Origin of the sequence: Rahnella perminowiae (genome assembly GCF_019049755.1) — a bacterium.
In the GTDB taxonomy this organism is placed as follows: Bacteria; Pseudomonadota; Gammaproteobacteria; order Enterobacterales; family Enterobacteriaceae; genus Rahnella; species Rahnella perminowiae.
Genome location: NZ_JAFMOS010000644.1, coordinates 1 through 57,671, shown reverse-complemented (window position 1 = coordinate 57,671; position 57,671 = coordinate 1). Strand labels below are relative to the sequence as shown.

Sequence of the window (57,671 nt, the reverse complement as noted above, 5' to 3'; positions counted from 1 at the left end):
TATCATCAGGACTGGAATACGCTGATTTATAACTACGGTCGCCATGAAGTGCGTAACTACCTGGCAGGCAATGGTTTTTACTGGATTGAGCGGTTTGGTATCGACGGCCTGCGTGTCGATGCAGTGGCTTCCATGATTTACCGCGATTACAGCCGTAAACCCGGAGAGTGGATCCCGAATTATTACGGCGGACGCGAAAACCTGGAAGCCATTTCTTTCCTCAAATACACCAACCAGACCATCGGACGCGAACTCGGTGGTGCGGTGACGCTGGCAGAAGAATCGACCGATTATCCTGGCGTCACCATGCCACCGGATGCCAACGGGCTGGGTTTTCATTACAAGTGGAATATGGGCTGGATGCACGATTCCCTGACCTATATGCAGCTTGATCCTGTTCACCGCAAATATCATCACAATCTCATGACATTCGGCGTCCTTTACGCCTACAGCGAGAACTTTATCTTGCCGCTGTCGCACGACGAAGTGGTGCACGGTAAGAAATCCTTGCTGGATAAAATGCCCGGCGACGTCTGGCAGAAATTCGCTAATCTGCGTGCCTACTACGGTTTTATGTGGGCGCACCCGGGCAAGAAACTGCTGTTTATGGGCAATGAATTTGCACAAGGGCGTGAGTGGAATTTCGACGCCAGCCTCGACTGGCACCTGCTCGACGATCCGACCAGCTGGCACAGCGGCGTACAGCATCTGGTACGCGACCTGAACCTGGTCTATCAGGCTAACGCGCCGTTATATGAGCTGGATTACAATCCCCGTGGCTTCGAATGGCTGGTGGTCGACGATCATGAAAACTCGATTTTCGCCTTTGCCCGCCGTGACGAACAGGGCGGTGAAGTGATCGTCATCAGTAACTTTACGCCGGTCCCGCGCGAGCATTATCGCATCGGTATCAGCCGTCCGGGTCGCTATCACGAAATCCTCAATACAGATTCGCATTACTACCGTGGCAGCAATGTCGGCAACGGCGGCGATATTTACAGTGAGAATATCAGCCATCATCAGCGTGACCATTCGATCAGCGTGACCATTCCACCGCTGGCGACGGTTTATTTGCGAAGGGAGGCGTAATGAAACAGCCCGGTCCCGGTCTGCCCGCGCCTTTTGGTGCGCATCTCAGAGATAACGGCGTCAATTTTTGCCTGTACTCCGCCCATGCGGAAAAAGTGGAGTTATGTCTTTTTGATGAGACCGGCAGTGAGCAGCATCTGCCCCTGACCGGGCGAACCGGCAACCTCTGGCATGGATTTGTGCCAGATCTCAAAGCCGGGCAGCGCTACGGTTACCGCGTTTACGGGCCATTCGATCCCCTAAAGGGCCACCGGTTTAACCCGAAAAAAGTGCTGATTGACCCGAGCGCCCGCGCGATTGACGGCGTACTGCTCGACAACGCACGGTTCACCGGCGGCACCAGTGCTCCGGACGAGAAAGACAGCGCCGTGGTTGCGCCTAAGTCGGTGGTGGTCGCCGGAAATTTCGACTGGGGTGATGATAAACCCCCGGCGAAACCCTGGGGCGAAACGGTGATTTACGAGGCACATGTCCGCGGCCTGACGCGCCAGCATCCGCATATTCCGGCCGCCATACGCGGCACCTATGCCGGGCTGGCACATCCGGTGATGCTTGAATACTTGCAGCATCTGGGCATTACCGCAATAGAACTGTTGCCGGTGCAGCATCATGCCGACGAACCGCGCCTGCAACGCCTCGGACTGAGCAATTACTGGGGCTACAACGTGTTGGCGCCTTGCGCTGTGGATCCGCGTTATGCCAGCGGACTGGGCGGTGTATCGGCGCTGAATGAATTTAAATCGGCAGTCAAAGCGCTGCACCAGGCGGGTATCGAGGTGATCCTGGACGTGGTGTTTAATCACAGCGCCGAGCTGGATATCGACGGTCCGTTTATTTCTTTTCGCGGCATCGACAACGCCAGCCTGTACTGGCTCAACGACGACGGCTCTGACAACAACATGACCGGTTGCGGTAACACAATGCGGCTGGTGGATGAGGAGATGATCGCCTGGACAATCGACAGCCTGCATTATTGGGTACGCGAATGTCACGTTGATGGGTTCCGCTTTGATTTAGCGACAGTTCTCGGCAGAACGCCGGAGTTTTCCGCTCAGTCACCGCTGTTCATGGCCATTAAGCAGGATGATGTTCTCTCAAAAATCAAACTGATTGCTGAGCCGTGGGATATCGGTACCGGCGGTTACCAGCTGGGGAATTTCCCGGCACCGTTTGCCGAATGGAGTGATGTATGGCGCGACAATATGCGTCAGTTCTGGCTGCATGGCGATCTTGCCCTCGGTCGGTTTGCCGGGCGTTTTGCAGGCTCTGCCGACACGTTCATCCCGGCACAGCGTGAACCTTACGCCAGCATCAACATGCTGACGGCACATGACGGCTTCACGTTGCGCGATCTTGTCAGTTTTAACCACAAACATAACCAGGCTAACGGTGAAGAAAACCGCGACGGCCATAACGAAAATTTCAGCCAAAACCACGGTCAGGAGGGGCTGGAGGCGCCTGATGACATATTACAGCAGCGCCGTCTCAGCCAGCGGGCCTTGCTGGCGACGCTGTTTTTATCACAGGGTACACCGATGTTGCTGGCCGGTGATGAACTCGGTAATAGCCAGTCGGGTAATAACAATGCTTATTGCCAGGACAATCCGATGACCTGGCTCGACTGGGAAAGCGCAGATGAAAGCCTGATGGCCTATGCCAGCGCACTGATTGCGCTGCGCCGGAAAATTCCGGCACTGACGCAAAACCGCTGGTGGCAGGAGGGCAGCGGGGAGGTGCAATGGCTGAATCAACAAGGGCAACCAATGAGTCCCGGTGACTGGGAGCAGGGTCCGCAGCAGTGGCTGCAAATCTGCCTGTCACAGCGCTGGTTGGTTATCGTTAATGCCTCACTGCACGAGGTGGATTTGCACCTGCCGTCGGGAAACTGGCAGCCGGTGGCACCGTTCAACAGCGTGCTTTTTGATGAGGAACCCCGGCGTGTCATGGAAGGCTCGCAATGGCGGGCGGCAGCAAAAACCCTCTGTGTCCTACAAGATTTCACTCCACAGAGCCGGTCATTATAAAAATGAAGGAGTCAGATATGGCGACATTAGATAACCGGGACCCGGTCATGCTGGCAAGACAGTTGCCGCTGAAATCCGTGGCATTAATCCTTGCCGGGGGACGGGGTTCAAGGTTGAAAGATTTGACCGCAACCCGGGCAAAACCCGCCGTTCATTTTGGCGGGAAATTCCGCATCATTGATTTTGCCCTGTCAAATTGCCTGAACTCTGGCATCCGCCGCATCGGCGTAATCACCCAATATCAGTCACACACGCTGGTTCAGCATATCCAGCGTGGCTGGTCTTTCCTCAATGAAGAAATGAACGAATTTGTGGATTTACTCCCGGCGCAGCAACGCCACAGTACCGAGCACTGGTACAAAGGGACTGCCGATGCGGTTTATCAGAATCTGGATATTATCCGTCGTTATAAGGCCGAATTTGTGGTGATCCTGGCGGGCGATCATATCTACAAAATGGATTACTCACGGATGCTGATCGACCATGTGCAGAAAGGCGGTGAATGTACCGTCGCCTGCCTGGAAGTACCGCGCGCCGAAGCCAGTGAATTCGGTGTTATCGGCGTCACTGAGGATTATCACATCACCAGTTTCGTTGAAAAACCCAAAGACCCGCCGCCGATGCCCGGCAATCCCGATATGGCGCTGGCGAGCATGGGCATCTACATTTTTAATGCAGATTATCTGTTTCGCATGCTTGAAGAAGACATGGCGAGTGAAGAGTCGAGCCATGATTTCGGCAAAGACCTGATCCCCAAACTGACCCGTCAGGGCGTTGCCCGTGCGCATCCGTTTGGTCTTTCCTGTGTCACGCAAAACGATGAGGCGCCGCCGTACTGGCGTGATGTCGGTACGCTGGAGGCTTACTGGCGCGCCAATCTGGATCTGGCTTCCGTCACGCCGGAGCTGGATATGTATGACCGCGACTGGCCGATCCGGACTCATATGGAGCCGCTGCCGCCCGCCAAATTTGTACAGGATCGCTCCGGCAGTCACGGCATGACCATGAATTCACTGGTAGCCGGTGGTGTGATTGTTTCCGGTTCGGTGGTGGTGCATTCCGTACTGTTCCCGCGGGTACGGGTCAATTCTTTCTGCAATATCGATTCGGCCATCATCCTGCCGGATGTGAATGTCGGTCGTTCATGCCGTTTACGCAAATGCGTCATTGACCGCGCTTGTCAGATCCCTGAAGGCATGGTGATTGGTGAGAATGCCGAGGAAGACAGCCGGCGTTTCTACCGTTCGGAAGGTGGCGTAGTGCTGGTGACCCGCGCAATGCTGGCGAAGCTTTAAACAGACGATATTAATACGAATTTTCGTCATCCTGGTGAGCGCCGGGATGACCGGGATAATCAGGAGCGCGAATGCAGGTTTTACATGTTTGTTCTGAGCTGTTTCCGCTATTAAAAACAGGCGGCCTTGCGGATGTCGCCGGTGCATTACCCGCCGCTCAGATTGCGGAGGGCGCGGATGTCCGCGTACTCATTCCGGCTTTCCCTGACGTCAAAAAAGGGCTGGGGGAAACGCAGGTGATTGGTACGCTGGCCACCTTTGCCGGGGATGTCACCCTTTCACTGGGTTATTTTGATGGCGTGGGTATTTATATTATTGATGTACCGGGATTGTATGACCGTCCCGGTAGCCCGTATCACGATCAATCGTCGTTCGCCTATCCGGATAATCATTTGCGCTTTGCGCTGCTGGGCTGGATGGCCTGTGAACTGGCCCTGAATTTCGATCCGCAGTGGCGGCCTGACATTGTCCATTCTCATGACTGGCACGCCGGGCTGTGTTCCGCCTATATCCGCGCCCGCAATGCGCCCGTTCGGACGATTTTCACCGTACATAATCTGGCGTTTCAGGGATTGTTTGGTGCACATCATCTCGATGAGCTGTATATCCCGCGCGAGTTCTTTCAGATGCACGGGCTGGAATTCTATGGCCAGATATCTTTTCTGAAAGCCGGTCTGTTCTATTCTGATCACGTGACGACCGTCAGCCCGACGTATGCAAAAGAAATCACCCGTCCCGAATTTGGTTACGGCATGGAATCTTTGCTGCTGGAACGTGAAATGCAGGGGCGACTTACGGGGATCCTTAACGGGGTCGATGAAGCCATCTGGCAGCCACGTGATGACGTGTTGCTGTCGGCACGCTACGATGCGGAGGATTTACGCGCCAAAGCGGTCAATAAAGCCTATCTGCAAAGGGCGATGGGACTGGATGTTGATGATTCGCGTCTGGTGTTTGCGGTTGTGAGTCGTCTGACCAGCCAGAAAGGGCTGGATCTGGTGCTTGAAGCCTTACCGGACTTGCTCGAACGCGGGGGCCAGTTAGCGCTTTTGGGCGCGGGTGATGCGGTGCTGCAACAGGCATTTCTGGCGGCAGCGGCAGATAATCCGGGGCAGGTTGGCGTGCAACTTGGCTATCACGAAGCGTTTTCCCACCGTATTATCGGTGGGGCGGACGTCATTATGGTGCCAAGCCGATTTGAACCTTGCGGTTTAACCCAGTTGTATGGCCTTAAATACGGCACATTACCGCTGGTGCGCCGCACCGGTGGGCTGGCTGATACGGTGGTCGATTGTGCGCTGGAAAATCTGGCCGACGGAACAGCCAGTGGTTTTGTCTTTGAAGAAGCAACGGGGAAATCGCTGGGAAATGCGATCCGCCGGGCATTTGTTTTGTGGAGCCGACCGAAACACTGGCGACACGTCCAGCAACACGCCATGGGTATTGATTTCGGCTGGAAGGTGGCTGCACAGGAATATATTGCCCTGTACAACCGCCTGCTGTCCTGACCCTGAACGCAGCTAACTTGATCGGGAATGTAACGTTATGACTTCACCGTTTAATTACAACTCACCGACAGTCAGTGTCGAAGCGCTTAAGCATTCTATTGCCTATAAACTGATGTTTATCATCGGCAAAGATCCGTCTATTGCGACACAACACGACTGGCTGAACGCCACATTGTTTGCGGTGCGCGACCGTATGGTGGAACGCTGGTTGCGTTCTAACCGGGCGCAAACCTCACAGGACGTACGACAGGTTTATTACCTGTCGATGGAGTTTCTGATTGGACGGACGCTTTCCAATGCGCTGCTGGCGATGGGCATTTACGATGACCTGAAAAACGCGCTTGATGAAATGGGCTTTGATCTGGAAGAACTGATCGGGGAAGAAAATGATCCCGGTTTAGGTAACGGCGGCCTCGGGCGGCTGGCGGCCTGTTTCCTTGATTCACTGGCAACGCTGGCGCTGCCGGGGCGTGGTTACGGCATCCGTTATGAATATGGTATGTTCGCGCAAAGCATCATCAACGGTGAGCAAAAAGAAGCGCCGGATTACTGGCTGGAATACGGTAATCCGTGGGAGTTCCAGCGTTATAACACCCGTTATAAAGTGCGTTTCGGCGGACGTGTGCAACATGAAGGCATCAAAACCCGCTGGCTGGAAACGGAAGAAGTCATTGCCTGCGCCTATGACCAGGTCATTCCCGGCTACGATACCGACGCCACCAACACGCTGCGCTTGTGGGGCGCGCAGGCCAGTAATGAAATCAATCTGGGTAAATTCAATCAGGGTGATTATTTCGCGGCGGTGGAAGACAAAAACCACTCTGAGAACGTATCCCGCGTGTTGTATCCCGATGACTCGACCTACTCCGGTCGCGAGTTGCGCTTGCGGCAGGAGTATTTCCTGGTGTCGGCAACCGTGCAGGATATCCTCAACCGGCATTACACCACGCACCATACTTACGACAATCTGGCCGATAAAATCGCCATTCACCTCAATGACACGCATCCGGTGCTGTCGATCCCTGAGCTGATGCGTCTGCTCATCGATGAGCATAAATTCGAGTGGAAAGCCGCGTGGGAAACTGTGTGTCACGTTTTCTCTTACACCAATCACACGCTGATGAGTGAAGCTCTGGAAACCTGGCCGGTAGACATGATCGGTAAGATCCTGCCACGTCATCTGGAGATTATTTTCCAGATTAACGATCACTTCCTGAAAGAAGTGGCGGAAAAGATCCCCAATGATAATGGCCTGCTGTCACGGGTCTCGATTATCGATGAAGGCAACGGTCGTAAAGTGCGGATGGCGTGGCTTGCTGTGATCGCCAGTCATAAAGTTAACGGTGTTTCCGAACTGCATTCCGAGCTGATGGTGCAATCGCTGTTCGCCGATTTCGCCCGTGTTTATCCTGACCGTTTTTGTAATAAAACCAATGGCGTCACGCCGCGCCGCTGGCTGGCGCTGGCCAATAAACCGCTGTCAGCGGTGATTGATGATGCTATCGGCAAGACCTGGCGTTCTGATCTGAGCCAGCTGGCGGAACTGGAGCAGAATCTGGATTATCCGAGCTTCCTGCAGGCAATCCGTAAGGCCAAGCTGGACAACAAAAAACGGCTGGCGCTGTATATTGCCCAGAAGCTGAACATCGTGGTTGATCCGAAAAGTCTTTTTGATGTGCAGATTAAGCGCATCCATGAATATAAACGTCAGCTGATGAACGTGTTGCATGTCATCACCCGCTATAACCGTATCCTCGAAGAACCGGACGCCGAATGGGTGCCACGCACGGTGATTTTTGCCGGTAAAGCGGCCTCGGCGTATTACGCAGCGAAGCAGATCATCCGGCTGATCAATGACGTGGCGGCGGTGATCAACAACGATCCGCGTGTGGCTAACAAACTCAAGATCGTTTTCATTCCGAACTACAGTGTCAGTCTGGCCCAGCTGATTATCCCGGCAGCTGATCTTTCCGAGCAAATCTCGCTGGCGGGCACTGAAGCATCCGGCACCAGTAACATGAAGTTTGCCCTTAACGGCGCACTGACGATAGGCACGCTGGACGGTGCCAATGTCGAAATGCTCGAACATGTGGGTGAGGAGAATATCTTTATCTTTGGCAACACCACGCCACAGGTCGAGGAATTACGCCGCAAGGGCTACAACCCGCATACCTATTTCGAGCAGGATGCCGAACTGCATCAGGTGCTGACGCAAATCGCCACTGGCGTCTTTAGTCCGGCCGAGCCGAAGCGTTACACCAATTTGTTCGATACGCTGGTCAACCTCGGTGATCACTATCAGGTACTGGCGGATTATCGCAGTTATGTCGATACGCAGGATAAAGTCGATGAGCTGTATAAACTGCCGGAGGAGTGGACGCGACGCACGTTACATAACATCGCCAATATGGGCTATTTCTCCTCGGACCGTACCATTCAGGAATACGCCGATGAGATCTGGAACATTAAGCCGGTGAAGTTGTAGAGCGGGAATAAAGGTGGGACTTTCAGCTCCTCCCCCTGCGAAGGGGAGGAGCTGATTAAATCAAGACGCCAGCGACAAATGTTTCTTCTGCTGTTTGTGTGTTTCCAGCCATTCAGCAACGCGTTGTTGCTGGGTTTTATCCAGCCACATGCCAAGTTTGGTGCGACGCCAGATGGCATCATCAAGCTGTGAAACCCACTCTTTTTCCACCAGATAACGCAGTTCCGCTTCGTAGAATCCGTGACCGAAATCTTCGCCCAGCGACGCCAGACTGGTTGCGCCATTCAGCAGCAACTCTGTCTGACTGCCATAGGTGCGCGCATAACGGCGAGCCAGAGGTTCCGGTAACCATTTGAAACGGTTACGTAAATTAGCACTGTAAGTATCACGGTCACCATTGAGTTTCCCGCCAGGCAGTATTGCCGTTTTGGTCCACGCCGGGCCGGCTTTCGGATAGTACTTCACCAGTTTTTCCAGTGCGTGTTCCGCCAGTTTACGGTAGGTGGTCAGCTTGCCGCCAAATACAGAAAGCAGCGGCGCTTTGCCATCCTGATCGTGAACGTCGAGGGTATAATCACGGGTGACAGCCTGCGGTGAATCTGATTCGTCATCGCACAGCGGACGCACGCCGGAGTAGGTCCAGACAATGTCTTCTGTGGTCAGCTGTTTCTTAAAGTGATCGTTGTAAACTTTCAGCAGATAACCGATCTCTTTATCATCAATTTTTACTTCTTTCGGATCGCCGTGATATTCCACGTCGGTTGTCCCGATGATCGAGAATTCATCCATCCACGGGATCACAAACACAATGCGGTGATCTTCGTTTTGCAGAATGTAAGCCTGAGGCTGATTGTGCGCGCGCGGCACCACAATATGGCTACCTTTGATCAGACGGATGCCATAGGGTGATTTCAACTTCAGGCCGTCGTCGAAGAAATGTTTTACCCATGGACCGGTGGCGTTCACCAGACCTTTGGCGCGCCAGGTAAAGGTTTTGCCGGTATCGATCTCTTCGGCTTCCACCATCCACAGTCCGTCTTCACGCCAAGCACGGGTCACGCGGGTACGTGTGCGGACTTCGCCGCCACGCGCTTCCACTTCCTGGGCATTGACGACCACTAAACGCGCGTCGTCAACCCAGCAGTCCGAGTATTCAAAACCTTTGGTCAGTTCTGGCTTCAGCACAGAATCACTGCCGAATTTCAGGCTTTTACTGGCCGGCAGGCTGGTGCGTTTGCCCAGATGGTCGTACAGGAACAAACCGGCGCGGATCATCCAGGCCGGGCGCAGATGCGGCTGATGTGGCAAACGGAAACGCATCGGGAAAGCAATATGCGGTGCCATTTTCAACAACACTTCACGTTCGGCCAGCGCTTCGCTGACCAGACGGAATTCGTAATGTTCCAGATAGCGCAGGCCACCGTGGATCAGTTTAGAACTGGCCGAAGAGGTCGCGCAGGCCAAGTCTTGCGCTTCAAGCAGCAGAACAGACAGCCCGCGGCCAGCTGCATCTACTGCGATGCCGGTACCATTAATACCGCCACCAATTACGATCAAGTCTTTGGTTTCCACGTCATCTTCCTCCAGATGTTCGCAATAGCTCTTTTATGTTCGTTTTCGCTCATGATTGTAATCGAGAATCGACATACAAGCCAAGCGTTAACCAAATAAAAACAATTATGCGTGATGGAGGTAACATTTTTGTGGCGGTTTCGAGCAAAATGGTAAAGGGAGGACGAAACCGAACGCTGCTACGCGTGGAATTTTTCGAAATTGTTCGTTTTGGTCTGGCGGATGGGGGGGAAGAAAAGCAGGAGCGCCAGAGCGACGCTCCCTAAATCCAGGAAAATCAGCAGAGTTCGAGATGTACGTCGTACTTATCGATGATTTGCTTCACGCTGTCCGGCGGCTGTTTGTCGGTGAACAGATAATGGATCAGATCCATTTTGCCGAGGTTAACCATCGCATTGCGACCAAATTTGGAATGGTCGGTTACCAACATAACGCAGCGGGAGTTTTCGATAATGGCACGTTTGGTACGGGCTTCGTGATAGTCGAATTCGAGCAGTGAACCGTCCATATCAATGCCGCTGATGCCGAGAATGCCGTAATCAAGGCGGAACTGTGAGATGAAATCCAGCGTTGCTTCGCCCATGATACCGCCATCGCGGGCACGTACTTCGCCGCCTGCGAGGAATAAACGAAAATCCTCCTTGGCCGTCAGCAGTGTCGCAACGTTCAGATTATTGGTCACGATGCGCAGATTTTTATGGTTAAGCAGTGCGTGTGCCACGGCTTCCGGCGTGGTACCGATATCAATAAACAGCGTTGAGCCATCAGGGATCTGGCTGGCGACGCGTTCGGCGATACGCGCTTTCGCTTCCGACCACATCACTTTACGGTCGTTGTATGCCGCATTCACTGAGCTGGACGGCAAGGCCGCGCCGCCATGGTGACGGTGAATTTTATTCTGTTCAGCCAGATCATTGAGATCACGGCGGATAGTCTGTGGGCTGACTGCAAAATGTTCCACCAGTTCTTCGGTACTGACATAGCCTTGCTGGCGAACTAAATCGATAATGGCATCATGGCGTTGTGTTTGTTTCACCCGAATCCCCTACTTACTTTTTTTGTTGCGCGGAGTGCGCGTATCAACAAATGCCATGACCAGGCCGAGACCCAGACCAAACGCATGGGCGGCATTCGACACGGCCGCGCCGCCGGTTGCATAACCAATGAACATGAAAATCAACGAAATGACCAGTAATCCGCCGGGGACGTACAGACGACTTTCCGGTTTCAGCTGGCCGGTCAGCCAGGCGTAACCCATCAGCGCGTAAACCACACCGGACAAACCACCGAACCACGAACCATTGACCATTGACTGGCCCCAGCCGCTGATCAGGGCTGAAATGAGAGTCACGGTAAACAGTTTGCCGCTACCCAGATGCATCTCAATCTGGCTGGCGAGATACCACCACCAGGCCAGATTAATCAGCAGGGCAATAAAGGAGAAGTTCATCAGAGCCGGAGTGAACCAGCGCCATAACTGGAAAACGCGTGAACTGTCCGGCCAGGCCAGCCAGTTCATCACCAGTTCGTCGCCGACCATCTGTTGCAGGATAAACACTGCAAGACTCAGCACAATCATGCCAATCGTCAGGGGGCCGGCGCGGCTGCGCAGGGTTTTCAGAAACGGTGTATGTGACATCCGCAAATTGGGCTGCGCCTTGCCGGTTTTCCAGCTGGCTTCCTGATAGCGCGGATGCAGCGGATCGCGCACAAACAGCGCCACCTGCTTTTCGGCTTCTTCCAGGCGGGATTCATCTTCCAGCCAGAGCTGCACTTCCTGACTTTCATGTTTCATCGTCAGCGTAAAACCCTGCGTTGCCATGTAATCGACAAAAGCCTGAGCGAGGCGGGGGTTGTTCAGATTAAGAATGCGCACCATAGCGTTAAGCGGTTTCCCTAATTGTTTGATTTGTTGCCGTCATTTTAGGGCAATACCTTATCTGCCAGCGTGGGGGATGTCGATTATAACGTCAGAAGGATAAAGGAGGGGAATTTAGGCATGCTGTGCGGTTATCTGCGAATAGAAAATTATAGTGATGTGATGAGGATCGAAGTCTTTTGCAACACCGCCGGATGACGGTGTTGCAAAATCAAGCCCTTAAAGCCCTTCAAGCGCCTGTTGCAGATCAGCAATCAGGTCTTCGGTGTCTTCGATACCGATGCTGATGCGCACCAGCCCGTCGGTGATACCGCTCTGACGGCGGACTTCCGGCGCGACGGCGCTGTGCGTGGTGGATGCCGGATGGCAGGCCAGCGAATCGGTGTCGCCGAGCGAGACCGCCTGCGTGATAATGCTCAGCTTATCAAGGAAAGTCCGTGCGGCGTTCAGCCCGCCTTTCAGCTCAATCGCCATGATGCCGCCAAACAGTTTCATCTGGCGTGAGGCGGTGGCGTGTCCCGGATGCTGTTTCAGCCCCGGATAGAACACGGTGTCTACCGCGCTGTGGCTGTCGAGGAATTCCGCCACCGCCTGTGCGCTCAGCGAACTGGCTTCGACGCGCAGCGGCAGTGTTTTCAGGCCGCGGATCAGCAAACTGGCTTCGAACGGGCTCAGGTTACCGCCAAATTGTTTCAGACTCAGGGTACGGATGGGCGTGATCAACGCCGCCGAACCGGCCACCACACCGCCGGTCGCATCGCCATGACCGCTGATGTATTTGGTCGCGGAATGCAGAACGATATCAATACCCAGCGCCAGCGGACGTGTCAGGTACGGCGTGGCGAAAGTGTTATCCGCCACACTGACCGCACCGGCCGCTTTGGAAAGACGCGCGATTTCTGCCAGATCGGCGATATCCAGCCCCGGATTAGCGGGAGTTTCCACCAGTACCACTTTGGTATTTTTGGTGAATGCGGCTTCCAGTTCATTCACATTCGCAACGTGAACCGGTTTGATACCATATCGCGGCAGCAAATTACGCACTACGCCTTCGGTACCGCCGTACAGCGTGCCGATATGAATGATTTCATCGCCGGGAACCAGCAGGGCAAACAGCGTGGCGCTGATCGCCGCCATGCCACTGGCACAGGCGACGGCGGTTTCTGCGCCTTCGAGCGCTGCCAGTTTTTGTTCGAAAACGGCCACGGTCGGATTGGCGAAACGGCTGTAAATATAGCCCGGTTCTTCACCGCTGAAACGGCGTGCGCCGCTGTCGAAATCCGGGTATGAAAATGCCGATGCGGCGGTGATTGGCGTGGCAATGGCGCCGGTCAGAGCATCGGGCTGCTGTCCACCATGAACGGCGAGCGTACGCAACCCTAAAGAACGTGAAGTGTTCAGATTTTTCATCTTGAAATCCTGTCGATAGTAGGCGGAAATTATATCAACACTGGAGAAAGGTAGCTTTTTCGGCTTAAGAATATTTTCGGCGCAAACCCGATAGCCTGGTTATAAAGACTATAGCTTGCGCCAGGGACAAATAAAGAGAGGATCAGACTTCAATATCTTGCGGGAAAGTTTTTGACCAGGCTTCGAAACCGCCGTCAACGCTGTAGACTGATTCGAAACCCTGAGAGATCAGAAACTGTGCGGCACCCCGGCTGCTGATACCGTGATAGCACATCACCAGCACCGGTGTTTTGGCATCGGTCTGCTGAATAAATTCAGGCAGGCTGTCGTTACTCAGATGCCAGGCACCCGGTGCATGTGCTGCGCCGAAGCTTTGCGGGTCGCGGATATCGACCATCACCGCTTCGCCAGCTGTCAGGCGGTTACGGGCTTGTTCTACGCTGATTGCTTCAAATTGTTCCATTCTGGTCGTGCCTCATAAAAGGTGATGCCCACATTCTACCCAATAACGGCACAACTAAGACCAGACAAAGAGAAGGGATAAAGTTAAACCAGGATCACTTTCACGCCTTTTTGGCGTAACTGTCCGATGATTTCATCGCTCGCTTCTTTGCCGGTGATCAGCACATCAATTTGTTCGGTGCGGCTGAACAACATGCCTGCACGTTGACCGATTTTGCTGCTGTCGACCAGCACCGCCAGATTTCCCACATAATTGAGCATCTTCTGTTCGGCCATTGCGGTAAGCATATCAGTTTTGTACAGGCCGTCGGGGGTCAGCCCGGCACCGCTGGTAAACATCCAGTGCCCCGCATACAGACTGGCGTCGCCGTCCTGAGGTGCCAGCGTAATGGACTGACTTTTATTGTACTGCCCCCCCATGATCACCACGCTGTCGTGCTCCTGCTCAATCAGGTAATTAGCCAGCGGCAGATAATTAGTGATGACCTGAATGTCTTTTCCGCACATTTCACGGCCCAGCAGAAATGCCGTCGAACCGCAGTTAATCACCACGCTTTCACCCGGCAGGCACAGTTCGGCTGCTGCTTTAGCGATACGCATTTTCTCGTTGAGATTGTGCGTCTGGTGAATATTCAGCGGTGTCCAGTTCTGACGTGGCTGATTAACGGCTTCCGCGCCGTTGCGCACTTTACGCAACTTCCCCAGTTCATTGAGCTTGGTAATGTCACGACGCGCCGTGGCCGGTGAAATATCAAATTGATCAATCACATCGGCAACGGAAATCTGCCCCTGGCGTTGTAGCAGATCGAGAATGGCATTGTGGCGTTGTGGCTCAGTCATGGTGGCTCCGCAGGTAAATAGGTGATTACCGCGTGATTATAAACGAGCAGTAATGGCAATTACATTGTTAATAAAAAGGCGGAGTCTGTTGCCTCCGCCTTTTAGAAAGATGTCTTACAGGAAGGATTTGAACGGTAAATCCGTGTCTGTGCTGAAGCAGTCGTCAAAACCACGCGGGTAATGATATTCGAAATTATCTTTATCATCCGGATAGGTGAATTTGCCGCCTACCTGCCAGATAAAGGGCTTGAAGCCGTATTTCAGACGGTCTTTTTTCATCTCCCACAGCACACGTATTTCCTGGGGATCGGCCTGGAAATTAGACCAGATATCATGATGGAACGGGATCACCACTTTGGTTCTCAGTGATTCCGCCATACGCAGCATATCGACACTGGTCATTTTGTCGGTCACGCCGCGCGGGTTCTCGCCGTACGAGCCGAGTGCCACGTCAATCTGGTACTCATTGCCGTGTTTGGCATAGTAGTTGGAATAGTGCGAGTCGCCGCTGTGATACAGGTTTCCGCCCGGCGTTTTGAACAGATAATTCACTGCACGCTGATCCATCATATCGGGTAATACGCCCGCAGCTTTCTGGCCGGCGGGCAGGGTGATCAGCACCGTGCGGTCAAAAGAATCCAGCGCGTGGATTTCCACATCTTTGATTCTCACCACTTTGCCCGGCGTCATCACGATGCACCGGTTTGCCGGTACGCCCCAGCTCATCCACAAGTCCACGCAGGTTTGCGGGCCGATAAAGGGCACGTCGGCAGAACAATTTTGCATGACGGCAGCGGCGACGTTCACATCAATATGATCATTGTGATCGTGAGTGGATAACACTGCGTCGATCTCCCTGATCGCAAAGGGATCGAGCACAAACGGCGTAGTGCGCAGATTCGGCTGTAGCTTCTTCACACCGGCCATGCGCTGCATCTGGTGGCCGGTTTTCATCAGCGGGCTGCTGTGATTTTGCTTGCCGACGCCGCACCAGAAATCGACACAAATATTCGCACCGCCCTCTGATTTCAGCCAGACCCCCGTGCAGCCCAGCCACCACATGGCAAACGTGCCCGGTGCGACCTTTTCCTGCTCGATTTCTTCGTTTAACCAGGTGCCCCATTCCGGAAAGGTACTGAGGATCCAGGACTCGCGGCTGATCGTTTCTACTTTGCTCATAATATTTCCTCATTTGAATTTGCTTTGAAAATCGAATCACAATAAATCATTTAATGATTAAATGTGATTTATTTGTGCGAAAGTTATCATTGAAAATTCATTGTGACAATGATTTTAAAGCGGGTTTTTCCACGGCAAGAAATGCCTGCCAGCAGGGGGAGTGACCGGATCTAGGGTATGATGAGATGTTTTTTATAGAGTTATATAACTGAAATATCGAATAAATATAAAGTTTAGGATGCATAAATAAATTCATGCTCATGACGATATCTTGCGAGACTGCTCACAAATAATCATTGTGAATCTTTATCTGATTCGATGTGAGCATTAGAGTGCGTCTGTCCCTCACTTTTTAGCGCGAAGTTTGATGTGTGAGCGCGTTGAAGAGATCAAACAAGGTCAGACGGAGAGTCTTATGGAATTCCTCTACACCATCTTCACCGTATTTTTTAATCAGGTAATGACCAACGCGCCGCTGCTGTTGGGTATTGTGACCATGCTCGGTTACATCCTGCTCAGAAAGAGCGCCACGGTGATCATCAAGGGCACGATCAAGACCATCATCGGCTTCATGTTGCTACAGGCAGGTTCCGGCATTCTCACGGGGACGTTCAAACCGGTGGTGGCGAAACTTTCAGAAGTGTATGGCATTAATGGTGCCATTTCAGACACTTACGCTTCAATGATGGCAACAGTCGAACGCATGGGTGAGGCTTACAGCTGGGTCGGATATGCGGTGCTGATCGCCCTTGCACTGAATATCCTGATGGTGATATTCCGCCGTATCACCGGCATCCGCACCATCATGCTCACCGGGCACATCATGTTCCAGCAGGCGGGGCTGATTGCGGTGTTCTTCTTCATCATGGGCTATCCGATGTGGACGACCATCTGGTCAACGGCCGTTCTGGTGTCGCTCTACTGGGGCATCACCTCAAACATGATGTACAAACCGACGCAGGCGGTGACTGAAAACAGCGGTTTCTCGATAGGTCATCAGCAGCAATTTGCGTCGTGGATAGCCTATAAAATCGCGCCATATCTCGGTAAAAAAGAAGACAGCGTGGAAGACCTCAAATTGCCCGGCTGGCTGAATATCTTCCATGACAATATCGTCTCCACCGCCATCGTGATGACGGTGTTCTTTGGCATCATCCTGTGTTCCTTCGGCCTCGACACCCTGCAGCAAATGGCCGGAAAAACTCACTGGACCATCTACATTCTGCAAACCGGTCTGATGTTTGCGGTGGCGATTTTCATCATCATTCAGGGCGTGCGGATGTTCGTCGCTGAACTGACCGAAGCCTTTAACGGCATCTCTCAACGCTTAATTCCCGGTGCCGTTCTGGCCATCGACTGTGCGGCCATCTACAGCTTTGCACCGAACGCTGTGGTCTGGGGCTTTATGTGGGGCACTATTGGCCAGCTGATTGCCGTCGGCATTCTGTTCGGCATGGGCTCTTCGATCATGATTATTCCCGGCTTTATCCCGATGTTCTTCTCCAACGCCACTATCGGCGTGTTTGCCAACCACTTCGGCGGCTGGCGCGCAGCGCTGAAAATCTGTCTGGTGATGGGAATGATCGAAATTTTCGGCTGTGTATGGGCCATTAAACTCACCGGCCTGAGTGCCTGGATGGGCATGGCCGACTGGTCGATTCTGGCACCGCCAATGATGCAGGGCTTTTTCAGTATCGGCATTGCTTTTATGGGCATTATCGCGGTGATCGCACTGCTGTATATGTTTTTTGCCGGTCGCGCACTGCGCGCTGAAGAAGACGCGGAAAAACAAACCCTTAATCAATCCACTTCTCACTAATGACTTCTCACAAACCAATGAGGTTCCCATGACAGTACGAATTCTGGCGGTATGCGGTTGCGGGCAAGGCAGTTCGATGATCATGAAGATGAAAATCGGTCAGTTCCTGACACAGGAGGGTGTGGACCACACCATGAACAGTTGCGCGGTGGGTGAATACAAATCAGAGCTGGGCAGTGCGGACATTATCGTCGCGTCTACCCACGTGGCGGATGAAATTACTGTCAGCGGCAATAAATATGTGGTCGGTGTCCGCAATATGCTGTCGGCGGCGGACTTCGGCCCGAAAGTGATGGCCGTCATCAACGCTCATTTTTCTGCTGATCTGAGAAAATAAGGAACATGCCATGAAACTGAGAGATTCACTGGCTGAAAATAACTCGATTTGCCTGAATGCTGAGGCAGAAACCTGGCAGGACGCGGTGAAAATTGGCGTCGATATGCTGGTCGTCGCGGGTGTGGTTGAGCCGCGTTATTACCAGGCGATTCTGGATGGTGTCGGACGTTTCGGACCGTATTTCGTGATCGCGCCCGGGCTTGCCATGCCACATGGTCGCCCGGAAGAAGGTGTGATTAAAACTGGCTTTGCGCTGGTGACACTGAAAAAACCGCTGGTGTTCAACCACGAAGATAACGATCCGGTGGATATTCTTATCACTCTGGCCGCAGTGGATGCCAACGCACATCAGGAGATTGGCATCATGCAGGTGGTAAACCTTTTTGATGATGAAGCCAATTTTGACCGCCTGCGCGCCTGTACCACCGCGCAACAGGTACTGGATTTGATCGACCTGACCTCCGCCACGGCGGTTCACTAATTCATTAGCAGAGAAGGAATTCATTATGTCTCATTCATTACCTATGTTGCAGGTGGCGCTGGATAACCAGTCAATGGACGACGCTTACAAGACCACGCGTCTGATCGCCGGTGAAGTCGACATCATCGAAGTCGGTACTATTTTGTGCGTCGCCGAAGGTGTGCGTGCGGTACGCGACCTTAAGGCTTTGTATCCGGAAAAAATTGTGCTGGCCGATGCCAAAATCGCGGATGCAGGAAAAATTCTCTCGCGGATGTGCTTCGAAGCTAATGCTGACTGGGTGACGGTCATTTGTTGTGCTGACATCAACACCACCAAAGGTGCGCTGGAAGTGGCGAAAGAATTCAACGGCGACGTGCAGATTGAACTGACCGGTTACTGGACGTGGGAGCAGGCGCAGGAATGGCGTGACGCAGGCATTCAGCAGGTGGTTTATCACCGCAGCCGCGACGCGCAGGCCGCCGGTGTGGCCTGGAGCGATGCTGATATCACGGCGATTAAACATCTTTCTGCCATGGGTTTCAAAGTGACCATTACCGGAGGACTGGCACTGGAAGATTTGCCGCTGTTTAAAGACATTCCTGTGCACGTCTTTATCGCCGGTCGCAGCATCCGCGACGCCAAAGATCCGGTTGATGCAGCTCGTCAGTTTAAAAAATCCATTCGCCAGCTCTGGGGCTAAGGAACACCGCATGATGCATAAAGCCGTTCCGCTCGGTATCTATGAAAAAGCCTTGCCTGCGGGCGAAGACTGGCTGATGCGCCTGACACTGGCGAAAGAACTGGGCTTCGATTTCGTTGAAATGTCGGTGGATGAAACCGACAACCGGCTGGCACGGCTTGACTGGTCACGCGGGCAACGTTTGCGGGTGGTGGAGGCAATATCGCGTACCGGCACTCGCATTCCGTCGATGTGCCTGAGCGCACACCGACGCTTTCCGCTTGGTGCCGAAGACGATGAAACCCGCAATCAGGGCCTGGAAATCATGCGCAAGGCTATCGTGCTGGCGCAGGATTTAGGCATCCGCGTGATCCAGCTTGCCGGTTATGACGTGTATTACCAGCAGGCTAATGAAAATACCCGTGAACGTTTTCGCGATGGCTTACAGACATCGGTTGAAATGGCCAGCCGTGCGCAGGTCACGCTGGCGATGGAAATCATGGATTATCCGCTGATGAATTCGATCAGCAAAGCGCTCGGCTACACACATTATCTGAACAATCCGTGGTTTCAGCTTTACCCTGATATCGGCAACTTGTCGGCATGGGATAACGACGTGCAGATGGAACTGGCAAGTGGCGCGGGGCATATCGTTGCCGTGCATATTAAAGACACGCAGCCCGGCATATTTAAAAACGTACCCTTCGGCAGCGGTGTGGTGGAGTTCGAACGCTGCTTTGCGACGTTGAAAAAAAGCGGTTATCGCGGGCCGTATCTTATCGAAATGTGGAGTGAAACCGCTGCCGATCCGATACAGGAAGTGCGCAACGCCCGCGCCTGGGTGATCGATAAAATGCAAAAAGCCGGGCTGAACATGGAGGACACCTTATGACGGATGCCCTGAAACAACGCGTGTTTGAAGCCAATATGGCGCTACCGGCTTTTGGCCTCGTGACATTTACCTGGGGCAACGTCAGCGGTATCGACCGCGAACGCGGCCTGGTTGCCATTAAACCGAGCGGTGTGGAATATGAGAAAATGCAGGCCCGTGACATGGTGGTGCTGAACCTGCAAGGTGGCATCGTGGAAGGGCATTACAAACCGTCTTCAGATACCGCAACGCATCTTGAGCTGTACGCCCGTTTTCCGCAGCTGGGCGGTATTGTGCATACTCATTCGACCTATGCGACGTCATGGGCGCAGGCCGGGATCGCCATCCCGCCGCTCGGCACCACGCACGCGGATTATTTTGCCGGTGCCGTTCCGTGCACACGACCATTGTCGCGTCAGGAGGTCGGCGGAGAGTACGAACTGGAAACCGGTAAGGTGATCGCCGCGTCGCTGACCGGCACCGATCCGCTGCATATGCCGGGCATCCTGGTTGCCCAGCATGGTCCGTTCTGCTGGGGCACTACGCCGGAGCAGGCGGTACATAACGCTGTGGTGCTGGAAGAAGTGGCTAAAATGGCGTGGATCACCGGTACAATCCGGCGCGACCTATTGCCGATGGATGATTATTTATTGCACAAGCACTTCAGCCGTAAACACGGGCCGGATGCGTATTACGGGCAGAAATAATAGCTATTGAGAGGCCATTAAAACTCCACTTCAACTCCCGCTTCGCAGGGGAGGCAGGGATGGGGTATTAATGGTATCTCCGTCACCCCTCCGACATGATTTCATGCATTTTTTCCCTCTCCCGCAGTGAGCATTTTTCCAGCATAGGGTTTATACATAGATATTGGGATCACGCTTTTTACTGCAATCAGGCTTTTTCTCACGGAAGTATTCCGTCCCCTCAGACAGAAAAGAGACTGCCCTATGTCGAAGATCACGTTCAAGCAAGATGTTTTTTTGTCAGCACTCACCCGCCAGTGGCAAGCGTTCGGACTTACTTCAGCTTCTGATATGACCCGTCACCAGTGGTGGCATGCCGTCAGTGCCGCCGTTGCTGAGCAACTTCCCCCGCAAAGCGAGCCGGTCAGCAGTAAGAATAAAAAAATCACCCGCCACGTTAACTATATTTCGATGGAATTTCTGGTCGGCCGTCTGACCGGCAATAACCTGATTAATCTCGGCTGGTATGAAAAAATTGCCACTGTGCTGGAATCTTTTGATATCAACCTGACCGATCTGCTGGAAGAAGAAATCGACCCGGCACTGGGAAATGGCGGGCTGGGGCGGCTGGCGGCCTGTTATCTCGATGCAATGGCATCGGTCGGGCAACCTGGTATCGGTTACGGCCTGAATTATCAGTACGGTTTATTCCGCCAGCGTTTTGTCGATGGTAAACAGAAAGAATCACCGGACGACTGGCATCGCAGCGAATATCCGTGGTTCCGCCATAATAGCTCGCTGGCGGTAAATGTCGGTATTGGCGGTAAAATTGTAAAGAATGAGCAGGGCGTTTCACGCTGGGAACCGGAATTTACCCTGCGCGGTGAAGCCTGGGATTTGCCGGTAATGGGTTATCGCAACGGCATCACGCAACCGTTGCGCTTGTGGGAAGCCACGCATCCTCATCCGTTTGATCTCGAAAAGTTTAATGACGGCGAGTTTCTGAAAGCCGAACAACAGGGTATCGATGCCGCCAAACTCACCAAAGTCCTGTATCCGAACGACAACCATCAGGCCGGTAAACGTCTGCGACTGATGCAGCAGTATTTCCAGTGTGCCTGCTCGGTGGCCGATATCCTGCGGCGTCACCATTTCCTGGGTCGTAAAATCAGCGAGTTGCCAGATTATGAAGTTATCCAGCTCAACGATACACATCCGACTATCGCTATTCCTGAAATGCTGCGCGTACTGATCGATGAACATCAGCTGAGCTGGAATGACGCGTGGCGTATCACCAGCCGTACCTTCGCATATACCAACCATACGCTGATGCCGGAAGCGCTGGAAACCTGGGACGAGCGTCTGGTGCGCGGTCTGCTGCCGCGTCATTTTCAGATTATCAAACAGATTAATGCTGACTTTAAGAAACGGGTCAGCAAACAATGGCCCGGCGACGAGGCGGTCTGGGCGAAGCTTGCTGTCCATCATGACAAACAGGTGCGTATGGCGAATCTGTGCGTGGTTGCCGGATTTGCCGTAAACGGTGTTGCGGCGCTGCATTCAGATCTGGTGGTCAAAGATCTGTTCCCGGAATATTACCAGTTGTGGCCGGAAAAGTTCCATAACGTGACCAACGGCATCACGCCACGCCGCTGGCTGAAACAGTGTAATCCGGCGCTGTCGGCGCTGATTGATGAACGGCTGAAAACCGACAGTTGGGTCAACAATCTTGACCTGCTGAAAGGTCTGGAAGACGGCGTCAAAGACAAAAAATTCTGCAAACAGTACCGCAAAATTAAGCACGATAACAAAGTGCGGCTGGCGGAATATGTCTGGCAGCGCATGGGCATCAGGCTTAATCCCGAGGCGATTTTCGATGTGCAGATTAAACGTCTGCACGAATACAAACGTCAGCATCTCAATCTGTTGCACATTCTTTCGCTGTATCGCCAGTTACGCGATAACCCTAAGCTGGATATCGTGCCGCGCGTTTTTCTGTTTGGTGCGAAGGCCGCGCCCGGATATTACCTCGCAAAAAACATTATCTATGCGATCAATCAGGTGGCTGAGAAGATCAACAATGATCCGATCGTCGCCGATCGTCTTAAAGTGGTGTTCATTCCCGATTATTGTGTCTCAGTGGCAGAACTGATGATCCCGGCGGCGGATGTGTCGGAACAGATTTCAACTGCCGGTAAGGAAGCCTCCGGCACCGGCAACATGAAACTGGCGCTGAATGGTGCGCTGACTATTGGTACGCTCGACGGCGCAAACGTCGAGATTGCCGAACAGGTCGGTGAGGACAATATTTTTATCTTTGGTCTGACGGTCGATGAAGTGAAAGCGCAGCTGAAAAAAGGCTATAAGCCGAAAGCGTGGGTCAAAAAGGACAAACATCTCAAATCGATTCTCGATGAGCTTGCCAGCGGCTTTTATGCCAATGGTGACAAAAAAGCCTTCGATCTGATGCTGAACAGTCTGCTCGATGGCGGTGATCCGTATCTGGTGCTGGCGGATTTTGCCGCGTATTGCGAGGCACAAAAAGAAGTGGATACGCTTTACCGTAATGCCGATGAATGGACACGCCGTACGTTGCTCAACACGGCCCGCGTAGGTATGTTCAGCGCCGACCGCTCCGTCCGCGATTACCAGCAACGCATCTGGCAGGCTAAAAGATAGGAGCCGATATGGAGAATAAGCAACTTGCTGAGGCCGCGCGCCGGGCAGGCATTGTAGACAGTTTCATTAATATGACGGATGACGTGGAAATAGTGTCCGATGACACGCGTGTCGCCTTGCTGGCCGCTATGGGGCGTGATCCGGCTTATGTGCCGGAGGTTACACCTGTGCCGCCCGTTAAAGTATTTACGCAAGGCAAAAAAGTGCTGGTGACACCGGAAGTCAGTGGTGTATTTAGCTGGCAACTGACGCAGGAAAATGGCAGCCAGACACAGGGTGAGATCGCCGCAGGCAAGGCGCTGGATCTCGGTGTGTTGCTGCCTGCCGGCTATCACCTGCTGACGTTATCGCAAAACGGCAACGTCTGGCCCTGCCGGATAATCGTTGTGCCGCCGCGCTGTTATGAGCCTGAAGCATTGCTGGCAGGAAAAAAACTGTGGGGCGCGACCGTTCAGCTTTACACGTTGCGCTCGGAGAATAACTGGGGCGTCGGCGATTTTGGTGACCTGAAAAAAATGGTCGAAGAAGTCGGCCAGCGCGGCGGGGCATTCGTCGGACTGAATCCGATACACGCGCTCTACCCGGCGAATCCACAAAGTGCCAGCCCGTACAGTCCCTCGTCCCGCCGCTGGCTGAATCTGACCTATATCGATGTCAGTGCCGTGGAGGAATTTACCACCAGCAGCGAGGCACAAACCTGGTGGCATTCTATTGAGACGCGTGATGCGTTATTGCAGGTGCGCAGCGCCGGGTTTGTTGATTATCCGCGGGTGATGGAACTGAAACTGGCGGCGCTGAAACTGGCATGGCGGCTGTTTTGCGGGCTGCCGGAAAACAGTACGCGTAAGCAGGATTTCCGTCAGTTCGTGGCGCAAGGCGGTGACAGTCTGCGGCAACAAGCACTGTTCGATGCATTGCATGTGCATCTGCGCGATCAGGGGCTGGGCGAGTGGGGATGGCCGGTGTGGCCGGATGCCTATCGCGATGCGAAAAGTGCAGACGTACATGAATTCAGTGAGCGTTACGCCGGTGAAATTGCGTTTTATCAATGGCAGCAATGGCTGGCGCATACGCAGCTGTCTGAATGTTATCAGCGCAGCGTGGAGCTGGGGATGCCCGTTGGTTTATACCGCGATCTGGCGGTGGGCGTGGCGCAAGGCGGTGCGGAAACCTGGTCCGATCCGGCGCTGTATTGTCTGAATGCCACAGTCGGCGCGCCGCCCGATATTCTCGGACCTCAGGGGCAAAACTGGGGGCTTCCACCCATTGATCCACACGAAATGAAAGCCCGTGCCTATCAGCCGTTTATTGATTTGCTACGGGCAAATATGGCGGAATGCGGCGCATTGCGTATCGATCATGTCATGGGGTTGCTGCGTTTGTGGTGGATACCTGCTGACCAGGACGCGGGCAGCGGTGCCTATGTCCGTTACCCGCTGGAGGATTTACTCGGCGTACTGGCTTTGGAAAGCCAGCGGCATCGGTGCATGGTGATTGGTGAAGATCTGGGCACCGTGCCGAAAGAAATCCTCGCCAGTCTGCGTGACAGCGGCGTGTATTCCTACAAAGTGTTGTATTTCGAACACGATAAAAACTTCCGGTACCACCCGCCGGAAGACTATGTTTCGCAAGCGATGGCGACCGTGACCACGCATGACTTACCCACGTTGCGGGGCTACTGGGAAGGCGGTGATTTAACACTGGGCGCATCTCTGGGGATATACCCGGATCCGCACGTGCTGGAAAAACTGCGCGGGGAGCGCGAACGTAGCAAGCAGGGGCTTCTTAATGCGCTGCATCTGAAACAATGTGTACCGAAATCGACCAGCCGCAGTGCTGAAAATATGCCAATGACACCGCTGCTCAACCGGGGTTTACAACGTTATCTGGCGGGCAGTGCCAGCGCATTACTGGGCCTGCAACCGGAAGACTGGCTGGACATGTCCACACCAGTGAACGTGCCGGGCACCAATACCGAATACCCCAACTGGCGGCGCAAGTTGTCGCGGACGCTGGAGGAAATGTTTGGCGATGAGCATATTGATGCGCTGCTGAGTGATTTGAACCAGCGAAGAAAAGTATAAGCCCTGTTTCTGGCACAAAAAGGGTCTGGATTTCCTCAGGCCCGATGTGATTAATTTTATGTTGTCGCTTTGCGGGATTAGGTATAACAAATATCAGAATGGCATCGTCACCAAGTGTGAAGTGTAAATTAAGCAATTATTAACAATAAAACCCCAAAAATAAATAAATAAGGGAATAGAATTATCTCACCTAAATTGGAGCGTAAGGGCTTGGGATGGCACTAAATGGAAAGTTTGTAATAAACAATGCTGATTATTCGCCGTTGAGTTTTCCTGGGTTGGGGACGTTTCTCGCGTTTTCTGGTAATGGTGCCTATCGCAACCGTGGCGGGTGCGGAGCAATTATAAATAATGGGCCATTACCAGCGGGCAAATATTACGTTGTCGATAGGCCAAGAGGCAGTAAAGCCAACCAGCTCAGGGCATGGGGCATAGATAAGTATAAGAGCACGTTTTACTACCACGTTGATCATACTGAATGGTTTGCTTTGTACCGTTCGGATGAAGTGATTGATGATCAAACTTTTTTCAATAAAGTTGCCCGGGGAGGATTTCGACTCCATCCCGGCACCATCTCCGATGGCTGTATCACGCTTGCTCACCAGTCTGACTACGCAATGATAAAAAACGCATTACTTAGAGAAAAAACTTTTAAGGTGAAAGGGACAAATTTATCAGCATATGGCGTTATTGAGGTGATCACCAATGGCACTGCTTGCCCGTAATATTAACCCACTGATTATAAAATTATTTAAGCTGTTTTTTTTCATTTTAATTTCCGCTGTTGTGGGTCGGGCATTAGGCGACCCCTATTGTTGGCTGAGCTATGAATTTGTTCTGGAAATAGGCTGTTTAATTCATGGTGCTGGTGAATTAGGCGCAGAGAATATTGATGACACATATTTTTATATAGATTTGGTAATTGTAATGGGAATTACAGCAATAATTTATTTATTAACCATGAAGTTCATAAGAAAAATAAGGAGAGAATAAAATGCCGATCCCCCGTATCTATGGCTTAAAGATGATGGTGGTGCAGACATCAAAGGATCCGTTGACGTCAACGGCCGTGAGGGCAGTATAGAGGTTATTGGAATGAGCCACGGGCTTAATCTGCCTGTTGATCCAGCTTCTGGCAAAATCACTGGCCCGCGTTCTCATTCTGCTTTCATGTTTGAGAAAGAGACCGACAGTTCAAGTCCGTATCTGTACAAAGCTGTGGCGACTGGGCAGACGCTTAAAAGTGCAGAGGTTCGTTTCTATTCCATCAATGATGCCGGTCAGGAGGTGTGTTACTTCATTGTTCTTATGGAGGGCGTGAAGATAACCGGCGTAAATCCGGGCGTGCCAAATATTCGCATGGCTGGTAACTCGCGGATGAACCACATGGAGTCAGTCTCCATGATGTACGAAAAAATCACCTGGAAGTTTGTAGATGGCAACATTCAATACAGCGATGCGTGGACGGAAAGAGTGACAGCGTGATGACCCCTTGCAGCCACGGCGCAGAATATGAAGAAGAAAAGAATAACCCCACCTGAAAAGTGGGGCAGCAATCTTAAGGGCTCAGCAGTGCTGAACCCTTGATGATGGAGACTGAAATGTGCTCAGGCGATCAGTAGAACGAGTGTTCGCCGCGCTGGTGTTCGGTCAGGTCGCGAACGCCTTTCAGCTCAGGGAAGTTTTGCAGCAGTTCTTTCTCGATGCCGTCTTTCAGTGTGACATCAATCATTGAACAACCATTGCAGCCACCGCCGAATTGCAAAATGGCAATCCCGTCATCGGTGATTTCCATCAGGGAAACACGACCACCATGGCTGGCGAGCTGCGGGTTAATCTGCGATTGCAGCTGATATTCAACACGTTCCATCAGCGGTGCATCATCAGAAACCTTACGCATTTTGGCATTCGGTGCCTTCAGCGTGAGCTGGGAACCGAGCTGATCGGTGACGAAGTCGATCACGGCGTCTTGCAGATAAGGCGCGCTTAATTCATCAATGAAAGCAGACAGTTTTTCGAACTTCAGTTCGGTATCCGTCGCTTCCACGGCGTCAGGTGGGCAATAAGAGACACCGCATTCTGCGGTTGGCGTACCGGGATTGATCACGAATACGCGGATTTGGGTGCCTTCTTCCTGGTTTGCCAGTAATTTGGCAAAGTGCTCTTGGGCAGCATCGGTAATAAGGATCATAACATTCGCTCAATAGTTGACTACTCTGGTTGGTTATAATACGCCCTTTGTTTTTACCCGTCACCCTTCACGTTGCCAGTGTGTTAGCAGCACGTGCTCAAGCCTGTAAAGTCCGGCAAATACAAGCTATTTGCAGCGAAGCAACGCCCTGATTGCGCAGAATTTTGCTGATTTCCCGCACCGTGCTGCCGGTCGTAACCACATCGTCAAGCAACATCACGTGCTTATCGCGCAGGCTGACATGGCAGGTGAATGCTTTACCCAGATTCCACTTTCTTTCTCGCTCGCTCAGGCTTTGTTGCGGCGGTGTACGCCGGTCACGGCTCAGGGCATTGGGCAGATATTTACAATGTAGCCATCGTGCCAGCGGCTTCGCCAGCAATTCACTCTGATTATACCCGCGCGAAAAATAGCGTTTTTGATGCAGCGGTACACTGAGGAGCACATCGGGTCTGGGCAGATTGCTCATCCGGTAGCGTTCCTGCCAGCGTAACAACAGCAAACGGGCGAGCGTGGTGTCCAGTTCCGGTTGTCCTGAGAATTTGAACCGCAAAACCAGCCCGCTCAGCGGCATTTCATAAGGACTGGCGAAGATCATCGCGTCCCAGGGTGGCGGTTTCAACAGGCATCGTCCGCAATCGGTTTTGCCACCGGCGGAAGGCAATCCGCAGCGAAGACAGCAGGGCGGGGCAACCGGCAGATGTTTCATGCACAGGCTGCAAATGCCCTGAACCGGGAGATGCAGCGGACACTGGCATAGCCAACAGCGGCTGGCAATTGTTAGCATAGTGGCGGGTTCCTTTTGCCAAACAGACAGACACGGACAATACGCTATGAATACGCTTTATCGGGAGACTATCGGCGAAGGAGATCGCCATCTTGTGCTGCTTCACGGATGGGGACTGAATGCCGAAGTGTGGCGTTACACGGCAGAGCGACTTGCGCCGCATTTTTGTCTGCATCTGATTGATTTGCCGGGCTATGGCCGCAGTGAGGGATTCGGGGCGATGACGCTGGAAGACATGGCAGAAACCGTGCTCACCGCCATGCCGGAAAAAGCCTCATTACTGGGCTGGTCACTGGGCGGTCTGGTGGCCAGCCAGATAGCCTTGAGTGTGCCACAACGTGTGGAAAAACTGATTACCGTGGCGTCATCACCCTGTTTTACGGCTCATCAAGACTGGCCGGGTATCCGCCCCGATGTGCTGAAGGGGTTCCAGCATCAGCTGAGCGAAGATTTTCAGCGCACGGTCGAGCGCTTTCTGGCACTGCAGACGCTCGGCAGCGACAGCGCACGTCAGGATGCGCGCCTGCTGAAATCCATTGTGCTGGGTCAGCCGGTGCCTTCTGTCGATGTGCTTAATGGCGGGCTGGAGATCTTACGCAATGTGGATTTACGCCAGCCGATGACTGCACTGACGTTGCCTGTTCTGCGGATTTACGGCGCGCTGGACGGACTGGTGCCCCGCAAAATGGTACCCCTGCTGGATGCGATTCTGCCCGGTTCCCGTTCGGAAATTATCGAAAAGGCCGCGCATGCGCCGTTTATCTCCCACCCGGAAACGTTTTGTGAAATTGTCGGGCGGTTCCTGATTGCAGATTGAAAACCAATGTAAATATTTTTTTCAATTTTCTGGCTAATTCCCAAGGGTGACTAATACTTAAGCCGATGATGACGGGGTGAAAGGCGGGCGTAAATTGTTGCGCGAGCCTGTTTGCGTCTCTGGGGAGTTTACTGGTGTTTAACCATGAAGGTCATGCCAGCGCAGATGCACCTGCTGTTCATATGTTGACTGCTTTCTTTGAGAACTATTCATCCAATTTAGAGGTAAAGTCATGAAATCAAATAAAATTATCGTTGCGGCAATTCTGACGGGGTTATTCTCACTCAACGCAATGGCGGCTGAGATGATCTCGAAAGAAGAAGCCAAAGATAAAGGTTACACCAGCCTGGGCGTGATCACGACCAGCAATGAATACACCGCGCCGATGGATGCGAAAGAAGAGCTGTCCAAACTGGCTGATGAAAAGGGTGGCAAATACTATGTTGTGATTGCGGCTCAGGAGAAGAAGAAAATCACAGCAACGGCTGAAGTCTTCAAATAATCCCTTTTGAGCTGTTCTGATTTCCGGGATGCCTGCGGGCATCCCTTTTTTATTTCTCATTTTCTGTGCACTCCTTCTCTTTCCTTGTCCGGTATCAATTTGTTTTTAAAGAAATACGGCAGATCGTTACTCTCAGGGTAATGAAGTGTCAGGCCGCTTAATTGATGGAATATTCTTCGCTGCTTACACTTAGCAGGCTATCAAAACAGGTCAAATGTGATGCAACCGCCACTTGACTGAACTTCCCAACATCGTCTCGTTTCATCACGCCGGGAAGTATTCAGCAAGCTCAACCCAGGGAGGTTTGGCATGCCGCAACATCCGCAGACCACGAAAGTGTGGGACACCCGCCGCAATGAAAAACAACGGCGTATCGACAGTGTCCGTTCCGTGGCCGAGGGTAAAGTATTACCCACAGATAAAATCATCCCTATCCTCGAAACGCTGATTGCCTCCGGCGACCGCGTGGTGATGGAAGGTAACAACCAAAAACAAGCTGACTTCCTTTCCCGCTCACTGGCGAAAGTGAACCCTGAAAAGCTGCATGACCTGCATATGATCATGCCGAGCGTCAGCCGCGCTGAACATCTGGATCTCTTCGAACGCGGTATCGCCCGTAAGCTCGATTTCGCCTTCTCTGGCCCGCAAAGCCTGCGTATCGCGCAACTGCTGGAAGACGGTCAGATGGAAATCGGTGCGATCCACACTTACATCGAATTGTATTCCCGCCTGTATGTTGATCTGGTGCCGAACATTGCCCTGATCGCGGGCTTCAAAGCTGACCGCAAAGGCAACCTGTATACCGGTGCAAGTACGGAAGATACCCCGGCGCTGGTCGAAGCCGCAGCCTTCAAAAACGGCATCGTGATTGCGCAGGTTAACGAACTGGTTGATGAAGATAGCGACCTGCCGCGCGTGGATATCCCGGGTGACTGGATCGATTTTGTGGTCGTCGCCGACAAGCCATTCTTCATCGAACCGTTGTTCACCCGTGACCCGCGTCTGATTAAACCGGTTCACGTGCTGATGGCCATGATGGCCATTAAAGGCATCTACGCGAAGCACAACGTGCAGTCGCTGAACCACGGTATCGGCTTTAACACGGCAGCCATCGAACTGCTGCTGCCAACCTACGGCGAACGGCTCGGTCTGCGCGGCAAAATTTGTAAACACTGGACACTGAACCCGCATCCGACGTTGATCCCGGCCATCGAAAGCGGTTGGGTGGAAACCGTTCACTGTTTCGGTGGCGAGCTGGGAATGGAGGAATATATCCGCGCCCGTCCTGACGTGTTTTTCACTGGCTCCGACGGCTCCATGCGTTCTAACCGCGCGTTCTGCCAGCTGGCAGGTCAGTACGCCGTAGATATGTTCATCGGTTCCACCTTGCAGGTTGATGGCCTGGCGAACTCCTCCACCGTGACCCGTGGTCGTCTGGCCGGTTTCGGTGGTGCGCCTAACATGGGACATGACCCGCACGGTCGTCGTCACTCCACGCCAGCCTGGCTCGACATGATTGAAGAGCCGGACCCGATGGCACGCGGTAAAAAACTGGTTGTACAGATGGTGGAAACCTTCCAGGCCGGTGGCAAACCGACATTTGTTGAGAAACTGGAAGCCGTCGATGTGGGTAAAGAATCCGGAATGCCTCTGGCACCTGTGATGATTTACGGCGACGACGTGACCCACGTGCTGACCGAAGAAGGCATCGCTTATCTTTACCGCGCCCGTTCTCTCGAAGAGCGCCGTGCGATGGTGGCGGCAGTCGCCGGTATCACTGATATCGGTCTGGGTGTTGACGCCAAACGCGTTGCCGATCTGCGCCGTCAGGAACTGGTGGTCTTCCCGGAAGACATGGGCATTCGCCGCACTGACGCCACCCGCTCTTTACTGGCGGCTGGCAGCGTGAGCGAACTGGTTGACTGGTCAGGCGGTTTGTATAACCCGCCAGCCAAATTCCGTAGCTGGTGATCACGATGCCGCAAACTTTAGCGATTGGCGCTGTGCTGACAGCGGAAGAACTGGCCGAAAGGCTGGCAGAAACGGCGACGCAGGCGCTGATCGACGAAGCGCGGCTGAGTCCGAAACCGGGTCTGGTAGACAGCCGGAGTGCCGGGGCTCATCAGGATTTAAGTTTAAATCTGATGGTGCGTTCGGCACGCAGCCTGACGTCCACTTTCTCTTTGCTGGCGTTACACAGCTGGCAGCGTCCGGCGGATATCGCCCTGCGTCAGGAAGTGGGACGTTTAGGCCGGGCGGGAGAAGCGCAGATGATGGCGGAAACCGGCGGCGTGAACACTCACCGGGGCGCTATCTGGGCGATGGGGTTGCTGGTCAGCGCCGTCGCCATGCAGCCGGAAAGTTTACTGCCGGGGCATATTGCGCAGCGCGCCGCGAAAATTGCGGTCTTGCCCGATGCTTTCAGTCCGAAAAAATTCAGTAAAGGTTCGCACGCCGTGCAGCGTTATCAGGTGCCGGGTGCACGCGAAGAGGCGCAAAGCGGTTTCCCGCACATTATCGGTTGTGCACTGCCGCAGCTTCATGACAGCCGGGCCCGTGGTGCGAGCGAAAGCGAAGCACAGGTCGATGCCTTACTGGCGGTGATGACCTCGCTGGCGGATACCTGCGTATTGTCCCGCGGTGGTTTGCCTGCCCTGCAAGCGATGCATCAGGGTGCGCGGGCCGTGCTGGAAGCGGGTGGGATGAGCACACTGGCAGGTAAACAGCTGTTGCGTCATCTCGAACACCGGATGCTGGCGGACAACACATCTCCCGGCGGTGCTGCTGATTTACTGGCCGCGACGCTGTTCCTGGACCGCGTGAGCGTGGTCTGAACCGGATACGCATTAACTAACATCAGTACAAAGAGGTGTTATGGAACGTTTTGAATTTAACTACCCGGCGGCAAAACCGCTGGCAGGCCGCGCCGAAGCAGGCGTGGTAGGGTCCGGCGATTTAGAAGCGCTGTATGAACCTGACACAGCCAATACGCTGAAAATTATCGTCACCACGTCCGTCGACGGCAGCCATACCTTATGGCAGAACTTTTTTAACCGTCTGAACGCACTGCGTGAATTACCGGCAGGCCATCTCGACATCAATGATTTTGGCGCTACACCAGGGGTGGCCCGTCTGCGTATCGAACAGGTCTTTGAGGAGGCTGAACATGCCAACTGATACTTCCGTTCAGGATCAGAGCTTTATCGAACTGAGCGCCCGTCAGCGCGCCCGTAAACTGCTGGACGCCGGAACGTTCCGCGAACTGCTCGGGCCGTTTGAACGCATTATGTCACCGTGGCTGGAACCGCAGGGTATCGTGCCGCAGGCCGATGACGGCATGGTCGTTGCTAAAGGCCAGATTAACGGTCAGCCGGCGGTGGTTGTGGCAATTGAAGGCAGCTTCCAGGGGGGGAGCATGGGGGAGGTGTCCGGGGCCAAAATGGCCGCTGCGCTGGAAATGGCGGCAGAAGATAACCGTAATGGTATCCCGACGCAGGCCGTTCTGCTGCTTGAAACCGGCGGTGTGCGTTTGCAGGAAGCCAATCTGGGCCTTGCCGCCATCGCTGATATTCATGCTGCTATTGTTGATTTACGCCGCTATACGCCGGTGATCGGCGTGGTTGCCGGTACCGTCGGCTGCTTCGGTGGCATGTCGATTGCCGCCGCATTGTGCAGCTATCTGATTGTCACCCGTGAAGCCCGCCTGGGTCTGAACGGTCCGCAGGTAATTGAACAGGAAGCCGGTATCGATGAATACGATTCCCGTGACCGCCCGTTCATCTGGAGCATGACCGGTGGCGAAGTGCGTTATCACAGCGGTTTTGTTGATGCACTGGTGAAAGACTCCCTCGCTGAGGTGAAAGACAGCATGCTGGCCTTCATCAAAAAAGGCGTTCCGGTGAGTCATCGTTCTGATAAATATGATTATTACCTGCCAAAACTGACCGGTTTTGACACCACACAGCAGGCCAGCCGTGAAGTGACGGAAGCCTTGTTTAACCGGGAGGATCGCGCATGAGCAATGTAAAGAGTAACGCAGCCAGTCGGGGTGATTACTGGTTCGCTGAACTGACCAAAGACGCCACTCCGGTCAGCGGTCTTTGCCCTTCCGTGAAAGCGGCAGACGGCAAAATAAATGACCAGTCCGTGCGTTTTATCGCCGTGGTACCGGACAAGAATAATCAGTATCCGCGTGCAGCGGGCGGCGAGGTCGGTCTGCTTGAAGGCTGGAATCTGGCAAAAGTGGTCAACAACGTGATTGACGCTGACGCCAATGCCAGTACCAAACGTGCCATTGTGGCGGTGATTGACGTGCCAAGTCAGGCGTATGGTCGTCGCGAAGAAGCATTCGGCATCCATCAGGCGCTGGCCGGTGCTGCAGGCGCTTATGCCAAAGCCCGTCTGGCCGGACATCCGGTGGTCGGGTTGATTGTCGGCAAAGCGATGTCAGGCGCATTTCTGGCGCACGGTTATCAGGCCAACAAACTGATCGCCTTCAAAAACAACGGCGTAATGATCCATGCAATGGGCAAAGAATCTGCCGCACGTATCACCCTGCGTTCTGTGGATGCCCTGGAAAAACTGGCTGCCACCATCCCGCCGATGGCTTACGACATCGAAAACTACGCCACGCTGGGTCTGCTGTCGCAATTACTCGACATCGCTGACCCGGACAACGCCACACCCGATGACATCAGCAGCGTAGAAAACGCTGTCTGGCAAAATATCCAGGACGCACGCAAAGAAGGCGTTAGCCTCAGCAACCGTCTGGGTGCAGAAAACCGCGCAAGTTCGCAGCGCGTTCGCCAGCAGATGCGTCAGGAATGGTAATTCTTTAACACTTTCAGTCTCAACCGGTAACGCACCTGCAAACAGCGTGACGCAGCCGCATTGCGGGTTCCCGCCCTGACATATCCGTCAGGGTGAGGGCCTGCTGTTGTCTGCTACTGGACTGTCATACTAAAAAAACCATCGCACCGGCGCCGACTGAGCAATCATTGTTTGCCTCAGGAAAAACGCTATGACTTACGTAATATTGCACGCGCTTGCCCCTATTTTCGTCATCATGATCCTCGGCTTTTACGCCGGGAAAGCGAAAATGGTGGATAACCAGAATGTTTCTTTACTGAATATATTCGTGATGGATTTTGCTTTACCCGCTGCGCTGTTTGCCGCCACCGTACAGACCCCGTGGTCAGGCATTGTGGAGCAGTCACCGCTGATTCTGGTGCTGGTGCTGGCCATGTGGATCACCTATGCGGCGATTTACTTTATCTGCACCAAAGTCTTTAAAAAATCGCCGCAGGACGCTGCCGTTCTGACGCTGACCGTAGCCCTGCCAAACTATGCGGCGCTGGGGTTGCCTATTCTGAGCAGCGTGCTGGGTGATGCGCCATCAACATCGTTGTCCGTTGCGGTCTCTATCGCCTGCGGTTCCGTGCTGATGACACCGTTCTGTCTGCTGATTCTGGAACGTGAAAAAGCGCGTCTCAGTGGCGAAAATCAGGGGTCTTCCCTGGCACTGCTGCCGGTTCTGATGTGGCGTTCCGTGAAAAAACCGATCGTCTGGGCACCGTTGCTGGGCGTGATCCTGTCAGCGATTGGCATTAAAATGCCGGAAATCTTCCTGGCGTCGATTAAGCCGCTGGGTTTGTCAGCGACCGCGTCTGCGCTGTTCCTGACCGGTGTGATTCTGTCAGCCCGTAAACTGAAAATTAACGGTCCGGTGCTGTTATCTTGTGTGGCGAAAAATCTGATCCAGCCGTTCATCGCCTGGGGTCTGGTTCTGGCGTTTGGCCTGAGTGGTCAGGTTGCGGTGACCGCTATCCTGATGATTGCGTTGTCTGCCGGTTTCTTCGGTATCGTGTTCGGTAACCGTTTCGGCGTGCAGTCTCCGGATGCTGAAGCCTCACTGCTGATCAGTTCCGTTTTGTGTATCGTGACCCTGCCGCTGTTTATCTCGTTAACGGCAGCCCTGCATTAAACAAGGATTGAATATGTCTGACCCGCGTGCCCATGATTTTGTCTGGATCAGTGACCGTTCAGCGCTTGAGAACGACGGCGGTTTACCCGAATGGGTGAACACCTGCTGGCGCACGGCGCTGCCGCTGGTGGTGCGTCGCGATAAGCGTGCTGACGGTGCGGTTCCGGTGGGTATTCGCGGGCTGACCCGCATTCAGCGGGCCGCCGCCTGGATTGATCCGGCGGCGGTGATGCGGGTTGTCACACCGGAATCCCTGATCAGCGACGTCAACGCGCTTTTACACTCGCCGTTTGTGTCTCAGCAACCGGTGCAGGCGCTGATTACGTTGTGCAGTCTGCAATGGCCCTTCGTCTGGGGGGTGACAGGCAGTTGTGCGTATGCGCTGGTGAGTGATCTCCCGGTGATGCACGCCGACAGCGATCTCGATTTACTGGTGCGCTGCGACACGCCGGCAGAACCCTCTCAGTTTTCTGATTTTTACGACCAGCTTCAGCGGCTGCCCTGCCGCGCCGATGTTCAGATCAATACACCACGGGGTGGATTTGCGCTCAGCGAATGGCTGCGTGGCGGTGACATCATGCTGAAAACGCCGTCCGGCCCGTTGCTGGTGCGCGACCCGTGGCAATTGCCGGCAGAGTGATACCGGCCAAAAGAAGCAAGGAGCACGATGAAAATCTTATTTACTTTCCCCGGACAAGGGCCGCAGGTGCCGCAGATGCTGCATCGCCTGCCGGATAATCCGCTCACGCATTCTCTTATCGAACAGGCAAGTCTCGCACTGGGTGAAGACGTCCTGTTGCTCGACAGCACCGATGCTTTGCGTTCCACCCGTGCGGTACAACTGTGCTTATTGATTGCCGGTGTGGTCTGGGCGAAACAATGTCAGGCCGAAGGGATTGAGGCGGATTTTTGCAGCGGGCTGTCGATTGGCGCGTTTCCAGCCGCAGTGATTGCCGGTGCGCTAGGCTTCGGTGATGCCGTCCGGCTGGTGGCATTGCGTGGTGAACTGATGCAGCAGGCTTATCCCCATGGCTTTGGTCTTTCAGCGATCACCGGCCTGCGTCAGGCGCAGATTGAGGAACTGGTGGCTCAGGTCAACAGCGCCACTTCGCCGGTGTATCTGGCAAATATTAATGCGGAAGATCAACTGGTGATTGCGGGCAGCGATGCCGCCATGGCACAGGTGATGCAGCTCGCCAAAACACGGGGCGCGCAGAAAACACATCAGCTGGCGGTCAGTGTGCCGTCACACTGTGCGCTGCTCGATGAGACTGCGACAAAACTGGCGGAGGCGTTTAAACAGATTCATCTTTCCCGTCCGGCCTGCGGTTATCTCAGCGGAACGACCGGACGTGTGTACTGGCAGCCGGAAAAAATCGCCGGCGATCTGGCAATGAACATGGCGCGTACCGTTAACTGGCGGGATGCCATGGTCGCTGCGTATCAGCGTGATGTGCGGCTGGCGATAGAAATGCCGCCGGGCTCGGTGCTGACCGGCCTGACACGCCGCGCGATGGAGCAGGGTGAAGCGCTGTCTGTCTGTCAGTCGGGCATGCAGGTTGCGGCACGTCTCGCAACACGGTTACGGGAAAACGAACGCTGAGTAAAGGCATGACAGGTTGGTGATGAAAACACATTGCATTGTTTGATTATTGTGCAACGTGCTATTGTCCAGCCACTCTGACCAGACGGTTTGAATCATCGATGAAATACGATTCAACAACATGATATGGAAAAAGGACAGTTTTACCCTTATGACGGTTCGAAAATGCGTTATGACGGCGTGAGCATTCCGGAATCAGCTATCTGGAGCCACCATCCTGATAAAACGCATTGGCCGCTTGTGCTGATTGCGCAAAACAGCGAGCGCTTGTCAGCGCTTTCTGCTCGTTAACGCATACATCCGGCTTTCAGCGGCGAGGGCGAGCAAATTCGGGTCGTGCTCGCGGCTGTGCGGGAAGACCAGCGAGATGGTCTGGCGCATCTGATAGGCTTCTGCCAGTGGCAGTAATCTCACCGTATTTTCATACACGCCTTTCATTCTGCCTGGAATGAGGGTGTAGCCAACCCCCGCCTGCACCAGACTCAGCATCGAGAAAATATCATTCACCCGCGTGACGATGTCCGGCTCGAAACCGGCGACCTGGAAGGCTTCCTGAAAGCCGTGATAGGTGGCGAACCCTTCGGCCAGCGACACGAATTTCTTCTGTCTGAAATCGCGTAAGTCTGCTGTGCCTTCTGAAGCCAGCTCAGCGCTGGCCGGGGCAGCGAGGAAAATATCGTCCTGAAACAGGGGCAACTGATCGTAACGCTGGGCATCAACGTTGGAATCACTGGTCGAAATCAGAATGGCATCCAGCTGACCGTCTTCCAGCTTGTGCAGTAAATCATTGTTGGACCCCATCACCAGCTCCAGTTCAAGCTCCGGACGGCGCAGTTTCAGCCCCATGATCAGACGCGGAATGGTTTCCAGTGTCAGTGAATATAACGTGCCGACTTTCAGCCGCTTATCGCCATAACCGGCGGCACGCCGGGTCGCCAGAATCCCGTGCTCCATTTGCTCAATGACCTGCGTCGCGTGCTCCAGCAGCGCTTCAGCGGCAGGCAGCGGCAGCAAATTGCGGCCACGATGGATAAACAGCGGGCAGCGCAAGCCTTCTTCCAGTGAATGCAGGGCGCGATGCACACTGACGCTGCTCAGACCGAGTTGTTCGGCAGCGCGGGTGATGTTTTGCTTTTCCATATAGGCGAGAAAAATTTCGAGTTTACGGAAGGTGATTTCACTGTCGATCATGCAGGCTCCTGCGGCGCGTTGTAGGCCGTTGCGGTCTGAAATGATAGCTGAATAGCCGCCGGGCGACTATTCAGGAAGGGCGGAAAGGCCGGTATCAGGGAATGAGGGTGTAAGAAATTGTCAGGCACTTCTTGCCGTCGGCGCAGCTTTTACAACTGCCGCTCAGGCAGTTGTCATCGGCTTCGATGACTTTTGCTTTGTGCATGGCGACCAGCCGTTCAAGCATCGCCTGCACCAGCGGCTGCGGGGCATTAAGCTGATGGCTGAGCTGGCGGGCATCTGCCCGTCCGGCCAGTGCGAGAGTGTCGCGAACCTGAATCAGACTGGTCATTTTATCTCCTAGTGACAGTCGCTGCCGGTAGCGGGTTTACAGCAGGCCGCCACATTGCGCGGATGCAGATGGATGCTGACCCGGCTGCGGGCTTTGCGCAGGGCGGTTAAAACGATGGCATTGAAAATCAGCACGCTCAGGATCATACCGGCGCTGTGTGCCGGATGACGGCTGAACGTCGCCGCCTGATAGAAAAGCGTGGCCAGCGAATACGCCACATTCAGTCCCCAGAAGATGGAGAACGTCATCCAGCTGCGGCTGGTTTCACGGGCAATCGCCCCCATCACCGAGACGCAAGGCACGTAAAGCAATACGAAGATCAGGTAGCTGTAAGCCGAAATCGCCGAGCCAAATTTGGTGCTCATTACGCCCATCGAGCTGACGCCCATTTCGCCGTCACCTTTGCTGGCTTCGATCGGGTTTGACAGCACGCTGATGCTGAAGGTGTCTTTCAGGCCCTGCCAGGTTGCTTTCACCGCACCGCCCAGTTCATCGAACAGATTGAAACTGGCCGCATCGAAACCTTCATGGGTGATGTGTTCGGCGGTGTAGAGCGTATTCAGCGTACCGACCACCACTTCTTTTGCCATGGCACCGGTCACCAGCCCCACGGTTGCCTGCCAGTTGTCAGGATGGACACCCATCGGTGAGAGCACCGGTGTCAGGACTTTACTGACTGACGCCAGCGCCGAGTCATTGATGTTATCCACCGCCTTGCCGCTGAACGAGAAGCTGTTCAGTGCACCGATGAAAACACTGGCGATGACAATCACTTTACCGGCCCGCAACACGAAACCTTTCAGACGCTGCCACGTTTGCAGCAGCAGGCTTTTCAGATGCGGAACGTGATACACCGGCAGTTCCATCACAAACGGTGAGGCTTCGCCGCGCATGATGGTGTATTTCAGCAGCAGGCCGGTCAGGATGGCGACCACGATGCCTAACAGATAGAGCGAGAACACTACGGATGCGCCGTCCTGTCCGAAAAAGGCCGCGGAGAACACCGCAAAAATCGCCAGACGTGCACCGCATGACATAAACGGCGCCATCATCACGGTGATCAGACGTTCACGCGGTGCATCCAGCGTGCGGGCGCCCATAATAGACGGCACGTTACAGCCGAAGCCAACAATGAGCGGTACGAAGGATTTGCCCGGCAGACCCAGTGACTGCATCAGTCTGTCCATGACGAACGCGGCACGCGCCATATAACCGGAGTCTTCAAGGAATGACAGAAACAGATACATCATGCCAATTTGAGGCACCAGCGGCAGCACGGTGTTGATACCGCCGCCTATCCCCTGCGCCAGAAAAATGGTCAGCCACTGCGGGAAATGTAGGGTAAAGCCTATCCACTGCATACCCTGAATGAAAATCGCAGCTGAGCCGATATCGAAAATAGGTTGCAGCGCGCCGCCGATGTTGATGGCCAGTACGAACATCAGATACATCACCAGCAGAAAAACCGGCACGCCCAGAAAGCGGTTGAGGATCACCCGATCGAGCACCTGCGTCAGTTTATTCGGTGCCGTGAGATGAGAATTGCTGACCTCCGCGCAGAGTGTCGCGATACTCTGATAACGCGCATCGGCAATCAGCAGCGCCGGGTCTTCCAGTTTTTGCTCAGCCAGCCGGGCTTTCACCTGCGGCAATAAAGCGTGCGCGTTGCCTGCGTGTGTCTGGCTATAAATATCCCCTTCAAGCATTTGCAGCGCCAGCCAGCGGCGTTGTTGTAGCGACATGTCTTGCGGCATGCCGGCGGCCAGCACATCGACTTCCTGTTGCAGCAGCGGATGATATTGCACACGCTCCAGCGCAGCCACCTGAGGCAATGCGTCGATGGCAACTTTCAGTTCCTGAATGCCACTGGCCCGGGTAGAGATCAGCGCCACCACCGGGCAACCCAGACGGGCAGACAGCGCAGGGATATCAATATTGATGTTCTGGATTTTGGCGATATCAAGCATGTTCAGCGCCACGATGCACGGTACGCCCAGCTCCAGCAGTTGCAGCGTCAGGTACAAGTTACGCTCGAGGTTTGAGGCATCCACGACGTTGATCATCAGATCCGCGTCGCCGCTAAGAATGTAATGGCAGGCAATTTGTTCATCGAGCGAGGTTTGCTCGGAAATGGTGGTCAGGGAGTAGGTACCGGGTAAATCCACCAGCGTAATCTGATGTTCTGCGGTGGCGAACTGACCTTCTTTGCGCTCGACAGTGACGCCTGCCCAGTTACCGACACGCTGACGGGAACCGGTTAACTGATTGAAAAGGGTGGTTTTACCTGAGTTCGGATTACCAATCAGGCCGATAGTTAATGGTTTCATACGTTAAAGTCTGCGTGTGAGAAAAGGTGAATATGCAAGCGCAAGGCCCGCCGCGAAAAATGTACTGTCACCGGCCTGACGGGGGATCAGGCCATCATCTCGAGCTGCAGCAGATCGAGATCTTTTCTGCGGACCACCAGGCTGGTACGGCGGGTTTCAATTTGTACCGGATCGCCCATCGGCGCCACGCGGATTATGTTGAAAAATGAACCCGGCAACATCCCGAGTGACAGCAGTTTCTGCCGGTAAGCCGGGCTGATTTCGTGTGAAAAGCCGGTAATTTTATAAGCACGTTTTGACTGAAGTTGCATAATTCCTCGCGAGGCGATCAGGCATTAATGGATGACGGCGTTTTAGTGATTTTGCGCCGTGCGTCCTTGCCCGGTGGTTCCACTGACTGGCGATTTATGTTGCTAAAAATATTGCTCTGAAATTGTCCCTGATGCGAAATGGCCAGCCTGAAACTGGCGGTGCACTGAATACACAAAGAAGTACAAATGAGAATAATTATCATAATTAGTACGCGTATGGAGACAAAAGAAAAGAGGTGGGCCTCTTCGCGGGTATCTCCACCGCGTCGCTATCCTATGCCTGCGGGATGTGCGTTTTATTGATTTACCTCAGTGATTGATTCATTAGGAGAGAGTTTAAAAAGTGTCGAAAAAAGAGGCGTAAAAAAAGCCGCTGATTATCAGCGGCTTTCACAGGGAGAGGAGCAAAAGGAAAATTACCGTTTTTTACTCAGTGCAGCTGCCAGCGCATCGGCCATCGCGTTGTTACCGGCAGGAGCCGCATTGCGCCCCGCCGGTTTGCCCGGTGAATGACGCTTCTGATTATCGCGGGAATCTGTCGCCGGTGCGGAAGGACGCCGTGCCGGTGCTTCGCCGGGCTGTTCGTCCAGTCGCATAGTCAGCGCGATACGTTTACGTTGCAGATCGACTTCCATCACTTTGACTTTCACGATGTCACCCGCCTTCACCACTGTGTGAGGATCTTCGACGAATTTGTTCGCAAGCGATGAGATGTGAACCAGACCGTCCTGATGGACGCCAATATCGACGAACGCACCAAAGTTGGTAACGTTAGTGACAGAACCTTCGAGGATCATACCCGGCATAAGATCGTTCATGGTTTCGACGCCATCGGCAAAGGTGGCGGTTTTGAACTCAGGACGCGGATCGTGCCCCGGTTTTTCCAGCTCTTTGATAATGTCGGTGACCGTTGGCACACCGAACTGCTCATCGGTGAATTCGCTGGCTTTCAGGCCGCGTAACACATTGGAATCACCCATCAGATCTTTCAGCGCCAGCTGTGTCGCTGCCAGAATGCGTTCCACGACCGGATAGGTTTCCGGGTGAACTGTCGAGGCGTCGAGCGGATTATCGCCGTGGTTGATGCGCAGGAAGCCCGCGCATTGTTCAAAGGCCTTTGGCCCCAGACGGCTGACTTTCAGCAACTGCCCGCGGTTACGGAACTGACCGTTTTCATCGCGCCAGCTGACAATATTCTGCGCCATCATGCGGGTCAGGCCCGCCACGCGGGTCAGCAGAGGAACGGAAGCGGTGTTGAGATCGACACCCACGGCGTTCACACAGTCCTCCACGACGGTATCGAGTTTTTTCGCCAGCTGGCTCTGGCTGACGTCGTGCTGATACTGACCGACACCGATGGATTTCGGGTCGATTTTTACCAGCTCCGCCAGCGGATCCTGCAAGCGACGTGCGATAGAGACGGCTCCGCGAATAGAAACGTCCAGATCCGGGAATTCCAGTGCCGCCAGTTCGGAAGCGGAATACACCGATGCACCGGCTTCGCTGACAATCACTTTCTGCGCTTTTACCGCCGGGAACTGTTTTTGCAGCTCGAGGAAGAAACGTTCCGTTTCCCGCGACGCGGTGCCGTTGCCGATCGCCACCAGTTCGACGTTGTGTTTGATGCACAACGCGGCAACCTGTTGCGCGGCTTTTGCCGCCTGACCGGTATGGGGATAAACGGTATCGATATCCACCAGTTTACCGGTGTTATCCACAACGGCGACTTTCACACCGGTACGTAAACCCGGATCAAGCCCCATGGTGGCGCGCATACCGGCCGGCGCGGCCATCAGCAAATCGTGCATATTACGGGCAAAAACGTTAATTGCTTCATCTTCTGCGCGTTCACGTACGGTGCCCATCAGTTCAGTTTCGAGATGCAGCAGGACTTTGATACGCCATGTCCAGTTGACCACGGCGCGACGCCAGACGTCAGCAGGCGCATTGTTCAGGCGCAAACCCAGATGGTCGATGATCAGTTGTTCGGCATAGCTTTCTTTTGGCGGTTCGTCATGCTGTGGATCGGCATTCAGCGCCAGCTGTAAAATACCTTCGTTGCGGCCACGGAACATCGCCAGCGCACGGTGCGAAGGTACCTGGGAAATCGGTTCGTGATGATCGAAGTAGTCGCGAAATTTCGCGCCTTCCTGCTCTTTGCCTTCCACCATCCGGGAGGTCAGATGGGCATTTTTCCACAAATAATCACGGACTTTTGCCAGCAGCGAGGCATCTTCTGCAAAGCGTTCCATTAAAATATAACGTGCGCCGTCAAGTGCGGCTTTGGCGTCCGCTACGCCTTTGTCTGCATCGACAAATTTTGCGGCAGCAGCGTCCGGCTCATTTTGCGGCGCGTTCCATAACAGTTCGGCCAGCGGTTCCAGTCCGGCTTCAATGGCGATTTGTCCGCGCGTGCGACGCTTTGGTTTAAACGGCAGGTAAAGGTCTTCCAGCTCGGTTTTGCTCAGCGTGGTATTGATGGCTTTCGCCAGATCGTCGCTGAGTTTTCCCTGCTCCTCAATGGATTTGAGAATGGTCTGGCGACGGTCTTCCAGCTCCCGCAGATAACCCAGACGGGTGTCCAACTGACGCAGTTGGGTATCATCCAACCCACCGGTGACTTCCTTACGATACCGTGCAATAAACGGCACGGTATTACCTTCATCCAGCAGACGCACCACGGAAGCAACCTGCTCCGGGCGAACCTGCAATTCACTTGCGATAATGCGGCTCAGTTGATCATTCATAGGTCTGGTATCAGTTTTTTCGTTTAAAAAAGCAGGGCACAGTTATACGGTTTGAAGACATAAAATGCCAGTCATCAGGCCATCCACCTGCGTGTTTTGGGAGTTAGCTGATCATTTCACGTATTCAATTTCATTGACGTACCAGGTTGCGTCGCCGACCGGCGTGGTCACCACCAGACTGTCGCCCACTTCTTTTTTCAGCAGGGCGCGCGCCATCGGCGAATCGATAGAAATGTAGTCTTTGCGGCCAAAAATTTCGTCATAGCCGACAATACGGAAGCGCTTGATGTCGCCGTCGTCGTTTTCCACCTCCACCCACGCGCCAAAGAACACTTTTCCGTCCTGCTGTGGTGAGTAATCGACGATGCGCAGTTGCTCCAGACATTTCGTCAGATAACGCACGCGGCGGTCGATTTCGCGCAGCCGCTTTTTATTGTACTGATAGTCAGCATTTTCGCTGCGATCGCCCAGACTCGCGGCCCAGGTGACTTTTTTGGTCACCTCCGGTCGCTCTTCGCGCCACAGGAAGTCCAGTTCAGTTTTGAGCTTGTCGTAGCCTTCACGGGTAATCAGTTTGGTTTTCATGTCACCTGTCGCTTTCCTCAACATTCTCCGGCTATTGTTTCATACAATGGCGCCGCTGGCAGCGCAGAAATCAGCCGGAAATTCTGCGTTACTGCTACGCTATATCTGATGGCTTTGCGGGCAAATAATCTTTATCCTGCGGCGCAATGCGTTGAATTTAATAACAGTCCTGATTCACATAAAAATATCACTTCTGGCGATAGTTCACAGGGATTAGAGGTACAGCAGCAAATGGATTTATTAAAATTCTTACTTCGTCTGCCTTTTATATTGATAAAAGGTTTTTTCCGCGTGCTGGCTTTTATATTGAGCCTGCTGGGGCGCGTCTTCAAACCGGTGGTCGGCAATATCGACTGGCGTGCGCCTGCCTGGTGGGCAGTCACTGCCGGCTGGCTTAAGCGCAGTGTTACGCGCATGGAAAATGGCGTAGATCACTACCCGAAAACCATCAGCCTGGCGATTCTTGTTTTGCTGTGCGCCGCAGGGGCGGGCGTTTACGGCTGGCACTGGTGGCTCAGCCGCCCGCAGCCGATCGACCCGGCCCCGAGGGTGTATCAGGACACCAGCGTGCGTGTCAGCGGACCTGAAGTTGTGAATTACGCCGCGCAAAAACCTGCATCACAGCAGGTGATTTTCAATTTCCGCCATTCTGCCGCGCCCGTAACTGATGTTGGCAAAGTGGTTGAAAAAGGGATTTCCCTGAAACCTGCCGCCGAAGGTGAATGGAAATGGGTGAGCGGCTATACGCTGGTTTTCATCCCTAAAAATCCGCTGCCGATGGGCAGAAAATATGACGTGAATTTTACGCCTGATGTCCTGCTTGCGCCGCAAATCAAGCTGGCGAAAACCCGTTATGAATTCACCGCCCCTGCGTTCGATTATCAGCTGGGGCAGGCTGAGTACTATCAGGATCCCCAGGACCCGCAAAAACGCAGCGCGATTTTTAACGTTAAATTCAATGCACCGGTGGATGTTGCCAGTTTCGAAAAACAGATTTCGCTTGGCCTGACCGAAGGTAAAGCGAAAACTGAGTCGAAACTCAATTACTCTGTGGTCTATGACCAGAAAAAACTCAACGCCTGGATACATTCCGAGCCGCTGAAACCGCTCGATCACGGCGGTTCGGTGCGTGTCACCCTTGGCGAAGGCATTACATCGACCGTGCCGTCGAATGCGACTGCGCAGACTAAAAATGCCGTGGTGTCTGTGCCGACGCTTTACAGCCTGGCGGTGAATGAAGCCAGTGCGCAGGTGGTGGATGCCGATGGGGCGAAAGGTCAGCGGGCGCTGATCGTCGGTTTCAGCGACGCGGTGAAAGATAAAGATATCCGCCAGGCAGTCAAAGTCTGGCTATTGCCACAGCACAATCCAAATGATCAGGACGAGGCCAAAGGCCCGGATGATTATGCCAGCTGGGCCGTTGACAGCGTCGAAAACAATGTACTCGCGCAGTCCACGCCGCTGAATATCCAGCTTAATGATGCGGAAAGCGATTATCAGCCGCAGTTCAGCTTCCGCTTCGATGCGCCTGCCCGCCGCGCCATGCTGGTGGAAATTGACAATATTCTGACCTCTTCCGGTGGCTACAAAATGCCGGAAAAAGTGTACCGCATCGTCGCGGTTCCGGATTATCCGAAATCCCTGCAATTTATGTCGCAGGGCTCGCTGTTATCGGTCAGCGGTGACAAACAAATCAGCGTGGCGGCACGCAACGTGCCGGGCCTGCGTCTGGACATAAAACGGGTGATCCCAAGCCAGCTGCAACACATTGTGTCATTCAAAAGCCGTGAGTATTCATCGGCGGAATTTAACCGCCTGAATGACGAATATTTTACCGAGCACTTCACCTATCAGACGGCGGTCAATAACGACAAACCGGGCGACGTGAATTATCAGGGCGTCGATCTTTCGCGTTACCTCTCCACTGATCCGGCGTCACATCGTGGCGTATTCCTGCTGACGCTGTCGGAATGGGATCCGAAGAAGAAAGAAAATAAACCGGAAACCGATGACGACGGCAATGTCTATCAGGACGATGGGCAGGGCGAAGAAGAAGCACCGGTCGGCGACTCACGTTTTGTTGTCGTCACCGATTTGGGGATTATTGCCAAGCGTTCACAGGATAAAACACGTGATGTGTTTGTGCAGTCGATCCACAGCGGTGCGCCGGTGGCGAACGCGAAAGTTTCCGTGATTGCCAAAAACGGCATTACCCTGCTGACGCAAACCACCGGTGCTGACGGTCATGTGCGCTTCCCTGCGCTGGATGTTTATACCCTTGAACGCCAGCCGGTGATGTTCCTGGTGGAAAAGGAGGGCGATGTCTCCTTCCTGCCGGCGGACCGGAATAACGATCGCGGTCTCGACTTCTCCCGTTTTGATGTCGATGGCGAAATCACGCCGAACGACCCGCGCACGCTGAGCAGCTATCTGTTCTCTGATCGCGGCGTTTATCGTCCGGGGGACACCTTCAATATCGGACTGATTACCCGCGCCGCCGACTGGAGCAACGGTCTGGCGGGTGTGCCGGTGCGGGCTGAAATTCACGATCCGCGCGACAAGCTGATGAGCACTATTCCGCTGACGCTCGGTGCCAGCGGTTTCAATGAGCTGAGTTATACCACTGACGATAATTCACCAACCGGTGAATGGAACATCTATTTGTATCTGATTGGCAAAGACAATGCCTCTTCCACTTTGCTGGGCCATACCTCGGTCAACGTCAAAGAGTTCGAGCCGGATCAACTGAAGGTGAAACTGCAACTGACGCCGGACCGCAGGCAGGGCTGGGTGAAACCGTCAGAATTGCAGGCCAGTATCGACGTACAGAACCTGTTCGGTACGCCCGCGCAGGACAGGCGTGTGACCTCCAGACTGACGCTGCGCCCGATGTATCCAAGCTTCGATCAATTCCCGGATTACGCTTTTTACGAGAACCGTCAGAACAGCGACGGTTTTGAAACCGAGCTGGAAGACCGCAAGACCGACGAAAATGGCGCGGCGAATATCCCGCTGGATCTGAAATCTTATGCTGACGCGACGTACCAGCTGCAACTGCTGTCCGAGGCGTTTGTGGCCGGTGGTGGCCGTTCCGTGGCTGCGACGGCGCGGGTGCTGGTATCGCCATATGACTCTCTGATCGGCGTAAAAGCCGACGGTGATTTAGGCTATATAAACCGCGATGCCGCACGATATCTGAACGTTATTGCGATCGACCCGTCGCTAAAACAGATTGCGCTGCCGGACCTGAAAGTTGCGCTGATTGAACAGAAATACATTTCAGTGCTGACCAAACAGGATTCCGGCGTTTACAAATATCAGTCGAAAATGAAGGAAGTGCCGTTGTCGGAACAACCGCTTTCGCTGACGGCGCAGGGCAACAACCTGACGCTGGCGACGGATAAACCGGGCGATTTCGTGCTGGTCATTGAAGATGCGAAAGGCAATGTGCTGAACCGCATTGGCTATACCGTGGCCGGTAACGCCAATCTCAGCCGTTCGCTGGACAGAAATGCTGAACTGAAGCTGAAACTCAATCAGGCGGAATATCAGCCAGGTGAGGAAATCGAGGTATCCGTTAACGCGCCGTACACCGGCAGCGGGCTGATCACTATTGAGAAAGATAAAGTGTACAGCTGGCAGTGGTTCCATACCGACACCACCAGTTCGGTGCAGAAAATTCGCGTACCGGCGGGAATGGAAGGCAACGGTTACATTAACGTGCAGTTCGTGCGTGATGTGAATTCCAATGAAATCTTCATGAGTCCGCTGAGCTACGGGGTGATGCCGTTCAAAATCAGCACCAAAGCACGGCAGAACAGTCTTGAAGTCAACGCGCCTGAAGTGATTAAACCCGGCGAAAATCTGGTCATGACGGTGAAAACCGAGGGGCCGCAACAGGTGGCGCTGTTTGCTGTGGATGAAGGTATCTTGCAGGTGGCGCGTTATCGCCTGAAAGATCCCCTGGAGTATTTCTTCCGTAAACGCGAACTGGGTGTGGAAAGCGCGCAGATTCTGGATCTTATCCTGCCGGAATTCAGCAAGCTGATGCAGCTGGCCGCCGCGCCGGGCGGCGATGCCGGTGAAGGGCTGGATCTGAACGTCAATCCGTTCAAACGTAAGCGCGATAAGCCTGTTGCGTACTGGTCGGGTATTACCGACGTGAACGGTGAGAAGCAGTTTAATTATCCGGTGCCGGATTACTTTAACGGTAAAATCCGCGTGATGGCGATTTCCGTCACGCCGGACAAAATAGGGAAAGCGCAGACCTCGGCGACCGTGCGCGACAACTTCATCATGACGCCAAACGTGCCGTCGATGGTGGCACCGGGCGATGAGTTTGATGTCAGCGTGGGGGTCAGCAATAACCTCGAAGGGCTGAACGGCAAAAGCATCCCGGTTGCGATTCACCTGACCGTACCGCCGCAGCTTGAAGTGGTGGGTAACGCCGATCAAAACGTGTCACTGGCAGAAAAACGCGAAGGCGTGGTTAACTTCCGCCTGCGCGCCAAAGCGTTGCCGGGCGATGCACCGCTGGTGTTTGTCGCGAAGTATGCAGATAAAACCAGCCGCCGGACGATCAGTACGTCGGTGCGCCCGGCGATGCCGTTCCGCACGCAGTCGGTGATGGGGCGTATGAGCGGCAGCAGTCAGAACGTCGATAACCTGCGCCAGATGTTTGATGCTTATGCGGTGCGCACGGCAGCGGTATCCAACTCGCCGTTAGTGCTGACCCGCGGCTTATCCCAATATCTGGCGGATTATCCGTATTACTGTTCTGAGCAGATTGTCAGCCGCTCCGTGCCGTTGATCCTCGAAACAATGCATCCGGAAATGCGCGGCAATCTCAGTCCGGCGGACAGCAGCAAGCAACTGAAAGACATGATGGCGGTGCTGCGTTCACGTCAGAACGACAGCGGCGCAATTGGCCTGTGGCGTTCATCGCCGCAAACCGATCCGTTTGTCACACCGTACGTGGTGCAATATTTGCTGGAAGCCAAAGCGGCGGGCATCGCGTTGCCTGCCGGTATGCTGGAAGAGGCCAATTCGGCGCTGCGCGAACTGGCAGCCAATCAGAACGATGATTTGTATACCCTGCGTCTGCGGGCATGGGCGGTATATCTGCTAACCCGTCAGGGTGAAATCACCACCAGTTTACTGGCCTCGGTGCAGGACACATTACAGCAGCGTTATCCACAGATCTGGGAAACCGATCTGAGCGCGATGTATCTGGCGTCGTCATACCGTTTGCTGAAAATGGATGATGAGGCGAATACGTTGTTACAGCCAACCTGGAAGCAACTGAGCAAGGCGTATGACACAGCCTGGTGGACGCAAAGTTATTTTGATCCGCTGGTGCAGGACGCGACGCGGCTGTATCTGATCACCCGTCACTTCCCGGAAAAAGTGTCGGCCATTCCGCCGCAGGTACTGGAAAATATGGTTAAAGCGCTGAAAGAAGAGCGCTATACGACGTATTCCTCGGCGATGAGCATTCTGGCGCTGGAGAGTTATTCCACACAGGTGGCAGCGCAGGCGACAGTGCCGGATGCGCTGAAAATCACGCAGATCAGCAAAACGAAAAACGTCGAACCGCGACTGATTTCTCAGGTTCAGGGGCTGTTTGCGAAAGCGAATTTCACTGCTGACGCGCAGGCTATCCGGGTAGAAAACAGCAACAATGCGCCCGCCTGGTATGTGGTGACGCAGGCGGGCTACGATCTGGCCGCGCCGGAGAAAGCCATTTCCCGTGGTCTGGAAATCACCCGCGATTACACCGATGAGCAGGGTAAGCCGGTGACGCAGATTACGCTGGGGCAGAAGATCAATGTACATCTGAAAGTTCGCGCTAATTCGCAGGAAGGACAAAGTAATCTGGCGATTGTTGATTTGCTGCCGGGTGGTTTTGAAGTGGTGCAGCAAACACCACCGGAGCCGGAATCTGACAGTGATGAGGAAAACAGTGGCGCAGAGGCTTCTACGTCCTGGCAGTCACCACTGGCGGCATCGGGTTCGACATGGGCACCGGATTACAGCGATATTCGTGAAGATCGCGTGGTGATTTATGGCAGCGCCAGTACCGATGTGCAGGAGTTTGTGTATCAGATTAAAGCCACCAATACCGGCAGCTTCCTCATTCCGCCAGCCTACGGTGAGGCGATGTACAATCGTGATGTTCAGGCTTTGTCCGTCAGTGATAAAAAACTGGTGGTCGTGCCGGCGGATGGCACAGCAGTGGCTGAAAAATAACAAAACGCAGAGCCCCGTCGTTTACGGCGGGGCGTAACCTGTTCTGAGTAGCAAGATGATCACCTTTCCCGCATTTTCCAAAACAGCCAAACGTCAGTTGCAAAACATAGCAATGGCGGTTTTTTTACTGGTGCTGATTATGGTGGCGTGTCGCCTCTGGCCGCATCCGCCTCTTTCGCAAGGGCAACCTTTTTCCACCGTTTACTATGACCGGCAGGGCACGCTGATGCGTATCACGCTGGCGAACGATGATCGCTACCGGCTGTGGACGCCGCTGGAACAGGTGTCTCCGCTGGCGGTGAAAAGCTTGTTGCTGCACGAAGATCGCGGGTTCTATTATAACCCCGGTTTCAATCCGTTCAGCCTGATGCGGGGTTTCTGGCGCAGCTATATCGCTGGCGAAAAGATGCAGGGCGGCTCGACCATCACAATGCAACTCGCGCGAATGCGCTGGCATCTGAATACCCGCACGCCATCCGGTAAATTCATGCAGGTGTTGCGTGCTGTGCAACTGGAGCTGAGTTATTCCAAACATGACATTCTTGAAGCCTATCTGAACAACGCGCCGTACGGACGAAATATTGAAAGTATTGGCGCGGCCAGCCTGATCTATTTTAACAAAGCCCCGAAAGACCTGACGTTACCGGAAGCCATGACGCTGGCAGTTTTGCCGCAATCGCCGAGCAACCGTATCGACCCTAAAACCGGTGTTGTCGGTGCGGCGCTGACGCAGGCACGTAATCGGCTTTTCCTGCGCTGGCAGGCGCATTATGCGACAGACAGCAGCCAGCTTTCATTATTCCGATTGCCGTTGGCCATGCGCCAGCCCGAGCGGATGCCATACATTGCCCCGCATTTCATTGAACAGTTACGTCAGCAAAACCCGCAGGTTATCCGCACGGATACCCGAATTGATACTACCCTGGATGCGGGTTTGCAGCGGCTGACCGAGCGTCAGGTCAATGCATTTATCACCCGCAATACAAACCGTGGTATTCACAATGCCGCCGTTTTACTGGTCGACACCCGTGATATGGGTGTGCGTGCGCTGGTTGGGTCTGCGGATTATTACAATCGTGCGATTCAGGGGCAGGTAAATGGCACCAATGCCAAACGCTCGCCGGGATCGGCGCTCAAGCCCTTCATTTATGCGCTGGGCATGGAACAGGGTGTCCTGCACCCGATGACTATCCTGAAGGATGTGCCTTCCGCGTTTGGTGCCTACGCGCCGGAGAACTTTGATCGCCGCTTTCTCGGTCCGGTGACCGCAACTGATGCACTGAATTTCAGTCGCAATATTCCTGCCGTCTATGTCGCGTCACAGCTTCGCCAGCCAACGTTCTATCAGTTCCTGCGTCTGTCCGGCATCGCCAATATGTCCGGCGAAAATCACTACGGTTTGTCGCTGGTGCTGGGCGGCGGGGAGGTGACGATGCAGGAACTGGCAAAACTGTATGCCCTGCTGGCGAACCGGGGTGTGTTGCAACCACTGCGGATGCAAAAGTCCGATCCACGCCAGACGGTGCCAGTGCGTTTGCTGAGTGAGGAAGCCAGTTTTATGACACTCGACATGCTGCGCCAGCACCGCCGACCTGGCGATACGCTGGCACAGGCACCGTCTTCGCTGCCGGTTTATTGGAAGACCGGCACCTCCTGGGGCTTTCGTGATGCCTGGAGCGTGGGGGGTTTCGGGCCTTATGTGTTAGTCGTATGGGAAGGGAATTTTGACAGTAAAGGCAACAACGTGTTTGTCGGCGCAGAGGCGGCGGCGCCGTTATTTTTCAATATTATCGACAACATTAACGCCAGTTATTCTGATTTGCAGGAGCCTGAACGCCCGTTTCCGAAGCGGCTGAAGCGGGTTGATATTTGCCTCGCCAGTGGTGATTTACCAACCCCGTGGTGCCAGCAAAAAGGGAAAACCTGGTTTATTCCGGGCAAGTCGCCGATCAAAGTTGATACGGTTTACCGGCCGGTACGTCTCGATAAACTCACCGGTGAGGTGGCCTGCCCACCTTATGAGGAAGACGAAACCCGTACGGAAGTGTTTGAGTTCTGGCCATCGGATCTGGCGAATGTGTTTGCACAGGCAGGCCTGCCAAAACGCAAACCCCCGGCCAATCACTGCAAAGATGAGGGGGTGGATGTCAGCGGTAATCCTCCGCGCATCACATCACCACTGAAAAATACCACTTACACGCTGCGGCAGTCACTGCAAGGTCGTGACCGGATTGCCTTTAATGCGGTCACGGATGCGGACAGTAAAACGGTGTATTGGTTTGTCGATGACATCTACCTCGGCAGCTCTGCCAGCAAATCTGCTATCAACTGGCGGCCCATCAATAACGGCCAGTACCGTATCCGTGCGGTCGACGATCATGGAAGGGCGGACAGCCGGTTAGTGAATATAGAGATTGTGAACTGAAGAAGGATGCTCTGAAGAGAACAGGCAGCATCAAGGCTGCCTTTTTAGCACTTATTTAATATCAATTTTCAGGGTCGCGACCCCGCTGAATTCACCGGTTTCCAACTTACCGCCGACCAGATTGATGGGGTAGGCACTCAGGGTTATCTGCCCCTCACCGTTCTGATTCATAGGCAGTATGCCGTTTCTGAACGGGATAGATATTCCGCCACTATCTAAAACAGTGATGCCAATATCGGCCACATTATCCTTAGCACGGCGTCTGCCCACCAGATAGTACTGATCAACCACATCTTCTGCTTCGAGCGTCATGGTTAATTTGTTGCCGGAAGGAATGACCGGAAGACCATTTTGCGTACAGTCGTAAACGATATCGAATGTATTAGGTCGGAAATTCTCCGGTGGTTGTTTGAGCCGGGTAAATGTGGCCGCGCTAATGGTGCCAAAATCTACTGATATAATTTCACCTTTATTGATCTCGCAACTTTGAGGAACCGTAATGGTACCGCCGATATAAACAATGGCGACCGGAACAGTCGATTTTGTGCTGTATGAGGATGATGTTGCAGACGTTGCATAGATTTCAGCTACCGCAGTACGCGGGATTTCCAGCTGACCCACAAAGGGTTTTGTGACGTAGAACGACAGGCTGCCTTCCGAGCCAGTGGTCAAGGTGTCCTGTGTACTTTGCTGTGGGCAAATTCCCGTTCCGTCCTTATCCCAGTGTCGTGTGGCATCACTGATTTTACTCGCCGGAACAATCACTGGCTCTGACGTTTTAGGAATAGCGATACGTGTCATCACATCCAGATGATCATTAATTTTATAATAATTGTTTGTATGTCCGGCCGGTAAAGAGGATTTCAGGGCATAAAGGATCAGTATGGCATCGGTACTCACATCGGCATCTGAGCAATTACACATTATCTGGTAACCCTGATGACTTGCATTAAATGCACGTTCATAGGACTTACCCACGGTATTCTCTTCTGCTTTCATGTCTTCATTGAGCGAATTGTCATAAGACAGCGCGCTGCCCGTGCTGGGCTCGCAGGCTTCCGACCCTGCCAGGGCTGAAGAGGAATACGTACCTGACAATGCTAATACCAGCGCGAGGAGGGTGATCCTCTGCTTCCCTTTGTTTATCTTCATCTTCATCCTTAAATGCACTGAGCCGTGAGAGTCTGCACAGACTTCCCGGATGTTTTCACTTTGATATTCGCACGACATTGTTGGCTTGCTGCAAATCCCCATTTCACATGCAGCACGGTCATTTTTTCCGGGGTGAGCCCTGTCAGATACAAGATACCGCCATCATCAACAATATTTTCCAGCGTCTGATCTTCACTTACCGCAACGGCTCCAAAGGGGACGGGTTTATTACCGGGTTGAACCAGTTTGATTAATGCTCTTACGCCGATATGCGCATCGAAGTGAGCCGTGACCATGGCGCCTTTATTAGGAATCACTATTTCTGAATTATTTTTGACATCAACATCTTCCGGTAAAGTCGTGGTATCGATAGAAATACGATTTTCGCTATAAGGCGTCAGATAAGGGACGATCGCATAACCACGCCAGTCTGTTTTCAACCCCGGGATGTTTTGTATCCGCGCACCACTGGCCCCGTTTGCATCTATCAGGGCGAAAGAATTACTGAGAGGCTGAGATAAGGTAATACCGTGCGAATGGGCTACAAGGCCACCCGACATGCCATAGCTGGTTTGCCGGGTAACATCGTCATAGTTATAACCTGCATTGAGTGTACCGAAAGCCGCACGGTATGAAGAATAAAGACTGCTGCTGTTGCCGCCTCCGTGATCCGTGTGGCTTTGCTGCAAGTTGTAGCTTAGCCGATTGTCATCTAATGCTGTTCCGCTTAATCCGACCTGCTGACGGGTATCACCGCCTTTTTGCTGCGTCGCGTTATAGGATGCCCAGCTGTTTGGCAGCCAGCGACTTAACGGAATACGGACATTCAGCGCGAACTGCTGATCACTGTCTTCATCTTCCAGACGGCTGTAGATGTACGTCAGGTTATAATTGATTCCGTAGAGGCTGAAGTTAAGCCCCAGTGCGAGATTTTTCTCTGTGTCACTTCTCTGCCAGTAATCCTGCTGGTAAGCCGAAAGATACATGCTCGTGCCTTCCCATAATCCCTGGTTAACACTCACCTGAAATTTGCTGCGCTTATGACCGTCCAGAGAAGAGGATTCGTTGTCGTCCTGGTGTTCATTCGCTTCATCGAAGTCATAGAAACCTGCCGTTGAATAACGATACCCAGCCAATGTCACGTTGGTTTCCGTGGCTTCGATATTTTTGGAATACTGTATTCGATAAGATTGCCCGGTATGACGTTGATCGTTATCCAAAGTCGTTTGGGCATAAGTCATGTCTAAAGAGACTGAACCTAATGAATGAAGGCTAAAACCTGTGCCAGCAATTCCGGCCAAATAATCGGTTGAAAGCAGGGTGCCGGTGTATAAAGTGATATCGTTAGTCACCCCATAAATTGCGGTGGCCTGTGCGAACTCAGGTTCGCGGTCATTTTTATCTGCCGCACGGTACCTGGCCAGAGTCGCGCTGTATTTTAACCGCCCCGGACGCTGCATAACCGGTACGGCAGCAAAAGGTTGATTGAAACGTCGCTCAGTCCCGTCGGCTTCTTTAACTGTAACTTCTAAATCTCCGCTATAGGCCGTGGGATACAAATCTGTTATTTCAAAAGCACCTGGCGCGACATAACTTTGATAAATGATGTAGCCATTTTGTCTAATGGTAACTTCAGCATTGGAGTTAGCGATCCCCCTGATCGTGGGCGCAAATCCTTTCAGGCTGTTGGGCAGCATGTTGTCGTCTGAGGACAATTGAATACCGGTAAATTGCTGGCTGGGGAAAATATCTCCAGGTGTGGAGCTTTCTCCGATAATCATTTTAGATTTAAGAAATTTGATATCCCGCTCAACGTTTGTGGAGATGACATCCCATGAGTTCTCTCCCTCGTTACTGCTGTAAGTGGTGTAGTTACGAAAACGCCAGGGGCCTGCATTAAATCCATTCTGAAGATTCAAATATTGGCTGGAATCACCACCGCCATTCCTGTTCTCGCGCTTTGCGCCCGAAAAAGTGTAGTTGGAAAACAAGACCGGAACGCCGTCATCCCATCTGGCAGGATCAACAAAATCCTTCGCCCGGTTGTTCATCGCGGCCTGAGGAATACTGATATCGAGTTTCATCAGGTTGAAATCAAGTTTTGCATCCGCAGCAGGAATATAGACGGAGAGATGCTGCAAAGGGGCATTATGTTCATGCGCGACTAATACAGGAAAAGCATCAACATTCACGTTTAACGCACGCAGTAAATCCGGGGTGATTTGCGGAACAAGCGAACCATCGGCTGCCTGATCGTAACGTATCTGCTGCTGCAGGATTTTTTTCTGATTAACGTAAATCGTGGTGTCATAAGTCCCGGCTATTTGGGCTTTATCACTGAGGGTGAAGATCGACAAATCCACGGGTCCGGTTTCAGGACCGGAGTGCTCCATTAATCTCGGGTCAAAATAGACTTCACCAGATGTTTCTGCATGTGCCTGACAAGTCAGCGCAATGTGCACCAGCATACTCACAATGCACAGTTTAAAAAGAATACGCCGGCAAGAAGAGACGGCGTGTGCCTGCTGGCGTATTGCACGATGATTGTCATCAAACGATATCGTCATAGAATCTCTTATGGAAAACGTAATGTTGGTTGCCAAAAAATGGGGAATTACAGAGTGCGTTCTTCAAAAGCAGAACTGCCGCCAAAGTCATTGATGGCTCCCCAGCGGATGATATTTCCAGAAATATCGGGGGGCAGTTTCACCGTTATCTGAGCTCCGGGCGCAATCATGTCAGTATCTTTCAACGGCGTATTTCCCAGCTTAAGTGAACTAAAAACGACGTAATAAGGAGACGGGTTGGTAATTCGGAGCTCGTTATGGTCCCGGAAAAACGTCAGTGATTTGTAAGCTTCAGCGCTACGACCCGACAGATTTTGTGGTCGGTAAAAAAGTTTGATGCGGCTTTTAAACACCAACTTAAGTTCATTTGTATTATTTTTGGGAGAAGAGGGAATTGCCCGAACATTTATATAGAATATGGATTCTTTATCGGATGGTAATTCACTGCCCGTATACGAAATACGAAGAGTATTTTCTTGTTTTGCATTTAGTCTGAACAATGGCGGCGTGACAACAAAAGGCCCTCGACTTTTCCCATCCCC

General features: G+C 53.4%; 45 protein-coding genes and 1 pseudogene (1 of these 46 running past the window's edge). 28 read left to right on the top strand and 18 right to left on the bottom strand.

Annotated elements, in window-relative coordinates; all coding sequences use genetic code 11:
* The 5 genes from glgB to glgP all read left to right on the top strand — a co-directional run.
* Positions 1–1,089, top strand: the 3' portion of a protein-coding gene (gene glgB, locus J1785_RS26015) for a 1,4-alpha-glucan branching protein GlgB (protein ID WP_217221031.1). Its footprint begins 1,095 nt before the window's first position; only the last 1,089 of its 2,184 coding nucleotides appear in the window; the start codon falls outside the window, past its left edge; its stop codon occupies positions 1,087–1,089.
* Positions 1,089–3,113 (top strand): glycogen debranching protein GlgX, encoded by a 2,025-nt coding sequence (glgX, locus tag J1785_RS26010; RefSeq protein WP_217221030.1) that lies wholly within the window; start codon positions 1,089–1,091, stop codon positions 3,111–3,113. Before glgB ends, glgX begins: the two co-directional genes overlap by 1 nt.
* A gap of 17 nt (positions 3,114–3,130) precedes the next feature.
* A complete protein-coding gene (gene glgC, locus J1785_RS26005; protein ID WP_129953841.1) occupies positions 3,131–4,408 on the top strand; it encodes a glucose-1-phosphate adenylyltransferase in 1,278 nt (425 codons plus the stop codon).
* 71 nt (positions 4,409–4,479) lie between these two features.
* The gene (glgA, locus tag J1785_RS26000) at positions 4,480–5,916 is read left to right on the top strand and encodes a glycogen synthase GlgA (protein WP_129953840.1); all 1,437 of its coding nucleotides are present in this window, start codon (positions 4,480–4,482) and stop codon (positions 5,914–5,916) included.
* A gap of 37 nt (positions 5,917–5,953) precedes the next feature.
* A complete protein-coding gene (gene glgP, locus J1785_RS25995; protein WP_129953839.1) occupies positions 5,954–8,401 on the top strand; it encodes a glycogen phosphorylase in 2,448 nt (815 codons plus the stop codon).
* A gap of 60 nt (positions 8,402–8,461) precedes the next feature.
* Here glgP and glpD read toward each other — a convergent pair whose 3' ends face one another.
* The 7 genes from glpD to ulaG form a co-directional block, all read right to left on the bottom strand.
* A complete protein-coding gene (gene glpD / locus J1785_RS25990) occupies positions 8,462–9,973 on the bottom strand; it encodes a glycerol-3-phosphate dehydrogenase (protein WP_129953838.1) in 1,512 nt (503 codons plus the stop codon).
* Between the two features lie 277 nt (positions 9,974–10,250).
* Positions 10,251–11,009, bottom strand: a complete 759-nt coding sequence (locus J1785_RS25985) for a DeoR/GlpR family transcriptional regulator (RefSeq protein WP_013573556.1) — start codon at positions 11,007–11,009, stop codon at positions 10,251–10,253.
* Positions 11,010–11,018: 9 nt separating this feature from the next.
* Positions 11,019–11,852: a rhomboid family intramembrane serine protease GlpG gene (glpG, locus tag J1785_RS25980; protein WP_129953837.1), complete on the bottom strand. Its 834-nt coding sequence runs from the start codon at positions 11,850–11,852 to the stop codon at positions 11,019–11,021.
* A gap of 219 nt (positions 11,853–12,071) precedes the next feature.
* The gene (locus J1785_RS25975) at positions 12,072–13,262 is read right to left on the bottom strand and encodes a trans-sulfuration enzyme family protein (RefSeq protein ID WP_129953836.1); all 1,191 of its coding nucleotides are present in this window, start codon (positions 13,260–13,262) and stop codon (positions 12,072–12,074) included.
* A gap of 142 nt (positions 13,263–13,404) precedes the next feature.
* On the bottom strand, positions 13,405–13,725 hold the full coding sequence (gene glpE / locus J1785_RS25970) for a thiosulfate sulfurtransferase GlpE (RefSeq protein WP_129953835.1): 321 nt from the start codon (positions 13,723–13,725) through the stop codon (positions 13,405–13,407).
* Between the two features lie 83 nt (positions 13,726–13,808).
* Positions 13,809–14,564 (bottom strand): HTH-type transcriptional regulator UlaR, encoded by a 756-nt coding sequence (gene ulaR / locus J1785_RS25965; protein ID WP_217221029.1) that lies wholly within the window; start codon positions 14,562–14,564, stop codon positions 13,809–13,811.
* A gap of 114 nt (positions 14,565–14,678) precedes the next feature.
* Positions 14,679–15,743: an L-ascorbate 6-phosphate lactonase gene (gene ulaG / locus J1785_RS25960; RefSeq protein ID WP_129991475.1), complete on the bottom strand. Its 1,065-nt coding sequence runs from the start codon at positions 15,741–15,743 to the stop codon at positions 14,679–14,681.
* A 415-nt stretch (positions 15,744–16,158) separates the two neighbouring features.
* Here ulaG and ulaA point away from each other — a divergent pair, with 415 nt between their 5' ends.
* The 11 genes and pseudogenes from ulaA to tssD all read left to right on the top strand — a co-directional run.
* Positions 16,159–17,562, top strand: a complete 1,404-nt coding sequence (gene ulaA, locus J1785_RS25955; protein WP_217138475.1) for a PTS ascorbate transporter subunit IIC — start codon at positions 16,159–16,161, stop codon at positions 17,560–17,562.
* A 28-nt stretch (positions 17,563–17,590) separates the two neighbouring features.
* Entirely contained in the window at positions 17,591–17,899 is a 309-nt protein-coding gene (gene ulaB, locus J1785_RS25950) for a PTS ascorbate transporter subunit IIB (RefSeq protein WP_129953831.1), read from the top strand.
* Positions 17,900–17,909: 10 nt separating this feature from the next.
* Positions 17,910–18,380: a PTS ascorbate transporter subunit IIA gene (gene ulaC, locus J1785_RS25945; RefSeq protein WP_129953830.1), complete on the top strand. Its 471-nt coding sequence runs from the start codon at positions 17,910–17,912 to the stop codon at positions 18,378–18,380.
* Positions 18,381–18,405: 25 nt separating this feature from the next.
* A complete protein-coding gene (locus J1785_RS25940; protein WP_129953829.1) occupies positions 18,406–19,062 on the top strand; it encodes a 3-keto-L-gulonate-6-phosphate decarboxylase UlaD in 657 nt (218 codons plus the stop codon).
* A gap of 10 nt (positions 19,063–19,072) precedes the next feature.
* The gene (locus J1785_RS25935) at positions 19,073–19,933 is read left to right on the top strand and encodes an L-ribulose-5-phosphate 3-epimerase (RefSeq protein WP_217221028.1); all 861 of its coding nucleotides are present in this window, start codon (positions 19,073–19,075) and stop codon (positions 19,931–19,933) included.
* Complete coding sequence (locus J1785_RS25930; protein ID WP_129991473.1) at positions 19,930–20,619, top strand: L-ribulose-5-phosphate 4-epimerase; 690 nt, start codon at positions 19,930–19,932, stop codon at positions 20,617–20,619. The genes J1785_RS25935 and J1785_RS25930 overlap by 4 nt, the downstream gene beginning before the upstream one ends.
* Positions 20,620–20,862: 243 nt before the next feature.
* A complete protein-coding gene (gene malP, locus J1785_RS25925; protein WP_217221027.1) occupies positions 20,863–23,277 on the top strand; it encodes a maltodextrin phosphorylase in 2,415 nt (804 codons plus the stop codon).
* A gap of 8 nt (positions 23,278–23,285) precedes the next feature.
* Positions 23,286–25,361: a 4-alpha-glucanotransferase gene (gene malQ, locus J1785_RS25920; protein ID WP_217221026.1), complete on the top strand. Its 2,076-nt coding sequence runs from the start codon at positions 23,286–23,288 to the stop codon at positions 25,359–25,361.
* Between the two features lie 215 nt (positions 25,362–25,576).
* A complete protein-coding gene (locus J1785_RS25915) occupies positions 25,577–26,086 on the top strand; it encodes a DUF2778 domain-containing protein (RefSeq protein WP_217221025.1) in 510 nt (169 codons plus the stop codon).
* The gene (locus tag J1785_RS25910) at positions 26,067–26,354 is read left to right on the top strand and encodes a hypothetical protein (protein ID WP_217221024.1); all 288 of its coding nucleotides are present in this window, start codon (positions 26,067–26,069) and stop codon (positions 26,352–26,354) included. Before J1785_RS25915 ends, J1785_RS25910 begins: the two co-directional genes overlap by 20 nt.
* Positions 26,355–26,363: 9 nt before the next feature.
* A pseudogene (gene tssD, locus J1785_RS25905) lies at positions 26,364–26,846 on the top strand (type VI secretion system tube protein TssD); the annotation flags it as partial.
* A 130-nt stretch (positions 26,847–26,976) separates the two neighbouring features.
* Here the strand turns inward: tssD and nfuA are convergent.
* Positions 26,977–27,552 carry a Fe-S biogenesis protein NfuA gene (gene nfuA / locus J1785_RS25900; protein WP_129953823.1) on the bottom strand — a complete coding sequence of 192 codons (576 nt, stop codon included), beginning with the start codon at positions 27,550–27,552 and terminating at the stop codon, positions 26,977–26,979.
* 97 nt (positions 27,553–27,649) lie between these two features.
* Positions 27,650–28,339, bottom strand: coding sequence for a DNA utilization protein GntX (gene gntX / locus J1785_RS25895; protein WP_217221023.1), 690 nt, complete (start codon positions 28,337–28,339; stop codon positions 27,650–27,652).
* 46 nt (positions 28,340–28,385) lie between these two features.
* Between gntX and bioH the strand changes: the two genes are divergently transcribed.
* From bioH to mdcH, 10 genes are all read left to right on the top strand, one after another.
* A complete protein-coding gene (gene bioH, locus J1785_RS25890) occupies positions 28,386–29,156 on the top strand; it encodes a pimeloyl-ACP methyl ester esterase BioH (RefSeq protein ID WP_217221022.1) in 771 nt (256 codons plus the stop codon).
* Between the two features lie 232 nt (positions 29,157–29,388).
* Complete coding sequence (locus tag J1785_RS25885; RefSeq protein ID WP_129953820.1) at positions 29,389–29,658, top strand: YdgH/BhsA/McbA-like domain containing protein; 270 nt, start codon at positions 29,389–29,391, stop codon at positions 29,656–29,658.
* A gap of 309 nt (positions 29,659–29,967) precedes the next feature.
* Positions 29,968–31,629 (top strand): malonate decarboxylase subunit alpha, encoded by a 1,662-nt coding sequence (gene mdcA, locus J1785_RS25880; protein ID WP_217221021.1) that lies wholly within the window; start codon positions 29,968–29,970, stop codon positions 31,627–31,629.
* 5 nt (positions 31,630–31,634) lie between these two features.
* Positions 31,635–32,492 carry a triphosphoribosyl-dephospho-CoA synthase gene (locus J1785_RS25875; protein ID WP_217221020.1) on the top strand — a complete coding sequence of 286 codons (858 nt, stop codon included), beginning with the start codon at positions 31,635–31,637 and terminating at the stop codon, positions 32,490–32,492.
* 40 nt (positions 32,493–32,532) lie between these two features.
* Complete coding sequence (locus J1785_RS25870; RefSeq protein ID WP_129953817.1) at positions 32,533–32,835, top strand: malonate decarboxylase subunit delta; 303 nt, start codon at positions 32,533–32,535, stop codon at positions 32,833–32,835.
* The gene (locus tag J1785_RS25865; RefSeq protein ID WP_129953816.1) at positions 32,825–33,676 is read left to right on the top strand and encodes a biotin-independent malonate decarboxylase subunit beta; all 852 of its coding nucleotides are present in this window, start codon (positions 32,825–32,827) and stop codon (positions 33,674–33,676) included. Before J1785_RS25870 ends, J1785_RS25865 begins: the two co-directional genes overlap by 11 nt.
* The gene (gene mdcE, locus J1785_RS25860; protein WP_129953815.1) at positions 33,673–34,488 is read left to right on the top strand and encodes a biotin-independent malonate decarboxylase subunit gamma; all 816 of its coding nucleotides are present in this window, start codon (positions 33,673–33,675) and stop codon (positions 34,486–34,488) included. Before J1785_RS25865 ends, mdcE begins: the two co-directional genes overlap by 4 nt.
* 190 nt (positions 34,489–34,678) lie before the next feature.
* A complete protein-coding gene (locus tag J1785_RS25855) occupies positions 34,679–35,641 on the top strand; it encodes an AEC family transporter (RefSeq protein WP_217221019.1) in 963 nt (320 codons plus the stop codon).
* Between the two features lie 13 nt (positions 35,642–35,654).
* Complete coding sequence (locus J1785_RS25850; protein ID WP_217221018.1) at positions 35,655–36,281, top strand: malonate decarboxylase holo-ACP synthase; 627 nt, start codon at positions 35,655–35,657, stop codon at positions 36,279–36,281.
* 27 nt (positions 36,282–36,308) lie between these two features.
* A complete protein-coding gene (gene mdcH, locus J1785_RS25845) occupies positions 36,309–37,244 on the top strand; it encodes a malonate decarboxylase subunit epsilon (RefSeq protein WP_217221017.1) in 936 nt (311 codons plus the stop codon).
* Between the two features lie 270 nt (positions 37,245–37,514).
* Here mdcH and J1785_RS25840 read toward each other — a convergent pair whose 3' ends face one another.
* The 6 genes from J1785_RS25840 to greB form a co-directional block, all read right to left on the bottom strand.
* Entirely contained in the window at positions 37,515–38,435 is a 921-nt protein-coding gene (locus J1785_RS25840; RefSeq protein WP_129953811.1) for a LysR family transcriptional regulator, read from the bottom strand.
* 94 nt (positions 38,436–38,529) lie between these two features.
* The gene (locus J1785_RS25835) at positions 38,530–38,766 is read right to left on the bottom strand and encodes a FeoC-like transcriptional regulator (RefSeq protein ID WP_129953810.1); all 237 of its coding nucleotides are present in this window, start codon (positions 38,764–38,766) and stop codon (positions 38,530–38,532) included.
* Between the two features lie 8 nt (positions 38,767–38,774).
* Entirely contained in the window at positions 38,775–41,093 is a 2,319-nt protein-coding gene (gene feoB / locus J1785_RS25830) for a Fe(2+) transporter permease subunit FeoB (RefSeq protein WP_217221016.1), read from the bottom strand.
* Between the two features lie 86 nt (positions 41,094–41,179).
* Positions 41,180–41,404 carry a ferrous iron transporter A gene (gene feoA, locus J1785_RS25825; RefSeq protein ID WP_013573590.1) on the bottom strand — a complete coding sequence of 75 codons (225 nt, stop codon included), beginning with the start codon at positions 41,402–41,404 and terminating at the stop codon, positions 41,180–41,182.
* Positions 41,405–41,820: 416 nt separating this feature from the next.
* Positions 41,821–44,151 carry a Tex family protein gene (locus J1785_RS25820; protein ID WP_129953808.1) on the bottom strand — a complete coding sequence of 777 codons (2,331 nt, stop codon included), beginning with the start codon at positions 44,149–44,151 and terminating at the stop codon, positions 41,821–41,823.
* Positions 44,152–44,262: 111 nt separating this feature from the next.
* Positions 44,263–44,736 (bottom strand): transcription elongation factor GreB, encoded by a 474-nt coding sequence (greB, locus tag J1785_RS25815; RefSeq protein ID WP_129953807.1) that lies wholly within the window; start codon positions 44,734–44,736, stop codon positions 44,263–44,265.
* Between the two features lie 231 nt (positions 44,737–44,967).
* Between greB and J1785_RS25810 the strand changes: the two genes are divergently transcribed.
* Both J1785_RS25810 and pbpC read left to right on the top strand, forming a co-directional pair.
* On the top strand, positions 44,968–50,985 hold the full coding sequence (locus tag J1785_RS25810; RefSeq protein WP_217221015.1) for an alpha-2-macroglobulin family protein: 6,018 nt from the start codon (positions 44,968–44,970) through the stop codon (positions 50,983–50,985).
* 55 nt (positions 50,986–51,040) lie between these two features.
* Complete coding sequence (gene pbpC, locus J1785_RS25805; RefSeq protein ID WP_238483389.1) at positions 51,041–53,410, top strand: penicillin-binding protein 1C; 2,370 nt, start codon at positions 51,041–51,043, stop codon at positions 53,408–53,410.
* A gap of 51 nt (positions 53,411–53,461) precedes the next feature.
* On the opposite strand, the gene J1785_RS25800 is transcribed toward pbpC, so the two are convergent.
* The 3 genes from J1785_RS25800 to J1785_RS25790 all read right to left on the bottom strand — a co-directional run.
* On the bottom strand, positions 53,462–54,562 hold the full coding sequence (locus J1785_RS25800) for a fimbrial protein (RefSeq protein WP_217221014.1): 1,101 nt from the start codon (positions 54,560–54,562) through the stop codon (positions 53,462–53,464).
* An 8-nt stretch (positions 54,563–54,570) separates the two neighbouring features.
* A complete protein-coding gene (locus J1785_RS25795) occupies positions 54,571–57,030 on the bottom strand; it encodes a fimbria/pilus outer membrane usher protein (RefSeq protein WP_217221013.1) in 2,460 nt (819 codons plus the stop codon).
* Between the two features lie 146 nt (positions 57,031–57,176).
* Positions 57,177–57,671: fimbrial biogenesis chaperone (locus tag J1785_RS25790; RefSeq protein ID WP_217221012.1), on the bottom strand; the 495-nt coding region annotated here is incomplete at its 5' end.

What these genes read in the sequence shown, in the direction of transcription:
- glgX (WP_217221030.1), top strand. Translation starts at nt 1,089, where the DNA reads ATGAAACAGCCCGGTCCCGGTCTGCCCGCGCCTTTTGGTGCGCATCTC.
- glgC (WP_129953841.1), top strand. Translation starts at nt 3,131, where the DNA reads ATGGCGACATTAGATAACCGGGACCCGGTCATGCTGGCAAGACAGTTG.
- glgA (WP_129953840.1), top strand. Translation starts at nt 4,480, where the DNA reads ATGCAGGTTTTACATGTTTGTTCTGAGCTGTTTCCGCTATTAAAAACA.
- glgP (WP_129953839.1), top strand. Translation starts at nt 5,954, where the DNA reads ATGACTTCACCGTTTAATTACAACTCACCGACAGTCAGTGTCGAAGCG.
- glpG (WP_129953837.1), bottom strand. Translation starts at nt 11,852, where the DNA reads ATGGTGCGCATTCTTAATCTGAACAACCCCCGCCTCGCTCAGGCTTTT.
- J1785_RS25975 (WP_129953836.1), bottom strand. Translation starts at nt 13,262, where the DNA reads ATGAAAAATCTGAACACTTCACGTTCTTTAGGGTTGCGTACGCTCGCC.
- glpE (WP_129953835.1), bottom strand. Translation starts at nt 13,725, where the DNA reads ATGGAACAATTTGAAGCAATCAGCGTAGAACAAGCCCGTAACCGCCTG.
- ulaR (WP_217221029.1), bottom strand. Translation starts at nt 14,564, where the DNA reads ATGACTGAGCCACAACGCCACAATGCCATTCTCGATCTGCTACAACGC.
- ulaG (WP_129991475.1), bottom strand. Translation starts at nt 15,743, where the DNA reads ATGAGCAAAGTAGAAACGATCAGCCGCGAGTCCTGGATCCTCAGTACC.
- ulaA (WP_217138475.1), top strand. Translation starts at nt 16,159, where the DNA reads ATGGAATTCCTCTACACCATCTTCACCGTATTTTTTAATCAGGTAATG.
- ulaB (WP_129953831.1), top strand. Translation starts at nt 17,591, where the DNA reads ATGACAGTACGAATTCTGGCGGTATGCGGTTGCGGGCAAGGCAGTTCG.
- ulaC (WP_129953830.1), top strand. Translation starts at nt 17,910, where the DNA reads ATGAAACTGAGAGATTCACTGGCTGAAAATAACTCGATTTGCCTGAAT.
- J1785_RS25940 (WP_129953829.1), top strand. Translation starts at nt 18,406, where the DNA reads ATGTCTCATTCATTACCTATGTTGCAGGTGGCGCTGGATAACCAGTCA.
- J1785_RS25935 (WP_217221028.1), top strand. Translation starts at nt 19,073, where the DNA reads ATGATGCATAAAGCCGTTCCGCTCGGTATCTATGAAAAAGCCTTGCCT.
- J1785_RS25930 (WP_129991473.1), top strand. Translation starts at nt 19,930, where the DNA reads ATGACGGATGCCCTGAAACAACGCGTGTTTGAAGCCAATATGGCGCTA.
- malP (WP_217221027.1), top strand. Translation starts at nt 20,863, where the DNA reads ATGTCGAAGATCACGTTCAAGCAAGATGTTTTTTTGTCAGCACTCACC.
- malQ (WP_217221026.1), top strand. Translation starts at nt 23,286, where the DNA reads ATGGAGAATAAGCAACTTGCTGAGGCCGCGCGCCGGGCAGGCATTGTA.
- J1785_RS25915 (WP_217221025.1), top strand. Translation starts at nt 25,577, where the DNA reads ATGGCACTAAATGGAAAGTTTGTAATAAACAATGCTGATTATTCGCCG.
- J1785_RS25910 (WP_217221024.1), top strand. Translation starts at nt 26,067, where the DNA reads ATGGCACTGCTTGCCCGTAATATTAACCCACTGATTATAAAATTATTT.
- nfuA (WP_129953823.1), bottom strand. Translation starts at nt 27,552, where the DNA reads ATGATCCTTATTACCGATGCTGCCCAAGAGCACTTTGCCAAATTACTG.
- gntX (WP_217221023.1), bottom strand. Translation starts at nt 28,339, where the DNA reads ATGCTAACAATTGCCAGCCGCTGTTGGCTATGCCAGTGTCCGCTGCAT.
- bioH (WP_217221022.1), top strand. Translation starts at nt 28,386, where the DNA reads ATGAATACGCTTTATCGGGAGACTATCGGCGAAGGAGATCGCCATCTT.
- J1785_RS25885 (WP_129953820.1), top strand. Translation starts at nt 29,389, where the DNA reads ATGAAATCAAATAAAATTATCGTTGCGGCAATTCTGACGGGGTTATTC.
- mdcA (WP_217221021.1), top strand. Translation starts at nt 29,968, where the DNA reads ATGCCGCAACATCCGCAGACCACGAAAGTGTGGGACACCCGCCGCAAT.
- J1785_RS25875 (WP_217221020.1), top strand. Translation starts at nt 31,635, where the DNA reads ATGCCGCAAACTTTAGCGATTGGCGCTGTGCTGACAGCGGAAGAACTG.
- J1785_RS25870 (WP_129953817.1), top strand. Translation starts at nt 32,533, where the DNA reads ATGGAACGTTTTGAATTTAACTACCCGGCGGCAAAACCGCTGGCAGGC.
- J1785_RS25865 (WP_129953816.1), top strand. Translation starts at nt 32,825, where the DNA reads ATGCCAACTGATACTTCCGTTCAGGATCAGAGCTTTATCGAACTGAGC.
- mdcE (WP_129953815.1), top strand. Translation starts at nt 33,673, where the DNA reads ATGAGCAATGTAAAGAGTAACGCAGCCAGTCGGGGTGATTACTGGTTC.
- J1785_RS25855 (WP_217221019.1), top strand. Translation starts at nt 34,679, where the DNA reads ATGACTTACGTAATATTGCACGCGCTTGCCCCTATTTTCGTCATCATG.
- J1785_RS25850 (WP_217221018.1), top strand. Translation starts at nt 35,655, where the DNA reads ATGTCTGACCCGCGTGCCCATGATTTTGTCTGGATCAGTGACCGTTCA.
- mdcH (WP_217221017.1), top strand. Translation starts at nt 36,309, where the DNA reads ATGAAAATCTTATTTACTTTCCCCGGACAAGGGCCGCAGGTGCCGCAG.
- J1785_RS25840 (WP_129953811.1), bottom strand. Translation starts at nt 38,435, where the DNA reads ATGATCGACAGTGAAATCACCTTCCGTAAACTCGAAATTTTTCTCGCC.
- J1785_RS25835 (WP_129953810.1), bottom strand. Translation starts at nt 38,766, where the DNA reads ATGACCAGTCTGATTCAGGTTCGCGACACTCTCGCACTGGCCGGACGG.
- feoB (WP_217221016.1), bottom strand. Translation starts at nt 41,093, where the DNA reads ATGAAACCATTAACTATCGGCCTGATTGGTAATCCGAACTCAGGTAAA.
- feoA (WP_013573590.1), bottom strand. Translation starts at nt 41,404, where the DNA reads ATGCAACTTCAGTCAAAACGTGCTTATAAAATTACCGGCTTTTCACAC.
- J1785_RS25820 (WP_129953808.1), bottom strand. Translation starts at nt 44,151, where the DNA reads ATGAATGATCAACTGAGCCGCATTATCGCAAGTGAATTGCAGGTTCGC.
- greB (WP_129953807.1), bottom strand. Translation starts at nt 44,736, where the DNA reads ATGAAAACCAAACTGATTACCCGTGAAGGCTACGACAAGCTCAAAACT.
- J1785_RS25810 (WP_217221015.1), top strand. Translation starts at nt 44,968, where the DNA reads ATGGATTTATTAAAATTCTTACTTCGTCTGCCTTTTATATTGATAAAA.
- pbpC (WP_238483389.1), top strand. Translation starts at nt 51,041, where the DNA reads ATGATCACCTTTCCCGCATTTTCCAAAACAGCCAAACGTCAGTTGCAA.
- J1785_RS25800 (WP_217221014.1), bottom strand. Translation starts at nt 54,562, where the DNA reads ATGAAGATAAACAAAGGGAAGCAGAGGATCACCCTCCTCGCGCTGGTA.
- J1785_RS25795 (WP_217221013.1), bottom strand. Translation starts at nt 57,030, where the DNA reads ATGCTGGTGCACATTGCGCTGACTTGTCAGGCACATGCAGAAACATCT.